We start from the raw sequence: 56,788 nt of genomic DNA on the forward strand, positions 1-56,788 counted from the left end.
GTTCGCTGCCGCCCAGGCAGCTCAGAAACGGACAACTCGGGCGGCACGCTCCCCGGTGGCGTTCGCTGCCGCCCAGGCAGCTCAGAAAAGGCAAAAGAAAGCCCGCACTGGGCGGGCAAGGTTCGCTGCCGCCCAGGCAGCTCAGAAAATCTCGAGCAGCTCCACCGGGTTGATGCCGGTGTTCGCTGCCGCCCAGGCAGCTTAGGTATCCATGCAAAGGCCGGCCCGGGAGACAGCTCCCGGGCCGGCCTTATGCGTGCGAGCGCGAGATTGGGTGCGGGTTCAGTCCACGATGGCGTTCAGGCGGTCGGGGAAGTTGGTGAACATGCCGTCGACGCCCCAGTCGATCAGCCGCTGCATGTCTGCCGGTTCGTTGATGGTATAGGGATGCACCAGCAGGCCGTTGGCGTGGGCTTGGTCGACGAAGCTGGCATCGATAACGTCCTGGCCTTCGTAGGTGACGTTGGGGCCGATGCCGACGGCGTAGTCGGCGATGGCCTGAAAGTCGGCGTCGGTGATCTCAGCGGGGGCCGGGGTCACGCCGGTCCATTCGACGAGGCCGTCGCTGTCTTCAGTGGTGGAATACCACACCAGCTGCACCAGCGGGATGTCAGGGTTGAGCGCATGGATCTGCTGCAGGCTGTCCTGGCTGAACGATTGGATGATCACGGAGCCGGCGTCCACGAGGCCTTCTGCTTCAAGCGTCTCGACCAGGGCGCGCTGCAGTTCGGGGTAGCGTTCGGGCGACTTGGTCTCGATGTAGTAGCGCACGTCGTCGCCGTAGCGGTCGATCACTTCGTCCAGGGTCAGCAGCTGGGCGCCGGCGTAGGCGTCATCGGCGCGCTCGGGGTGAGCCTGGTTGAACCAGGAGCCGGCATCCAGGGCCTTGAGCGCTTCAAGGGTGTGATCCTTTACGTTGCCTTCGCCGTTGGTGGTGCGATCCAGGGTGTCGTCATGAATCACCATCAGCCGGTTGTCGGCGCTCATGTGAAGGTCCAGCTCGAGGTAGTCAGCTCCCATGTCGCGGGCTTTGTCGTAGGCGGGCCAGGTGTGCTCCGGGGCGTAACCGCTTGCCCCGCGGTGGGCGATGATCTGGAAGCCCTGAAGGTCGGTGAGCTGTTGTTCGAGCGCGTCGGCCTGGGCGGCGAGCGGGGTGATGCCAAGTGCGAGGATGGCGGCGAGCGGTAGACGAGGAAGGTGTTTCATGAGGACCCTTTTATTGAATGTTCGTGCAATAACCTAGCGCTCCTGCGGCGCATTGGCAACGTCAGGCTCGGCCAGGCAAGAAGGTCTGCCTGCCGATGCACGGCGACACGCCGAGCGTAGGCGATGATTGAGTAGCGTTTAAAAGAAGGGCCGGTGAGGGCTGATGACGTTGACAGAATCCGTAGGGATGCCTAGATTGCAAATGACAATCGTTATCATTTGTTGGTCCTATCAAGGAGAGCGTCATGCCCTATCAGATCGATACCCGTCTCAAGGGAGCCAACCCTAGCCTGCAGATTCGTGATTCAAGCTCTGGCTCTGTGCGCCTGGCCTGGGAATACCCGCGTCGCGCCTCGTCTGATGGTGAAGACGAGGAATTGTTGGCGCTCAAGCGCGAGGAAGCGATCCATGAGCTGTTCCGTCGCCTGTTTCTGCTGACCACGGAGCAGTACTTGAAAGGGGAAGCAGGCGATGGCGAAGGCACGCGGATGTGATTAGGGCGCCGGCGTGCCCAGGGTCTCCTCGAGCAGGTCCTTGAAGGCGGCCCAGGAGTGCTGGTCGGCGCGGGCGTCATAGCGGTCGCTGCCCAGCACGGTGAAGGCATGCGGGGCGCCGGAGTAGATCTGGATCTCGTAGGTGGCGTTGGTGGCTTCAAGCTCCTGGGATAGGGCGGCGACCTGGTCCATGCCGATCGACTCGTCGGCGCCGCCATGAGCCACCAGCAGTGGCGGCATGTCGGCGGGATAAGCTTGGCCTTCGGGGGTGGCGAGGCCGCCATGGAAGGTGGCGTAGCCCTTGATGTGCTCGGCGAGGCCGGAGCGAGCCAGCTCGAGGACCACGGCGCCGCCGAAGCAGTAGCCCATCACCACGGTGTCGGTGGCGCCCAGTCGCTGCGCCTGGGCGAGTGCCGCCAGGGTGCGCTCGCGCATGGCCTCGCGGTCTTCGTAGAGCTTGGCGGTCTCGGCCTTCTTGGCGTCGGTATCCACCGGGCGGTTGCCGGCGCCGTAGAGGTCGGCGGCGAAGGCGTCATAGCCCTGCGCGGCCAGCATATCGGCGCGGCGGATCTCGTAGTCGGTCAGCCCATCCCAGTCGTGAATGATCAGCACGCCGCCCTTGGGCTCGCCCTGGGCGGCGGCGTGGTAGCCCTGATAGGGCTGGCCGTTGATTTCGTAGTCGACGGCCTGACCGGCCAGCGCCGGGGCGGCAGCGACACTCAGCAGCAGCGAATAAAGGGCTTTCATGGCGAACCTCCGGGGCGGAGCAGCGACATCGCTGCTCACGGCAGTCAGGACGATCTGGTCAATACGAGCTTGGCCAATACGAGCCTGATCATTATGCGCTTAGCCAAGCTGGGCTAGTCGTCGTCATCGGGTAGCGTTGACTCGATGGCGCGCATGGCGTCGGGCAGGCGCACCGTGTCGCCGATGATGAGTTTGCCGTGGGCCTGCTTGCGCTCGCCGGTGCGCGGGTTGGTCAGGGCGACCACTTCGCCGATGCTGGTGTCGCCGTCGACGAAGGCCTCGACCCGCACGCGGGCAGTGATGCCATGGTAGTGGCCGGTGATGATGCTGCCCGGGTGCGGCTCGACGTACTCGTCTTGGGTATTGGCGTAGAAGGCGAGCACGCTGTACTTGCCGGGGTCATCCCATTCCACGTGCTTGTGCATCTTGGCGCTCCTTATCGGGCAATGAACTCGGGGTTATTAACTCTTGGACATCAACTCGTGGATATCAACTCTTTGTCATTAACTCAGGGCCATGAGTTCAGGGAATGAATCTGCTGCAACGTGCCGTCTGGCGTATGGGCGTTTCGCCTGGTCGGACGCTCTTCTTGGATAGTACTTATCTTAGTGCTTAGCTTACCCCCTAGATTAGCACTTAGCTTACCCCCTGGATTAGCCCGTAGATTAGTACTTAGCTTAGTACGTAGCTCAGCCCTTAGATGAGTCATTTTTGCGACCAACGAAAAAGCCCACCGCAGGCGGTGGGCTTTGTTGATCATGGCGCGGGGCGCCATGACCTTCAAGGGCGACGGCGCTCCGAAGAGCGCCGGGGCGTAAGTTAGCCCTTCTTGGCGCGCTTGCGCTCGTTTTCCTTGAGGTGCTTCTTGCGCAGGCGAATGTGGTTCGGGGTGATTTCGACCAGCTCGTCGCTGTCGAGGAACTCGATGGCCTGCTCGAGGGTGAAGCGAATCGGCGGCGTCAGCACGAGGTTCTCGTCGTTGCCCGAGGCGCGCATGTTGTCGAGCTTCTTGGCCTTGGTCGGGTTGACCACCATGTCGTCGGCGCGGTTGTTGATGCCGATCAGCATGCCTTCGTAGACCTCGGTGCCGTGCTCGACGATCAGCTTGCCGCGATCCTGCAGGGCGAAGAGGGCGTAGGCCAGGGCCTTGCCGGGGACCATGGAGACCAGCACGCCGTTGCGACGCTCGATGGAGGCATCGGGCTTGAGCTCGCCGTAGTGATCGAAGCGGCTGGTGAGGATGCCGGTACCGGAGGTCAGGGTCAGGAACTGACCGCGGAAGCCGATCAGGCCACGTGCCGGGATGATGAAGTCCAGGCGCACACGACCCTTGCCGTCCGGGTTCATGTTGGTCATCTCGCCCTTGCGATAGCCGAGCTCTTCCATGATGGAGCCCTGATGCTCCTCTTCACAGTCGATGATGACTTCTTCGTAGGGCTCCTTCTTGACGCCGTCGATCTCGCGGATGATCACTTCGGGGCGGCCCACGGCCAGCTCGAAGCCTTCACGACGCATGCTTTCGATCAGCACCGAGAGGTGCAGCTCGCCACGGCCGGAGACCTTGAACTTCTCGGGGGTTTCGCCCTGCTCGACGCGCAGCGCGACGTTGTGGATCAGTTCCTGCTCGAGGCGATCCTTGATGTTACGGCTGGTGACGTACTTGCCGTCGCGGCCGGCCATCGGCGAGTCGTTGACCTGGAAGGTCATGGACACGGTCGGCTCGTCGACGGACAGCGCCGGCAGTGCTTCGACGTTGGCCGGATCACAGATGGTGTCGGAGATCGCCAGGGCGTCGATGCCGGTGATGCAGACGATGTCGCCGGCGGTGGCCTTCTCGGTCTGCACGCGCTCGAGGCCCATGTGGGTCATCACCTGGCCGATCTTGCCCTTGCGGGTGCTGCCTTCCTTGGTGATGACGCTGACCTGCTGGCCGGGGCTGATGGCGCCGCGCTTGATGCGGCCAAGGCCGATGACGCCGACGTAGCTGTTGTAGTCCAGCGCGGAAATCTGCATCTGCAGCGGGCCGTCGAGTTCGACCTTGGGCGGCTCGACGATATCGACGATGGCGCGGAACATCGGCGTCATGTCGTCGGCGAGGGTTTCCGGCTCTTCACCGGCGACGCCGTTCAGGGCCGAGCAGTAGATGATCGGGAAGTCGAGCTGCTCGTCGCTGGCGCCGAGGTTGTCGAACAGATCGAAAATCTGGTCGATGACCCAGTCCGGACGTGCGCCGGGGCGGTCGATCTTGTTGACCACGACGATCGGCTTGAGGCCCTGGTCGAAGGCTTTCTGGGTCACGAAGCGGGTCTGGGGCATCGGGCCATCGACCGCATCGACCATCAGCAGCACGGAATCGACCATCGACATCACGCGCTCGACCTCACCACCGAAGTCGGCGTGTCCCGGCGTGTCGACGATGTTGATGTGGTAGTCGGTGTCGGCGGTGGTGTCGTGCCAACGGATCGCGGTGTTCTTGGCCAGGATGGTGATGCCGCGTTCTTTCTCCTGGTCATTGGAGTCCATGATCCGCTCTTGGCCTTCGGCCTTGCGGTCGAGGGTGCCGGACTGACTGAGGAGCTTGTCGACCAGGGTCGTCTTGCCGTGGTCAACGTGGGCGATGATGGCGATGTTGCGAAGATTCTCGATCACGAAGGGATCCTGCTGCGAAAATTGGGCGACATTATAGTATCCGGGCCGGTGCCCCTACCAGCGCTGTGCGCGAATTCTCGCCGCGGTCAGCACCAAGTCCTTGATACCCAGCGCTTGAATCCTTGGCCTGGATGCCTTGAATCAGGGCGACATCCGGCATAGGCGGACCCGATCGGCGTTGGCCGCACGACACGAAGGACGTGATTGACACGTGGAGAGGGACCAGGCGGGGATCAGAACGGGCGCGAGGGTGATCCGGGGATACTCTCTTGAACTCGTCTTTAACTCGTTGCGTTGCTCATTGAGGAACGCGGAATTATAGCGATATTTCCATGATACGCGCATGACAAGCGCGCAGACGCTCCACCAGGTCTTCGTGAGCGGTGTCGTCGAGGCCGGTATCGAAGCCTCCGATGCGCTCGAACCACTGGCGGGCGATGCACAGGGTACCGGGTGGGGTGGCGACATGCCACAGCCGCCGCAGGGTCGTTATCAGTGCGGGGGCGTGGGGCTGGAAGGTCATGGCATCCCATTGCTGATGCTCTAGCAGGTTGTCGACCTGGCTGAGCCAGCTGCTGCGTAGCCGTCCGTGGGGAGAAAGAAAGACCAGGATGTCGGCAGAGGTGATGCGGGCGATGGCGTTGCCACGGGCGCCGAAGGTGGCGTGATCGCAGACGGTGAAACGGGCGCCGAAGCGTCGGCTCAGCGTCGCCAGGCGTGCGTTCTCGGCGGTGCCGATGACCTGGATGTCGACCCGCGCCGGATGCCGGCGCACGGCTTCGTTGAGGGTGGCCAGGCAGCGTGGCAGTTGAGCGCCCATGAGCCTGGAATCAACGATAATGCTATAGGCCTTCATCTGCGGTGACGCTCCTGCGTGGATTTGGGCAACGCGCTCATGGGGGCGTATCGCGGTGTGGGATGTCACCGGCTCCAGGCATTTCGGGCAACGAAGGCGCCAGGCTGCACCTTTGTTGTGTAATAAAGTGTAGCTTTGAGTTTCATAAGGTAGCAATACTATCTTTAGCTGATATGACCGGGGTCCGAGGGCTTGGTTCGACTCATTCAAACTGGTGGGACGGCTCAACGTGGCACGCGGCGTCACGGGTGTGATGTTTTGGTGCATGCCCGGTTAATTGTGTTCAATTTTGGTGCATCGAGTGCGCCAGCAAGACGAGAGACGCGTCCAAAAAGGCGAATAATGGGGTCTTTTCGTTGGTGGAGATCAGGAAAAAATCATTTTTAATCAGCCGGTTATTCCTTTCCTTTGTCCGCTGTGCGCCATTTTGGCACGTCCCCTGCATTATACTTTCCAGTGACATTTTTCAGTGACATGACACCTTTCATGTCCTGTACCGGCGACCATGGGCCTCGGGCCTTTGGCATGGTACAAACGATTCGGTCCCGTTTTGCTATAGCGGCGGGCCCGAGGCACGTAATGACCTCGCCGGGCACGCACGCCAACCACAAGAGCCATCGCTCATCCTCTGGAGGACACTATGTCTGAGAAGACCCTCGCACTGATTGAAGAACACGACATCAAGTGGGTAGACCTGCGCTTCACCGATACCATCGGTAAAGAGCAGCATGTCACCATTCCGGCGCACTCCGTGGACGAGGAATTCTTCGACAACGGCCAGATGTTCGATGGTTCTTCCATCTCTGGCTGGAAGGGCATCAACGAGTCCGACATGATCCTGCGCCCGGAAGACGGCAGCGCCTACCTGGACCCGTTCACCGAAGACGCCACCCTGGTGCTGCGCTGCGATATCATCGAGCCGGCCACCATGCAGGGCTACGAGCGTGATCCGCGCTCCATCGCCAAGCGCGCCGAGGCGTACCTGCAGTCCACCGGCCTTGGCGATACCGCCTTCTTCGGGCCGGAACCCGAGTTCTTCATCTTCGACGAAGTGCACTGGAAGTCCGATATCCAGGGCTCCATGTACAAGATCACCTCCGAAGAAGGTGCCTGGGCCACCGACAGCGTCGTCGAAGGCGGCAACCTGGGTCACCGTCCGCGCGTCAAGGGCGGCTACTTCCCGGTCCCGCCGGTGGATAGCTTCCACGACATGCGCGGCGCCATGTGTAACACCCTGGAAGCCATCGGCCAGAGCGTCGAAGTGCACCACCACGAGGTGTCCAACGCCGGCCAGAACGAGATCGGGGTCAAGTTCAACACCCTGGTCAAGAAGGCCGACGAAGTGCAGTCCATGAAGTACGTGATCCACAACGTGGCTCACGCCTATGGCAAGACGGCCACCTTCATGCCCAAGCCGCTGGTCGGTGACAACGGTTCCGGCATGCACGTCCACCAGTCCTTCTGGAAAGACGGCGTCAACCAGTTTGCCGGTGACGAGTACGCGGGCCTGTCCGAAATGGCGCTCTACTACATCGGCGGCATCATCAAGCACGCTCGTGCCCTGAACGCCTTCACCAACGCTTCTACCAACTCCTACAAGCGTCTGGTGCCGGGCTTCGAAGCGCCGGTGATGCTGGCCTACTCGGCGCGTAACCGCTCCGCGTCCATCCGCATTCCCTACACCGCAAGCCCGAAGGGCAAGCGCATCGAGGCCCGCTTCCCGGACCCGACCGCCAACCCTTACCTGTGCTTCTCGGCGATGCTGATGGCCGGTCTCGATGGCATCAAGAACAAGATCCATCCTGGCGATGCCATGGACAAGAACCTCTATGACCTGCCGCCGGAAGAGGGCAAGGCCATTCCCACCGTCGCCGAGAGCCTGGACCAGGCCCTGGACGCGCTGGACGCCGATCGTGCCTTCCTGACCGAAGGTGGCGTCTTCACCGACGATATGATCGATGCCTACATCGAGCTCAAGGAAGAAGACGTTGAGCGTCTGCGTATGACCACGCATCCGGTCGAGTTCGACATGTACTATAGCTGCTAAGAACAGCTGCTGATTGCCGCCGCCGGCTCAATGGCCGGTGAGCTGGTTAGTCGCCCAAGGGGGCCGCTCACGCGGCCCCCTTTTTTGGTTACACTCGGCGTAGCCAGTAGCCAGTAGCCAGTAGCCAGTAGCCAGTAGCCAGTAGCCAGTAGCCAGTAGCCAGTAGCCAGTAGCCAGCCGTCGACCCAGGGAGAGCAAGTGATGCTAAGCGTCAGGAGAGTCGCCACGGGCGCCATGTCGGCGGTCTGGCCGGAGAAGGGGCCGTTGAGAATGCTGCCGTTGAGGATGCGGTCGAGAGTGATGTCGCTGGGAGTCGCGTCCTTGCTACTCGCCCTGGTGCCCGTCATCGCGTCGTCGGCCACGGTATACCGCCACGTCGACGAGCAGGGCAACGTCAGTTACTCCGACCGTCCGGATAGCGGCGAGGCGGTGACGCTTTCCCCGCTGACCGTGGTGCCGGCGACCCCCGATGCGTCTTCGTCGTCACTCAGTAGTAGCCCGCGAAGTAGCGCACGCAATAGCAACAGCCAGCCGGCGGCACCTCCCTTCCTGCCCTATTCGACCTTTCGCATCGCGTCCCCCAAGAATGAGCAGACGCTGCCGACGGGCTATGCCGGCAATGTCCAGGTCGAGCTGTCGATCGAGCCTGAGCTGCGTGACGATCATCGGGTGCGCCTGTTGGTCGATGGCCAGATCAGCCAGTCGGCGATGCACTCGCCGGTGTTCATGGTGACCGGCCTTGAACGCGGCGAGCACCAACTGGTAGCCGAACTGCTGGATGCCGATGGCCGGGTGCGCCATCGCAGTGAGCCGGTAACGCTCTTCGTGCAGCGCGCCAGCGTCAACCTGCCCCGCAATCCGAATAACCCCAGCAATTCCGGCAATGCTGGCGGCTCAAATAGCGCGGCGCCATAATCGGCGCCACGCTTCTTGATTCCCCTCTGCTTCCTCGCCGCAGCAGTCGCTTATGGTGAGGCCTGCGGCGACAGTGGGCATGGTTTTGCACTAACATGGTGCAGTCAATGATGACTCTTGTTTCTCTATGGCTGTAATGGCGGCCTTGTGCAGGCTGGCGCGGTTCTTGCACAGCTATAGGGAATGCTGACCGAGCGAAGTGCACCATGTACCAACGTCTGCTGGAGCATCTGAGTGCGGCCGTCCTGTTGCTGGACGGCGGTCTCCGGGTGCGTTGGATGAATCCTGCCGCTGAGGCACTGCTGGCCGTCAGCCTCAAAAGGGTTCATGGCACCTGCCTTGAGCCTCTGGAAGGTATCGACGGCGCCATTTCCGGCGTGCTTTGCAAGGCCCGCGATGAGCTGCACCCGTTCACCCAGCGTGAGGCGGTGCTGACCACCGGCAGCGGCGAGGTGGTAACCGCCGACTTCACGGTGACGCCGCTATCGAAAGAGGAGCTGCTGCTCGAGATCGAGCCTCGCGACCGCCTGATGCGCATCTCCCGCGAGGAGGCGCTGATCGCCCGTCAGCAGACCATCAAGACCCTGACTCGCGGGCTGGCCCACGAGATCAAGAATCCGCTCGGTGGGATTCGCGGCGCGGCACAGCTGCTGGAGCGCGACCTGCCGGACCCGTCGCTTAAGGAGTTCACTCGCGTCATCGTCGAGGAGGCGGATCGGCTGCGTGACCTGGTCGACCGCATGCTTGGCCCCAACCAGCCGGCCCATGATGCGCTCTTCAACATCCACAAGGTGCTCGAGAGAGTGCGTTCGCTGATCACCGCCGAACATCCGCAAGTGCGGCTGGTGCGGAACTATGACCCCAGCCTGCCGGAGCTGCAGGGCGACGAGGCGCGGATGATCCAGGCGGTGCTCAACATTGCCCGCAACGCGGTCGAGGCCATGGGTGATGCCGGTACCAAGGCCCCGAGGCTGACGCTGCGCACCCGCGCTCGGCGCCAGTTCACTCTCGGTACCGAGCGCCATCGGCTGGTCTGCGAGGTGGCGATCATCGACAACGGCCCGGGCATTCCCAAGTCGCTGCGCGAGACCCTGTTCTTCCCGATGGTGTCCGGTCGCGCCGAGGGCAGCGGTCTGGGGCTGTCGATCGCCCAATCCATCCTGCACAAGCACCAAGGGCTGATCGAATGCGACAGCGAGCCGGGTGCCACCGAATTCCGGTTACTGGTGCCGCTGGATGCGCCGCCGCAACGCAAGGAAGCCCGAACATGATGGGCACTAACGTATTTCTCACTGCTTACGCCCTGACCCCGCTGGAGGCATCATGACCGAACCCGCGCGTATCGTTATCGTCGACGACGACCGTGCCATCCGTTGGGTACTGGAGCGCTCCCTGGCGCAGCCGGACCTTTCGGTCGAAAGCTTCGAGCGCGCCGATGCGGCGCTGGCCAGCCTCGAGGCATCGCCGCCCGATGTGCTGGTCACCGATATTCGCATGCCGGGGCTGGATGGCCTCGAGCTGATGGCGCGGGTCCGCGAACGACATCCGGATATGCCGGTGATCGTGATGACCGCTCACTCGGATCTCGACAGCGCCGTGGCGTCCTATCAGGGCGGTGCCTTCGAGTACCTGCCGAAGCCCTTTGACGTCGACGAGGCGCTGGCGCTGGTGCGCCGCGCCGTGGCTCACGCCCGCGAGCGCCAGCGGCCGGCCGAGGCGCCAGAGGGCCTGAGCGCCGAGATCATCGGCGAGGCGCCGGCGATGCAGGAAGTGTTCCGCGCCATCGGCCGGCTCTCGCACTCGAACATCACCGTGCTGATCAACGGCGAGTCCGGTACCGGCAAGGAACGTGTCGCCCAGGCGCTGCACCAGCACAGCCCGCGGGCCGGCAAGCCCTTTATCGCTCTGAACATGGCGGCAATTCCCAAGGACCTGATGGAGTCCGAGCTGTTCGGCCACGAGAAGGGCGCCTTCACCGGCGCCGCCGCTCAGCGCCGGGGCCGCTTCGAGCAGGCCGACGGCGGCACGCTGTTCCTCGACGAGATCGGTGACATGCCGCCGGATACCCAGACCCGGCTGCTGCGGGTGCTGGCCGACGGTGAGTTTTACCGGGTCGGCGGGCATGTCTCGGTGAAGGCCGACGTGCGCATCATCGCCGCCACTCACCAGAACCTCGAGACCCTGGTCAGCGACGGGCGCTTTCGCGAGGACCTGTTCCACCGCCTCAACGTGATTCGCGTGCACCTGCCGACCCTCGCCGAGCGCCGCGAGGACATCCCGCGCCTGACGCAACACTTTCTCGCCGAGGCGGCCAAGGAGCTTTCCACCGAGGCCAAGGTGCTGACCCCGGAGGCCGAGGCGCACCTGACGCGACTGCCCTGGCCGGGCAACGTGCGCCAGCTTGAGAACACCTGCCGCTGGCTGACCGTGATGGCCTCCGGGCGCGAGGTGCTGATCGACGACCTGCCGCCCGAGCTTCGCACAACCGAGGGCACCGAAGTGGCCGCCGGCGACTGGCGTAGCGCGTTTCGCGAGTGGGCCGACCGCGCGCTGGCTGCCGGGCAGACGCATCTGCTCGAAGAAGCGGTGCCGGATTTCGAGCGCATCCTCATCGAGACCGCGCTAAAGCACACCGGAGGGCGTAAGGGTGAGGCCGCCGAGCTGCTCGGCTGGGGGCGCAATACCCTGACCCGGAAACTGAAGGTGCTGCTGCCGGCGCTGGCCGACGACTGAGGGCAGAAGGCGGTGCCGCTTGCCAAGGTTCACGAGCGCATCCTCATCGAGACCGCGCTAAAGCACACCGGGGGGGCGCTCTCCACAAGATCGGTGAAGCCGCCGAGCTGCTCGGCTGGGGGCGCAATACCCTGACCCGGAAACTGAAGGTGCTGCTGCCGGCGCTGGCCGACGACGGAGGGCAGTGAACGCCTTGCGTGCCGTGGTCGGCACTGGCCGGGTGGCGAGGGGGGTGCCAGAATGGAGGCCCTGACCTGAGGAGGCGTCATGACGCTGATGCACTGGGAACGCCTGCTGGACCCCCACCGGCTTAACGACAAGCCTCGCGCATCCCGCGAGGAACTGGGCCGTAGCCCGTTCCACAAGGACCATGACCGGATCGTCTTCTCCGGCTCCTTCCGGCGCCTGGGGCGCAAGACGCAGGTGCATCCGCTCACCGACAACGACCATATCCACACCCGCCTGACCCACTCGATGGAGGTTGGTTGCGTGGGCCGTAGCCTTGGCATGATCGTTGGCGAAGGGTTGCGTGAGCGGCTGCCCGACTGGATTACCCCCGCCGACCTGGGGGTGATCGTGCAGGCGGCGTGCCTGGGGCACGACATCGGCAACCCGCCCTTTGGCCATGCCGGCGAATATGCGATACGCGACTGGTTCAAGCGCGCCGAGGCCGATGGCCTTGGCTATCTCGAGGAGCTAACGCCGCTTCAGCGCCGCGACCTGCTGACCTACGAGGGCAATGCACAGGGCTTTCGCATCGTCACCCAGATCGAGTACAACCAGTTCAACGGCGGCATGCGCCTGACCGGGGCGACGCTTGGCACCCTGCTCAAGTACCCCTGGACGGTGGAGCACGGCGGCGGGGCCGGTAAGTTCGGCTGCTACCAGTCCGAGCGCGAACATCTCGCCGAGGTGGCTCAGCGGCTCGGCCTCAAGCAGCGCGACGACTGGGCCTGGTGTCGCCATCCGCTGGCCTATCTGGTCGAAGCGGCCGACGACATCTGCTATGCGCTGCTGGATCTCGAGGATGGGCTGGAGATGGGGATTCTGCGCTTCGATGAGGTCGCCGATATCCTGATCCAGATCGCCGGCGGCGAACCGGAGGACTATCACGCCATGAGCGAGCAGGGTGTGTCTCAGCGTCGCCGCATCGCCGCGCTGCGTGGCGCGGCCATGGAGCGGGCGGTGAATGATGTCGGTGCGGTCTTCGTCCAGCATGAGCAGGAAATGCTGGCAGGAGCCCTCAGCGATGATCTGCTGGAACTCTGCCACCCGGATCTCGGCTGGGGTGTCAGCGCCGCCAAGCAGCTGGCCCGTGAGCGCATCTTTCAGAACGAGCGCAAGGCCAAGCTGGAGATCGGCGCCTACACGACTCTCGGTATCCTGCTCGAGGCCTTTATCGGCGCCGCCCATGAGCTACACACCACCGGGCATTCGACCTTCAAGCACCAGCGGGTGCTGGCGCTGATCGGCGAGAATACCCCGCGGCCGTCCTGGAGCCTCTACGACAGCTACCGGCGCATGCTCGATTTCATCGGCGGCATGACCGATCACTATGCGGTGGACCTGGCCCAGGAAATGGGCGGCCGTTTGAAAGCCGACTGATCGTGGCGCCGGACGCCTCGGCAGGCGCGCCTCAGGCAGTCATCTTGAGCGGCGGTGCGCCGTCCGGATCGCGTTCCGGGTCCAGTTCTGGATCCAGGTCATTGCCAATCCCCAGCACGCGCTGGATGGCAAGGCCGATGCGCTTGCTGCTGTCGGCGATTCCCTGGTTACCGAACAGGCGGTTGAACTCGAACACATAGGGATGGCCGTCGACCATGGCGATGTCGAAGCCGGCATGGTCGATATCGAGTTCCCGGGCCAGGCGCAGCGCCAGAGCAGTGGCCGCTTCGGGGATGTCATCATGCTCGACGCGACCGCCCTGGCTGACGTTGGCGCGATAGCCGCCGAGCGGTGTGACCCGCCAATAGGCAGTGAGCACCTCGCCGCCGACCACCACGATGCGCAGGTCACGATCGACCGGCAGTCGCTGTTGGGCGTAGAGCACCGGCTCGTCCTCGATATGCGCCTCCAGCGCCTCGCGGCAGTCGATCAGGCTGACGCCGTCACCCATCGAGCTCTTGATACGCTTGGCGATGAAGGGATAACCGAAGCGTGCCTCGACCAGGTCCAGCGAGGCACGCGACGTGCCGAGGATCTCGGTAGGTGGGACATGCTCCGGGCAAATCGCCATGAAGGCGCGCGTCTGTTCGACCTTGTTGTGCCCCAGGTGATAGCTGGCCAGGCTCGGGAAGATGCGCGCCTTGAGCCCATAGACCAGGGTATGCACCTGCCAATAGGCCGGGAACAGCAGCCAGTCGGCCGCCTGGATCTCGTCGAGATGATCGTACATACGCTCGGGCTTGATGTAGCGAACGCCGGCCAGGCCCAGGGTGCGAAAGACGTCGAACGTGATTATCTTCATGAGGTAAGTTTCGTTAACTCCTGTGAACGGCGCGGATTATTGTCCGAGCGATCTGAGTCTGGCAAGCATTATCGATCATTGTTTGATAACTCCTTGAGACGCTTGTTAATCCCGTTAACGCTTTACCCCTGTACCCTTTGACTGAGCTTTAGCGGAGCGAGCTAACTCGGAATTCGCTAACGCCAAGCCAGTTACCCTTGAGCCAGTGACCCTTGGAATAGGAGCGAGCATGCCTAGATGCCTGAGTTGGCCCGTTCAGCGTAGCGGGCCGACACGCTCCGCGCTGCCTGGCCTGTCGTTGAGATTGTCGTTGAGTCTGTCGCTGAGCATGCTGTTGAGCCTGTCGCTCGGCCTGTTAATAGCCCTGGCCATGAGCGGGCCGGCGATGGCCCGTTCAGACGCTTCGACAGTCGAGCCTTTCGAGCCTTCCGCGCTTTCTTCCCTTGCTACGCTTTCCGGTACGCCCGGCGGCTCGGACTTCGCCCACTACACCCTGGCGCTGACCTGGCATCCCGGTTTCTGTAGCACCCGCCGCCAGCCGCCCCGGGAGTGTCGTGACGCCTCGCTTTCCCGAGGCGCGGCGGATGGCTTCGTGCTTCATGGCCTGTGGCCCTCGCTGCCGGCGCGCTTTGCCGCGGATGGTGTGGTACACGAACAGTGGTGGCGCCAGGGCTGCTTCATCGAGTCGTCGCGCGCAAGCGGCAGTTTCTGCCGTGCCCATCCGCCTTTTCATCTGCCAAAGGCGCTGGATCAATCACTGGATCGCGCCATGCCGGGGCGGGCGAGCTGTCTGGATCGCTATCAGTACGCCAAGCACGCGGCCTGCCTGGCGCTGCCGGTCGATGACTACTTCGCCGCCGCCGTGGCCTTGCGTGAGACGGTCAATGCCAGTGTCTTTGGGGACTTCGTCAATCAGCATCGTGGCGGTGAGGTCGCGCGTAACGCGCTGATCACTGTCTTTGAAGCCGCCTTTGGCGAGGGCACGGGGCGGGCACTGCGGCTCGAGTGCGGGGGGCGCGGCAACCGAGTGCTCACCGAGATTCGCATCGGCATTGCCGCCGAGCGCCTGGCGGCCTTTCCCGCCGCGGACAGCTTGGTATCGCTGGGGCGGGGACGGTGTGCGACCCGGGTGCGCGTGATGGCCGGTGACCAGTAGCGGCTTGGGTCGTCATTTAAAGGCCGGCGGCAAGAGCTATCGCGAAGAGCCGGGAGCGAGAGCCCTGGAGCAAGAGCCCTGGAGTGAGAGGCCTTGAGCGAGAATCCTAGAGCGAGGGCCCGGCAAGATGCGCGGGCAGCAGGTGAGTGCCCCGGCGCATCAGCGCCTGGTTGATGCGCTCATGAAGCTCATCGGGCAGCGGCGCGAGCCGGGTCTCGGTGATCAGGGTGGCGAGCCGGTCGCCGTCGACTACCTGGATATCCGCCGGGGCGCCGCTGGTGTCGATGTCCCAGCCTGGCAGGGCGAGGATGCCGGCCACCGGCACCTCGGTATCGCATTCACGGCTCAGCCAGTGGCGCAGCCAGGCCGCGGCCTGGCGGGTCTTGCGCAATGGCTGGCGCTCGCTCCAGCCGGGGAAGCGCAGCCGAGTGCCCTCTACCGCGACCTGCGTCTGCGGCACGCCGCGTGCGTTCAGTGGCTGAGTGCGGGCGCGGGTCTCGACCACGAAGACGCCATGGGGCGTGACCGCCACGTGGTCGATGGTGTAGGTATCGGCGGGGATATCGTGGAAGATAAAGAAAGGATGGGTCTCGGGGCGAATCAGGCGTTGCAGTTCTTGGCCCACCGCCAGTTCGCAGGCGAGCCCCAGCTTGAGGCGGCGAATGCGCTGAAAATCACTGATCAGGCGCAGACAGCAGATCAGCACCAGGGCCGTGCTGAGCCCGCCGTAAAGCGACCATTCGAGCCAGTTCTGGCGGTCGGCGAAGAGCATTCGCCCCATGCCGTAGACCATCGGTGCGAGCACCACGATCGGGCCCAGGGCGCCGTCCAGGAATAGGCCCGCGAAGGCGTGGTCGAGTCGGTCGCGCAGCGCCTGGCCGGGGCCTCGCAGCGGATGGGCATCGAAGGGCGAGCTCACTCGGGCGTCGTGCAGATTGCGCAGCGCCACCACGCTCACTGCCATGGCCGCGAGCGGGAAAAGGAAGATCAGCGGTAGCAGGTATTCCAGCCAGGCCATCGAGGCCTCCTTGCCCGAAAGGATGCGAGAGATTCATTCTAGAGGGCCGCGGTAGTCGAGACTATGGCCCAGGCCTTAGACAGGCCATCAATCGTCGCGATCAATCATCCGCAGCGACTTGCGAACAGTATCGATCGATCAACCGAAGCGTTCTATCAACCCTAGAGAGAGACCATGCTCCCGTCATCTCCTACGTACTCAAGGGGCCATGATGTCATCGCCGGTCAAGTGGATGTCGCGGCGCTAGCGGCCTTCGTGCGAGCCCACCCGCGGTTGGTGGTGCTGACCGGCGCCGGCGTCAGCACCGAGAGCGGCATTCCCGACTACCGTGACGCCGCCGGTGACTGGAAGCGTCCGCCGCCCATGCAGCACCAGCGCTTCATGCAGAGCCACGCCTCCCGTCAGCGCTACTGGGCGCGGGCCCTGATCGGCTTCCGTGCGCTCAGCGATGCGCGTCCGGGGCCGGCGCATCATGCCCTGGCCCGGCTCGAGGCCCTGGGCCATGTGCATACCCTGATCACTCAGAACGTCGATGGCCTGCATCAGCGCGCCGGTAACCGGCGAGTCATCGACCTGCATGGCCGGGCCGAGCTGGTGCGCTGCATGAGCTGTCAGGCGCTGCGCATGCGTCACGATCTGCATGCCGAGCTCAAGGCCCATAACCCTCACTGGCTCGAGCTCGACGCCGCGGCGGGGCCGGATGGCGATGCCGATCTGGAGGTCGACTTCTCGGACTTCCGGGTGCCATCCTGCGGTCGCTGCGGCCAAGGCGTGCTCAAGCCGGACGTGGTGTTCTTCGGTGACAGCGTGCCGACTTCCCGCGTCGAGACGGCACTGGCTGCCGTGAGTGACGCCGATGCGTTGCTGGTGATCGGTTCGTCGCTGATGGTCTACTCGGGCTATCGCTTTGCCCGGGCGGCGGCTCAGCAGGGTACGCCGATCGCCTGTCTCAACCTCGGCCGTACCCGGGCGGATGAGCTGTTTGCCCTCAAGCTCGAACAGCCGATCGGCGCCACGCTTGCCGCGCTGGTCGCGGCTCTCGAGGCGTCGCCAGCCTAGCCTGTGCCTGAAGTGCCTAGCCGCCGGCCAGCTTGACCTTGTACCCCTGCGCTTCCAGGGCGTCCTTGAGCGCATCTCGCTGGTCGCCCTGGATCTCGATGATCCCGTCCTTGACGGCGCCACCGGTGCCGCAGCGTTTCTTGAGGGTCTTGGCCAGAGCCTTCAGCTCGGCCTCTGGAAGCGGCACGCCGTCGATAGTGGTCACGCCCTTGCCCTTGCGACCGCTGGTCTCGCGGCGGATGCGCACGATGCCATCCAGGCCGGCGAGGCGCTCGCGTTCGGCCAATGCTTGGCACTCGCAGTCGTTGATCGGCTGTCGGCAGTCGGGGCAGGTCTCACCATGCTCGGTGGAATAGACGAGGCCGCGCAGTTGATCGTGCAGGGAAGCCATGTCGCGCTCCTGACGGTGAAGAATGTATGCCGCCATGATAGCGCAGCATCGGGCACGACTCATGGGGTGGCTTATCCACACCCCCTTTTCTACACCCCCCTTTTCCGCAGCCACTTACCCACAGCCCTTTGCGAGCATCGAAGGCTATGGGCAGTTGGTGAAGCGTGATGAGGTAAAGGAGAGGTGCAGGCGTCAGAGTGACAGGCTGGCGACCGCCTCATGAGCCAGATGGGCGATCACGGTGGGCAGCTGGTGCATGTTGCTGATCTGGATCGCGCCTTCCGGCGTGGTCTCCACGTCCGGGAAGCGGTTCAGGTGAATCACCTGCATGCCGGCGGCCAGGGCTGCCTTGACGCCGACGATGGCATCGTCGATGGCGATGCACTCGCGTGCCTCATAGCCCATCAGGGAGGCGGCATGCAGGTACAGGCAGGGGTCGGGTTTCCAGCATTGAACGGTATAGCCGCTGATCAGCCGGTCGCCAAAGTAGTCGCTCAGGCCGGTCGTCTTGAGGCCGGTGCGAATCTTGGACTCCGGCCCGTTGGAGACCACTGCTCTGGGGTAGCCGGCCAGCGCGTCCAGCGCCTCGCGAACGCCGGGCAAGGGGGTGAGCTCGCTGGCCAGCCTTTCGGCCAGGCGTGCGCGCATGCCGCTTTCGCCGAGACGGAGAGCGTCGGGGTCGATGGCGCCGTGGCGGCGCTGCAGTTCGGCAACGATATTCATGAAGCGGGCGCCGCGGAACTCACCCATGTAGTCACTGGATGCGAAGGGCAGGCCAAGCGCCGTCAAGCTGTACGCCATCTCGGCGGCCAGCAGGGGTTCGCTGTCGACCAAGGTGCCATCGCAATCGAACAGCAGGCATCGCGGAATTGTCATCGCCGATCCTCTGAGGCAAGACAGGGGGACATCATACCAATGTTACAACTATCGGCACGTCTCGCCGGAGATTGAATAGCGGCGTGCCGGGCCATATCGGCAGTATAGCCAATTTTTGAACAGTGTTCTTTAATTCGTGACTTTAAGATAGCCTCGCCGCGAGCACGGTGGTTTAGTCACTATATTAGTTTATGCCATACCACTTGGATCGCTGGGCGTCGCCGTGGCATAGAGGGGAGACGCGTGCCCTTTGGGGGCCACGACACGCTGCCGATATCACTCGGCAGCGTTCATGGGACAGGGGGAGGCCTCGGAACGGTCAGGCGCTTTGACGGGACAGGGTGTCGATCACGGCAGGCAACTCGCGGGCATGGTGAATCGCGTGGGCGCCCGCGGGAGTGCTTTCCTGGTCGGCAAAATGGTTGAGGTGCACGACCTGCATGCCGGCGGCGAGCCCGGCTTCAATGCCCACCGCGGCGTCGTCGATGACCACGCAGCGCTCGGGCGGATAACCCATGGCCTCGGCGGCCTTGAGGTAGAGCGCCGGGTCGGGCTTCCAAACGCCCAGGGTATAGGCGCTGAACAAGTTGTTGTCGAAGTGGTGTGCTATCTCGGTGCTTTGCATGGCGCAGCGGATCTTGGCCTCGGGGCCGTTGGAGACGACGGCCTTGGGATGCGCGGAAAGCGCTTCCAGCGCGAGTGGCATGCCGTCGATCGCCAGAAGCTCGTTTTGCATGCGCGTCGCCATGCGCTCCCGCATGGCGGCTTCCATCGCCGCTAGTTGCGTCTCGCCGAGTGCACCAAAGCGCGTCTCGAGCTCCTGGACGATCGACAGGAAGCGCACGCCACGAAATTCGTCCATGTACTGACGGGCGGTAAAGGGCAGGCCGAACGGGGTGAGAATTTCGGCCATGACCTCGGCGAGCAGAATCTCGCTATCGACCAGGGTGCCGTCGGAGTCGAAGAGCAGGCATAGGCGGTTTGGCATGGGAACCTCTCGGCAGAAACATGAATGGGCCCCCTGCGCGAGGGCCCATGGCCTGAATGACGGCGTTAAATCACACGAAGTCAGGCGCGACCAGGCGCGGAATGGCCAGCACCAGGTCAGGATAAACGATCAACAGCACGATGACGGCCAGCATCACCGTCAGGTAGAGCATCGTGGTGGCCAGTGCTTTCAGCAACGGAATGCCACCGATCTTGGCCGAGATCATCAGGCACAGGCCATAGGGCGGGGTGATCAATCCCAGGCCTAGCGCCATGACGCCGATGACCCCGAATTGTACGGGATGTACTCCGGCCTGCATGGCCAGTGGCTGAAAGATGGGCGCCATGATCGCCATGGCCGGCAGCGAGTCCATGAAGGTGCCGATCACCAGCATTACCCCCGTCATGATCAGCAGCAGCACGACCGGGTCGCTGATGCTAACGCCGGCCATCAGCTTGGGGGGGATTTGGTAGAAGCTGATCAGATAGCCGAAGATCGCCGCACCGACCAGGCTGAACAAGGACAGCGAGCATAGCCGCACGGTATCGGTAGAGGCGTTGAGCACCTGTCGCACGCTGAGCTCACGATAGACCACGAAGCCCAGCGCCAAGGCATATAGCACGGCGATGACGGCGGCTTCGGTAGGTGTGACCAGCCCAAGCGTGATGCCGCCGATGATCACTACCGGAATACCCGCCGCCAGCAGGCCATCCTTGCCGGAGCTCATTAGCTCGGACAGTGAGGCACGCTTTCTCACCGGTACCTGGTAACGGCGCACATAGCCCATGTTGAGCGCCAACTGGGTGACGCCGATCATCACGCCGGGCAGGATGCCACCAAGAAACAGCCCGGCGATCGAGGTGTTGGTCAGCGCGCCCCAGACGATCATGTTGATCGACGGCGGGATGATGATGCCCATCACGGACGAGGCGGCGGTGACCGCGACGGCGAAGTTGACCGGATACCCTTCGCGCTTCATGGCCGGAATCAGCACAGTGCCGACACCGGCGCTATCGGCAGTGGATGAGCCGGAAACGCCGGCAAACAGCATGCTGACGAGGACGTTGACGTGGGCAAGGGCACCCTTCAGGTGACCCACCAGACGCATGCAGAGGGTGATCAGGCGATCGGTGATGCGAGCCGCATTCATCAGGTTGCCGGCCAGCAGGAACAGCGGCACGGCCAGCAGCACGAAGGAGTCCATGCCGTTGTACATGCGCTGGAACATCACCCAGTAGGTTAGCCGCGGGTCGAGGGTGATGACGCCGACAGCAGTCAGCACCAGGGCCATGGCGATCGGCACACCGGCGATGATCAAGACGCCGAGCAGCCCGAACAGCAGCCACGGCAGCACGAAGATCCAGTCCATGGGGATCATGAAGCGCTCCTGTCAGGGTCGTTAAGGGCGGGGGCAAGCTCACCGAGCTCGGCGCCATGCGGATCAGCGGACTCGGAGATCGAGTCGATTTCGCTTGGCGTATTGAGGGCCGCCTCCATGCTCTCCATGCCTTCATGCAGGGCATGCAGCAGCCGCTGGGCGCTGAACAGTGAGATGAAGATGCCGCTGATAAGGAAGGCCGAATAAACATAGACCATTGATAGGCCAGAGGCGGTGGCGTGGCGTCTGAGGCCGGACAGCGCGAAATCCTTGCCGTAGACGATGAAAATGATCCCTACCGCCAGGCAGGCCAGATCCCGGATCCAGCGGGTGATCAGATCGGCCCGTGAACCACGAGGGAAGGCCTCCAGCACAAAGTGATCCGCGTGCAGCACGCCCACCGCAGTGCCCAGCATGATCATCCACTGGAAGGCAAAGCGGCTGAATTCTTCGGTCCAGTAAAGCCGTGGCAATAGCGGCAGGTTGCGGCTGACAATCTGGTAGATAATCAGCGCAATGAAACCGGTCAGCAGAGCCAGCAGAATCAGGTGTAGACCGCGCTCCAGGAGTCGGTTGAGGCGAGACAGGCCGTGAATCAGTGTCGGCATGACGCTGTCCTCGGTTGGAAAGTGAGGAAGGTGCCGGGGCTTGGCCCCGGCACAGGCGTTAACCGGCGTTAATGATCTTCTGGTGGAGCTCGGTCAGCCCCATGTCTTCTATCACCTTGGTGAGCGGCGCCTTGACGATTTCCTGCATGCGCTCGCGATCAAGCTCGTGGAGCGTCGCACCCTCTTCAACTAGCTGGTCCAGAGCCTCGGCGTCCTGCTCGAGCTGTACCCCACGGGCGTAGGTGGCGGATTCCTGCGCGGCCTTCATGACGGCCTGTTGTGCATCGGCGTCGAGGCGGTCCCAGGTCATTTCCGACATGGTCAGCAGGCGCACGGTGATATCGTGCTGCGAGAGCCCGATATGGGGCGCCACCTCATGAAAGCGCATGCGCTGGATCCATTCGGCTTCATTGAGCAGGCCGTCGATGGCGCCCAACTGAAGGCCGGTGTAGATCTCTTTCCAGGCCATCACGGTGGGCTCGGCGCCCAAGGCCGACCAGGCGGTGATCAGGGGCTTGGTGGGGTTGGTGCGCAGCTTCATGCCTTCCAGGTCATCGAGGCTCTCGAGCGGCCGAGTGCTGACGATCTGGCGTTTGCCGCCGCCGAAGAAGGCGAGCACCTTGACGCCAGTTTCGTCCTCGATCTTGTCGGCGATCTCGCGACCCACCGGGCCGTCGAGTACCGCCCGCCAGTGGTCGACGTCGCGATACATGAAGGGAATCGAGAAGACATTGGCGGTGGGCGAAAAGTCGGTAATCAACCCTGGGTTGATGATCGACATGTCCAGCGCCCCCGCCATCTGCTGTTCGAACATCTCGGTTTCATGGCCGAGCACGGAGTTGCCGAGGATCTGCACGCCGATCTCGCCATTGCTGTTCTCGCCGACTAGTTCCTGGAATTTCTCGGCCCCCAACTGATAGGCGGTGTCGTCGGTGCCGCCGTGTCCAAAGCGGAGGTCGAATGCCTGAGCGGCGCCCGCCATGGCCATTGCCGCTGCGAGCAAACCGCCGGTGAACAGGCCGCGCTTCATGGAGTGCTTTGTTTTTGGATCGATCCAGTTCCGGGTCATATTGCTACCTCGCTGAGAGTTCGTTGTTGTCGTTGCTGGTCGTGGTTATGTCGTGGTTAGACGCCGCCGGCAGTGATCGCAACCAGCGGTTGGGGGCTGCTCAGGCGATCGAGTCAGACGTGGTTGGCGATGCGGAAATCGTTGCCTGGGATGCGTTGCCGCAGGATTCGCGGACCTGAAGCCGCGGGGCCAACACGACCTGCTCGCGGGCCCCGTCGGGATCGGCGATGCGACGCAGCGCGAGGCGTGCGGCTTCTTCGCCGATGGCATAGGGATGGGTGGCGACACTGGTCAAGGCCGGGTCGCTGAGCGCGGCCTCCTCGACGTCATCGGTGCCGATTACCGCGCAGTCAACGCCGGGGGTCAGGCCCATTCGCTTGAGGCCGAGCATGGCACCGAAAGCCATCAAATCGTTGTGGCAGATCACCGCCGTGGGGCGGGGTGTTTCCTGCATCAGCGTTTCGATTAGCTCGAGGCCTGCACGACGCGTCACCTGTCCGCGCATTAGGCGCTGATAGGCGAGGTTGTGATGGGAGAGGGCCTCTGAATAGCCCTGCCAGCGCTCCTGGGTCGCCGAGTGTTGGGCATGGCCGCCGAGAAAGGCGATGCGGCGATGCCCCAGGCCGACCAGGTGGTCGACGGCCTGGTGTACGCCGCGGGCGAAGTCACTGCTGGTATAGTCGAAGGGCGGCTCGCCGATATGGCGCAGAACCTGCACACAAGGCAGCGACCAGTTGGCCAGGGTATCGATCAGCGAAGGAGGAGTGCCTTCGGCCGGACACAGCAGGATGCCGTCGACGCGATGCTCGCGCATGCGCTCAAGGAAGCGCTGCTGGCGTTCCGGGGAGTCCTCACTGTTGGCCAGGAAAGAGACGTAGCCCTCGCGATTCAGGGCCGCATCGATGCCTGCCACCATGGCGCCGAAGAAGGGGTTGGCGATGTCGTAGACCACCACGCCGAGCGTTGCAGTACGGCTGCCGCGCAGCGCGGCGGCACCGCGATTGTAGACATACCCCAGTTCCTTGATGGCGGCTTGAACCTTGAGGCGGGTGCGATCGGCGACCAGTGGGCTTTCGCGTAGCACCAGCGACACCGTCGAGCGCGACACCCCGGCATGTGCGGCGATATCTTGCAGCGTGACGCTGCTGGAATCGCGGCGGCTCGAGGGGTGGACGGTGTCTTGAACCATGCGGTGCTCCATCGGGGCTGAGATAGGTTGAATATGTTTTTTGGATTGATCCAAATCTAGAAGAGCCGCAGCCGATCACCAATTAACCTTTAGTCGTGGCAGATGCCATCGCGGTGACGGCTAGGGGCGTGGTGGCAGGCGACATCAGTGGCCGAGGGGGTAGCGGGAAGGCGCGCTGCGGCGCTGGCAGTTGGCTCAGCCACCGGTGGAGGCAGGGGCGTCGCCAGTGTAAAAGTCGCGCTGGCCCTCGGTGTTCATGTCGCGCCCGAAGCGCACGACACGATTGCGCCCGCCCCGCTTGGCGGCGTAGACGGCGAGGTCGGCATTGTGGATCAGCACATCGATGTCGTGTGGCTTGCCGTTCAGCGGGTTGTTGCTGGCCACCCCGACGCTGATGGTCAATTCGAGCTCGAGTACACCGGTTTCCGGCACATGCAGTGGCGTATTGGCGACCGTTCGGCGCAGGCGCTGGGCGACCTCTTTGGCCAGATCAAGCTCGGTTGAGGGAAGCAGCACCATGAACTCTTCGCCACCGTAGCGGGCGACCAGATCATCGCTGCGGGCGCATTGGCGCATTATCTCGGCCAGGTGGTCGATGGCGATATCGCCGATGCGATGCCCGTATGTGTCGTTGATGGCCTTGAAGCGGTCGATATCGATGAACAGCAGGCTCGCCGTCTGGCTACGATGGCGGGAGGCCGCCAGCAAATTCGTGCCCTCGGCGCGGGTTGTCGGTGACGGCTGAGTGAGCCGTTAACTCGGGCCGTTCGCCGAGATATGCCACGGCGAGCGGCTCGGGGGCAATCAGTCGCTGAGTGTTGCCCAGGCTTCGGTGTTAACCGGGCTGATTGGGCGCTGGCCGCCCAGCGCCAGGGTGATGTTATCCGCGGCCCGCTGGGCCATGGCGGTGCGGGTTTCCACCGTCGCTGAACCGATATGTGGCAGCGCCACCACGTTGGCCATTTGCGGTAGCGGTGAGTCCTTGGGCAAGGGTTCCTGCTCGAAGACATCGAGGCCAGCGGCGCGAAACTCTCCCTGCTCGAGCGCTGCGATCAGGGCGGCTTCGTCGACGACCTTGCCGCGTGAGATGTTGATGAATATCGCCGAATGGCGCATCAGCGCGAACTCTCGGGCACCGATCAGACGCTCGGTCTGGGCGCTGAGAGGCACCGTGACGCAGACGAAGTCGGCCACTTTGAGCAGCTCGTCGAGCTCGCAGCGTCGCGCGCCCAATTCATCCTCCAGAGCCGGCTTGGGCGAGGCGTTGGAATACAGAACAGGCATGCCGAAGCCGAGTGCGCCGCGTCGAGCGATGGCGGCGCCAATGCGTCCGAGGCCGACCATGCCCAGCGTCTTGCCGTGAACGTCAGAGCCGAACTGCGCCTCGTCGATGCTTGACTGCCAGTCGCCGCGCTTGACGAAGTCGGCGAGTTCCACGGCACGCCGGGCGGTGGCCATGATCAGCAAGAAGCCGGTATCGGCGGTGGTTTCCGTCAGCACGTCCGGCGTGTTGCACAGCAGGATGCCGCGCCGGGTAAGCTCATCCACCGGGTAGTTGTCATAACCCACCGAGATGCTGGCGATGGCCTCAAGATGCGGTGCCTTGTCGAGCAGCTCAGGGGTGATCTTGAGGCTGGCGCCGACCAGCCCGTGCGCCTGCGCCAAGGCCGCGAGGAAGGCCGGGTCGTCGGCGGATTCCAGTGTGTCGAAATAATCGACGTGGAAGTCGCTGCGCAGCTGGTCAAGCTGGTCGTCGTTAAGGCGGCGAAACGCCACGATGCGCTTTTTCATCTCAATCTCCTTGTGCAAAGGCTGCGGTTTCCCAGGCGTCCGTTCACGTTCGTCGGTTCACTGGTTTTGGATCACTGGCTTCAGTTCACTGGTTTCAATTCAATGGCGTCATTTCACCGGTCTGTGGGCGTGTCGATGAGGGCTTCGAGCTGCTCCAGGCGGGCGCGATGGGGCAGACCCTCCATGTCGCCTCTGACCTGAACCGCCTCGGCGCCGATCAGATTGCCACGATGCAGGGCCTCGCGCGGTGAGCGGCCGTCGAGCAGGGCGCTGATCACACCCACCGCGAAACCGTCTCCGGCGCCGACGGTGTCGACCACCTCAGCGGCGGGGAGGCCGGGCACCATGAGACTTTGTTCCCGGCCGCCAATCACGCCGCGATAGTAGCTGCCCTCAGGGCCTAGCTTGATGATGACCGCCTTGGCGCCGCGTTCAAGATAGAAGTCAGCGATGTCTTGATGGGACGAGAGCCCCGTCAGGCGCTGCCCCTCGGCCAGTCCCGGCAGCACCCAGTCTGACTTGGCGGCCATGGCATTGAGGGTAGTCGCCATCTCGGCATCGCTGTCCCACAGGCTGGGTCGCAGGTTGGGGTCGAATGAGATGCTGGCGCCAGCCTCTCGTGCCTTGTCGAGCATGTGCCAAGAGAGCTCTCTGCAGCCAGGTGACAAGGCCGGTGGAATGCCGGTGGCATGCAGGTGGCGCAGGGCGCCGAAGTCCACCGCTGCCGCATCGTCCGGCGAAAGGTGACTGGCGGCGCTGCCGCGACGAAAGTACTCGACGTGCGGGTCGGCGCCATCAGCGGCGCGCTCCTTGAACACGAGCCCGGTCGGATGTTCCGGGTCATTGATCAGGTATCGGCAGTCGAGGCCTTCGGCTTCCAGGGTTCGACGGATATAGCGACCGAAACCGTCATTGCCGACACGGCTCAGCCAGCCGACGCGCCGACCCAGGCGTGCCAGGCCGATGGCCACGTTGGTGTCGGCCCCGGCGATGCGGCGCTGAAAATGCTCGACGTCGGACAGCTCTCCCTGATGTTCGGCAACGAACATTGTCATGGCCTCACCGAAGGCCAATACCTCTGGTGGCGTGTCGGGTGATCGCATGAAGGCTCCTTTTGTTGTCAGTTGTAGGTGGTTATCAGTCGTTGATGACTGGCGGTGTGCCCGGGTCCTGAACGCAGGCATGTAGCTCTCGCAACCGGTTGAGCTGTCCGCGGGTAAAGTCCTGGAGCTGTGGCGACTGCAAGGGATATTCGATGGCCCGAGTCACGCCCTGAGGAAAGTGCGCCATCAGTCCCTGCCAGCCTTTGAGCTCTTCAGTGTCGGGCACGCTGGCGTGGGGGCGTCCCTGGCTGAATACCACGCCCTTGCAGTGTAGGTAGCGCACATAGGGCCCCAGGCGCTCGGCAGCGGCCAACGGATCGGCGCCTACCCAGTGCCAGTTGCCGATGTCGAAGGTCATGAAGAGCGGACAGCCGGCGGCGTCTGCGTCGGCAAGGCTCGCCGCAAGTGGTGCGACGGTGCCGCCGTCCTGAGTCTGATCATTCTCGACCAGCAGCAGCGGCATATCGGGGGGCGTCAGCCGTTCGTTCAGGCGTTGCCAGGCGTTGGCGCGAGATGAGGGCGAGGCATCAGGCGGGTACTGACCCAGTGAGAATTTCACCGCGACCGCGCCCAGACGCCGGCTTTCTTCCAAGCGGGTCATGAGTCCTGATGCAAGGCTGTCGCCGCTCCAGAGTGCGTCTGCAGCAGAGTAGACCAGGCTCAGTGACTGCTCTGCGCAGGCCTCACCCAGCGCTTCGAAGTCGTCGAAGCCCTCGGGTAGCAGCTCGCGGCGAATCTCTACTCCATCGGCGCCGGCTTCTTTCAACCGGGGCAAAATAGCCGCCTGGCCGTGCTTGGCGATCAGCGTGTGGCCGAATGCCGAGCTGGCGACCAGCACTGAAGGTGGGCCTGAAGCGCTGATGGAGTGCGATGGGAACGTTACCATCGTGGTGCGTGAATCCTGATGAGTGGCCATCATGGTCTCCTGGGGCGCAAAGCGTTGGTCTAGCGAGGCTTAAGCGTTGGTTTAGTGAAGTTTAAGCGGTGCTCGTGGGATGACGTTGGGTCGAGCCGCGGGCTAACAGGCTGGGCTGATAATGGATGCGCCGTGGCGGCGCCGCCTCGCCACGCGACTCCAAGCGCTGCAGCAGGGTCTCCGCGGCGGCACGACCGATATCCTTGGTGGGCTGGGCCAGCGTGGTGATCCCGGGGGTCACCAGTTGGCACCAGTCGAGTTCGTCGATGCCCATCAGTCCGATTGTTCCTGGCATCACGCCCTGGGCCTGCAACGCCCGGGTGACGGCGAGCGTGACGTTGCCATTGGCGCAGAGCAGCGCCTTGGGGCGCTGGGAGGGGGATGCCAGAAAGTCCGTGATGGCCTTCTCGAGTGATGAGGCGTCCTTGTCCAGCGATAGGCTTATCGCCTGCCCCATCAGCCCGCGCCGCTCACGCTGCTGCTCAAAGCGCTCCAGGCGAATCTGGCGTGAACTTGCCTGTGAGGTGGGTTCGCTGAGGTAAAGCAGATCGCCATAGCCCTGCGACGAGAGGTGATCAAGCGCCATGTCGATGGTCCGGGCGTTATCGAGGCCAACTTCGTCGGCCTCGAGTTCACCCAGTGAGCGGTCCAGCAGGACCAGCGGCGTTCCCTGCTCGGCGAGCTGCTTGAGCTCGCGGCTGGGCTGACCGGCGGCATTGATCACCAGACCCTCTACCCGGTAGGCCGCGAGCAGGGCGAGGTGATCGCGCTCTTGAGCCGGGTCGTTGTCGGTGTTGCACACCACCAGTGAGAAGCCCCTCGCCCGGCAGGCCTGCTCGACGCCATGCATCACCGCCACCGAGAAGGGATTGAGAATGTCCGCGACGAGCATGCCGATCAGGCGCGAATGGCCTCCCTTGAGGCCGCGAGCCATTTGATTGGGGCGATAATTCAAGCGCTTGGCGGCACTGGCGATGCGCGTTTGCATCGTTTCCGACAGGCGGTCGCGTTCTCCGCTGAAGTAGCGGGATACGCTGGTCTTGGAGACGCCGGCCTGATAAGCCACTTCGAGAATTGTGGAGCGGCGCGGAGAAGCCTTGGATGACGACATGCTGTTACCCGATCAATGGAACCGTTCCCATTGTAGTCTGTAACTCGTAACCGCTGCTGTCGAGATGAGGTAGACCATGGTCGAGGCATCCATGCCCCGCGATCATGGCCGTTTAGCGTTCGGGAGACTCACTCAGGCGACGGGCTGAGAAAACGGGCTCAGAAGACGTGCTCAGAAGATGCGCTGCTAAGAAGACGCGGGCCGCTCTGTCAGCCAGGACTCATCTCGCCGCGCAGCGGGGTGGCCAGCGCCGCCCGCAGCCCACCGCCCTTGAGGCCATCGGCGATCAGCACCTGCAGCTTGGTCAGCGCCGCCTCGGGGGTAAGATCCGCACCGGCAATCACGCCGGCGGCATTCAGCGCGCCGCCGCTGGCATAGGCGCCCTGAACGACCCGGCCCTGCTGGCACTGGCTGACGTTGAGAATCGCGATGCCTGCCCGGCTTGCCTGCGCCAGGCGGTCGATCAGCGCGCCGTCAAGACTCGGGGGATTGCCCACACCGTAGGTCTGTAGCACCAGCCCCTTGAGGGCCGGATCGCCGAGCACGGCCTCCAGCATGGCCGCTGACAGGCCGGGATGTACTGGCAATATGGCCACCGCGCCGGGCTCAAAGTGACGCGGTGTTACATCCGGGGTGAACGCGGCGGCGGAATCGCCCTTGGTGCGGGAGTCCGCCTCGGGCTGGCCCGGCGCCAACGCTAGGCCGGGCGTGAAGGACAGGGCGATGCCTGCCTCGCCGAGCCAGGGAGCATCGGGGGAGTCGAAGGCATCGAAGCCCTGGCTTCGCACCTTGCGCGCCCGATTGCCGCGCAGCAGCCGGTCGTGAAAGGCGATGCAGACCTCCGGTGGGGCGGCGGGGTCGGCGGCCATCAACAGTGCGGTGGTCAGGTTGTTGATGGCGTCGCTACGCGGCTCGCCGAGCGGGATCTGGGCGCCGGTGAGCACCACCGGCTTGTCGAGGGGCCCGAGCATGAACGACAGCGCCGAGGCGGTGTAGGCCAGGGTGTCGGTGCCGTGCAGCACGATGAAGCCCTGATAGTCGTGCCAGTGCTCGGCCAGTGCCGCGACGATACGGTTCCAGTCCGCCGGGGCCAGATCGGCGCTGTCGATCAGCGGCTCGAGCTCGATGAGGCGGTAGTCGGGCAGCGCGTCCGTGCCATGGTCGCCAAGGCGTGTGCCTGGGCTCCCGCGGAGATGATGCGCCAGGCGGTCGGGAAAGCCTGCGGCCGGCACATAGCCCGTCGCCGAGGGCTGCATGCAGATGGTGCCGCCGGTGTGCAGGATCAGCAGTCGCGACATGGTCAGGCCTCCTGGAAGGGGGCGAGCATGGCCTGGGGGCTTAACAGCCGGTCCAGCTGGGCCTCGTCGAGCAGTCCCTCATCGATCACCAGTTCGCGTACGGTGGCACCGCTGGTAAGCGCCTTGGAGGCGATGCGCGAGGCGTTCGAGTAGCCAATGTGGGGCACCAGCGCGGTGATGATGCCGATGCTGTTATCGACGTGCCGGGCGCACTGCTCGCGATTGGCCTCGATACCCTCGATGCAGCGGGTCTGCAGCATGGTGCAGGCCGAGCACAGCATGCGCATCGAATTGAGCAGGTTGTAGACGATCATCGGCTCCATGGCGTTGAGCTGGAGCTGGCCGGCCTCGGCGGCGAGGCTCACGGCGAGATCGTTGGCGATCACCTGGTAGACGGTCTGGTTGACCGCTTCGGGGATCACCGGATTCACCTTGCCCGGCATGATCGAGGAGCCCGGCTGCATGGCAGGCAGGGCGATTTCGCCAAGGCCTGTACGCGGGCCGCTGGAGAGCAGGCGCAAGTCGTTGCAGATCTTGCCAAGCTTGATGGCGAAGCGCTTGAGAATTCCCGACAGGAAGACGAAGGCGCCCATGTCGGAGCTGGCCTCGACCAGGTTCGAGGCGGGCACGATGGGCTTGCCAGAGAGGGTGGCCAGGTGGCGGACGGCCAGCGCCTGATACTGTGGGTGGGTGTTGATGCCGGTGCCGATGGCGGTGCCACCCAGGTTGACCTCGCAGAGCAGCCGGCAGGCCTCGGTGACGCGCTCGATGTCCTCACCCAGGGTCACGGCGAAGCCCTCGAATTCTTGCCCCAGCGTCATCGGCACCGCATCCTGCAGCTGGGTGCGCCCCATCTTCACCACGTCGGCGAATTCCGCGCCCTTGTGTTCCAGCGCCGTCTTCAGATCGGCAATCGCCTGGGTCAGCGGTTCGGCGGCGAACTGCAGGCTCAGGCAGGCCGCGGTGGGGTAGGCGTCATTGGTCGACTGTGAGCGATTGACGTCGTCGTTGGGATGCAGCTGGGCGTAGTCGCCCTTGGCGAAGCCGAGCCTGGTCAGTGCCAGGTTGGCGATCACCTCGTTGGCGTTCATGTTGGTCGAGGTGCCGGCGCCACCCTGGATCAAATCGACCACGAAGTGCTCGTGCAGGGCGCCGTCAATGATCTCTGCGCAGGCCGCCTGGATGGCCTCGGCCTTGTGCGGCGCCAGCACGCCGACGTCTGCATTGGCCTTTGCCGCCGCCGACTTGACCATCGCCAGCGCGCGAACCAGCTCGGGGAAGTGGCTGATCGGCACGCCGGTGATCTGGAAGTTGTCCACGGCGCGTTGGGTCTGGATGCCGTACCAGGCCTCGCTGGGCAGCGTCATGTCGCCGAGCAGGTCGTATTCTGTGCGTGTTGTCATGGTGTCGTTCACTCAGCAAGCGAAGAATCGAGGCTGTGTCTGAAGAGTCGACGAGCGCAGTACTTTTCAGGCATTGCCTAGGGGGAAAATGACGCGGCCCCGCCCGACCGGGCGGGGCCGCGTGCGCCTTGGCGTGCATCCGGCAGGCAGCGCCGGATGGAGCAGGGCTCAGTCCTTGGCGCTGGCCGGTGTGTTGCCGAGCACGTCATGCATGCGCGCGAGGTCTTCCGGCTCGATTTCCCAGGCCTTGGGGTCCAGGTTCATGTCGGGATGCTGCTTGGCATCGAAGATCGGCTGCTTGATGCCGCCGCGAATCTGGCCGTCGAAGTCCTTGAGGATGCGCAGGCCCGGCTTGAACAGCATGATCAGCGCGATCAGGTTAGCCACCGCCAGAAGGCCCATGGTCACGTCGGCGAAGCCGAACACGGTGCCCAGATCGGTGGTCGCGCCCCAGCAGACCAGCAGCACGATGGCGACGCGGAAGGCGTTGAACAGCGTCTGGTTATCGCGGCTGAAGAAGTTGAGGCTGTTCTCGCCCAGATAGTAGTTGTAGAGGATGGTGCTGAAGGCAAACAGCAGCAGCGCCAGGCTGACGAAGGTACGGCCCCATTCGCCGACGTGGTCGGCCATTGCGGCCTGGGTCAGGGCTATGCCCGCCACTTCATTGGTGGAGGCCGGATCGTAAACGCCGCTGAGCAGGATCATGAAGGCCGTGGCCGAGCAGATGATCACGGTATCGATGAACACCGAGAAGGCCTGCACGATGCCCTGGTTGGCCGGGTGCGGCACATAGGCCACCGCCGCCACGTTCGGTGCGCTACCAAGCCCCGCCTCGTTGGAGAAAAGGCCGCGCTTCACGCCCATCATGATCGCCGCGCCGATGCCGCCACCGATCGCCGGTTCGAGGCCGAAGGCGCTCTTCACGATCAGCGTGACCACGTCCGGAATCTTGTCGATGTTGAGGCCCAGCACCAGCAGCGCGATGAGGATGTAGCCGCCGGCCATGAAGGGCACCAGTACCTCGGAAATACGCGCGATACGCTTGATGCCACCGAAGATGATCAGGCCGACCACCATCGCCAGCGCAAGGCCGCTATAGAGCACCGGCACGCCGAAGGCATCACCGAAGGAAGTGGCCACCGCATAGGACTGCAGGGCGGTGAAACCGAAGCCGAAGGTCACCAGCAGCAGCACGGAGTAGAGCCCAGCCAGCCAGGTCCAGCGGCTGCCCAGCCCCTTGACGATGTAATAGGCCGGCCCACCGCGATAGGTGCCGTCGCCACTGGCCTGCTTGTAGGTCTGTGCCAGGGTGCACTCGAGGAAGCTGGTCGCCATGCCCATCAGGCCGACCATCCACATCCAGAACACCGCACCCGGGCCGCCCAGGGTGATCGCCACGGCGACACCGGCGATGTTGCCGCCGCCGACGCGCCCGGCCACCGACAGCACCAGCGCCTGGAAGGAGCTCAGGTGGCCGTGCTTGTCGCGCTTGAAGGCCTGGCTGGCACCGAGAATCTGGAACATGCGACCGAAGTAGCGAAACTGCACGAAGCGCGAGGCTACCGTGAAGCCGACGCCGACCGTGATCAGCAGCACCAGCAGGACCTTGCCCCAGAGCAAGTCGTTGAGGAAATCCAACATGAAGATGTCTCCGCTATTGTGTTGTTGTGAGCTGTTGTTGCGTGTTGTTCTTGCGAGTCGTCCACGCGATTTAACCAGCCCGCCCAGCACAATGGGATTTGACGCTCTGTTGCGCCCTGGCGCAGTATCATGCGCACCAAGTGCGCCAGACTGCGCCATGTCGGGCAGCGACATGGCCGAGGACTCGAGCTCCTTCCCGGTGCATGCGCTGGCATGACGCCGCTATGCCGGCTGAGAAATGGCGAGAAGCGATAAGGCGCGCCATATCGGCCGCGCCGCGAAATGGACACGATCCCCCGGCCACCACTGACGAGCCAACGTGCATCTTCGTTATACTGTGCGACATTTGCCCGGCATCAGTGCCGGGCGCATTTATTCAGAAGGCAGTGATTGGCATGGCAAAAGCGCAGGCAAAAAAGGGAGCCGCCAAAGGCTTCGAGGAGTCCCTGTGGGACAGCGCCAACAAGCTGCGCGGTAGCGTGGAGTCGGCGGAATACAAGCACGTGGTGCTGAGCCTGATCTTTTTGAAGTTCATCAGCGATAAGTTCGTGCAGCAGCAGAAGAAAGTCGTGCAGGAGTTTGGCGCGGAATACGTCGACATGGTGGATTTCTACGCCAAGGATAACGTCTTCTATCTGCCGGAAGAGGCGCGCTGGAGCCACATTCAAAAACACGCCAAGCAGGATAATCTGGCCCTGGTGATCGACACCGCCATGAGCACGGTGGAGAAGAACAACGTCCAACTGGCCGGTGCCCTGCCGGATAACTACTTCTCGCGGCTGGATCTCAGCGCTGGCAAGCTCGGCTCGTTGATCGACACCATCAACGACATCGACACGGTGACCGAAGAACAGGGCCAGAGCGAAGAAGATATCGTTGGCCGGGTTTACGAGTACTTCCTGGGCAAGTTTGCGGCCAATGAGGGCCAGCGCGGCGGGGAATTCTATACCCCCAAAAGCGTGGTGACGCTGCTCGTCGAAATGCTCGAACCCTATCAGGGCAAGATTTATGACCCCTGCTGCGGGTCAGGCGGCATGTTCGTGCAGTCGCTCAAGTTTATCGAGGCCCACGAAGGCAGCCGCCGGGAAGTCTCGGTCTACGGGCAGGAGTACGCCAACACCACCCGCAAGCTGGCCAAGATGAACCTGGCGATTCGCGGTATATCCGGCAACCTGGGCGAAAGCGCGGCAGACAGCTTTTTCCGCGACCAGCACCCGGACTTGAAGGCCGATTTCATCATGGCCAACCCGCCTTTCAACCAGAGCCAGTGGCGGGCGGCGGCCGAGCTGACCGACGACCCGCGCTGGGCCGACTATGACGTGCCGCCCACCGGTAACGCCAACTACGCCTGGATTCTGCATATGCTCTCGAAGCTGAGCCACCAGGGTGCGGCGGGCTTCGTGATGGCTAACGGCTCGATGAGCTCTTCCACCAGCGGCGAGGGTAAAATCCGCCAGCAACTGATCGACGATGACCTGGTCGAGTGCATGATCGCACTGCCGGGCCAGCTCTTCTTTACCACCCAGATTCCGGTCTGCCTGTGGTTTCTCACCAGCAGCAAGAAGGCCAACGCCGCGAAAGGCTACCGCGATCGAGAAGATGAAACCCTCTTCATCGACGCCCGCCAGATGGGCAGCATGATCAGCCGTAAGCAGAAAGACCTGACCGACGACGATATCGCCACCATCGCCCGCACCTTCCACGCCTGGCGCGGCCAGCCGGAAGCCGGTGCTTATGAAGATATCGCCGGTTTCTGCAAAAGCGCGAGCTTTGATGAAATCAAAAGCCATGATTTCGTGCTCACGCCTGGGCGCTACGTGGGTGCCGCTGAGATCGAAGACGATGGCATTCCGTTCGAGACCAAAATGACTGAACTGACGGCCAAGCTTGGTGAGCAGTTGTCTGAATCGGCAACGCTGGAAAAGCAGATTAGAAAGAATCTGGCGGGGCTGGGTTATGAGCTTTAACGAGATTTTTCCTAATTATCCAAAAGGCTGGCGCTCCTTAACACTCGGTGAGTTGGCAAAGGAAAGCGGCGGGAGTATTCAGACAGGCCCTTTTGGGAGTCAACTGCATGCCTCAGATTATGTAGAGTGCGGTATACCTTCCATTATGCCTAAGAATATTAGCGTTGATGGTGTTTTGAAGGATGAAATAGCTCAAATAAAGCCAGAGGATGCTGAGCGGCTTGCAAAATATAAAGTTCGCTTGGGAGATGTTGTCTACAGCAGACGCGGCGATGTGGAAAAATGCTGTTTGATCACAGAAAAAGAAGATGGGTGGCTGTGTGGGACAGGATGCCTCCGTGTTCGAATTTCTGCAGAGAATCTATTGCAACAATATATTCATGCATACTTATGTCATCCGGCGGTAAGGGATTGGGTTGTAAGACACGCTATTGGCGCAACAATGCCAAATCTGAATACTTCGATTCTTTCTGCTCTTCCAGTTTTGATTCCCTCCACAAAAGAAATGCAGCGTATTGTAGAGATATGGTCTACTGTATCTAAAAAAATAACCCTCAACACCCAAATCAACCAAACCCTCGAGCAGATGGCCCAGGCTCTGTTTAAAAGCTGGTTCGTCGATTTCGATCCGGTGATCGATAACACGCTGGAAGCGGGCAACCCCATTCCCGAGCCGCTGGCCGAGCGCGCCACCCGTCGGCAGGCGATGTGGGCGGCGGGTAGTGAAAAGACTCCCGCACGCCTTCCCGCCGAGACACGGCAACTTTTTCCAGATAGGTTCGAGGAAGATAAGAAGCTGGGGTGGGTGCCGGTGGGTTGGGGCGGAAGCCAAATGGGGAGTGAATTTCATGTTGTTATGGGGCAGGCACCACCTGGATCTTCCTATAATTCAGAAGGATGTGGTCTGCCCTTTTTTCAAGGGCGCGGCGAATTCGGGTTTAGATATCCAAACAAAAGGCTGTACTGCAGCGAGCCTAAGAGATTGGCTGAGCCAGGATCAACCTTGATTAGCGTTAGAGCACCTGTAGGTGATGTCAATATGGCAATAGAAAAGTGTTGTATCGGTAGGGGGTTGGCGGCGCTGTTACATAAAAGTAACTGTGCGGGATATACATATTATCTTATTGGTAGATTGTATCCTGAGTTCAAGGTTTTTGATTCTGAAGGCACGGTGTTTGGCAGTATTAATCAAAAAAATTTAAAGAGCATGCCATGTATTGCTCCATCGAAAGAGCTGGTGAGGTGTTTCGAAGAATCTGTTTCACCCTTAGATAACGAGATTTTGAATCTTTCGCAAAATAATATTTCGTTGGCTCAACTCCGCGACATCCTGCTCCCCAAACTCCTCTCCGGCGAGCTCCAACTGCCGGAGGCCGAAGCCGCCGTCGAAACCGCCCTGGAGGCTGAACCCGCATGAGCCAGCCCACCCGCGTTCAGATGATCATCGAGACTCTTCGGGCCCACCCCGAGGAAAAGTTCACGGCGCGGGAGCTGGCGTTGAAATTTCTCGTGCGCTATCCAGAGGCGATGGCGCAGAAGCAGCAGAACCCGAATTATGCCACCGAAGAGAAGCTAGTCGCCCAGGTGGCGGCGGAAATCGGTGGTGAGCGTACCGTCAAGGCTAAGCAAACGTGTCCTAATGTCGCGACCCGCGATAAGCCGCGTCCGCGCCTCTACTACTGGGAACCCAATCCGGTAGCGGTTGAAGCGCTGGCTGAGACGCCGGCGCCGGAACCTGTAACCGTCGCCGCGCCATCGCCAGCCCTTGAAGAAACGCTTAGCGAGCAGGCGCTTTATCCGCTGCTGATCGAGTTCTTAAATGAAGAGCTTGGTTTGCAGTGCCAGCGTATCAACGAGAAGACCTCCAAGAACAGCAAGGGCAAAAACGGTAATCAGTGGCTGCACCCGGATATCGTTGCTCTACAGCCAATCGATAAAGGGTGGCACCAAGCCGTGCGTGACTGTGTGCGCCACGGCAGCGACAGCGCGATACGGCTGTGGTCATTCGAGGTCAAGAAGGCGCTCTTGCCCGGTAACGTGCGCCAATGTTTCTTTCAGGCCGTCTCCAACTCTAGCTGGGCGCACTTTGGTTACCTAGTGGCAACGGAACTGGGGGATGTCGAAGAGGAACTTCAGATGCTCTGCGCGCTGCACGGTATCGGCGTGCTGCTGCTCAATACGGATTCCCTGTTCGATAGCCAAGTGCTGATCCCAGCGCGGGAAAAGCTCGCCGTTGATTGGCAGTCGGTCAATCGCATCGTCGAGGAAAACCGCGATTTTTATCACTTCATCGAACAGGTGGGAATCTATCAGCAGACCGGCAAGCTGACGAAGAGCGTGTGGAATAAATAACCACTCAAGTCCGCTATCACGAAAGGTTTCAAGGCGGGCGACTATCCGCCGACCCTGTTAAGGTTAAATTAAATTATAAAACTACGGCGTCACTGCATGAAGTTCAACGAGTCAAAGCTGGAAGCTGCGATTATTGCCCTGCTGGGTGAGCAGGGGTTCCCGCACCTTACTGGGGCGAGCATTGAGCGCGCGCCCGATGACGTGCTGATCGAAGCCGATCTGCGCGCCTTCCTGCACGTTCGCTACAGTGATGCCGGCATGACGGCCAACGAGATCGAGTCGGTTATTGCACGTCTGAAAGGCCTATCGTCAGGCGATCTTTACGAGAGCAACAAGACCTTCTGTCGATGGCTTGCCGATGGTTTTCTGCTCAAACGCGAAGACCCGGCACAAAAAGATCTTCACATTCAGCTTTTCGACGATACGGGGCTGGAGGCGCTAGGCGCCCGGCCTGAGGCCGAGCCGCTGTTGCAGGTCGCCGAATCGCCGAATGCTTACAGTGTCGATGCCAATCGCTATGCGCTGGTCAATCAGCTAGCCATAGAAGGCAAAGAGAGCACGCGCATCCCTGACGCGATTCTCTATATCAACGGCTTGCCGCTAGTCGTATTCGAGTTCAAAAGTGCCATTGGGGAACACCAAACCTCCATTTATGAGGCGTGGAAGCAACTCACTGTTCGCTATCGGCGAGATATTCCCCAGCTTTTCGTCTTCAACGCGCTCTGTGTGATTAGCGACGGCGTGAATTCGCGGGTGGGCAGTCTCTTTGCGGCCTACGAGTTCTTCTATAGCTGGCGTAAGGTGACTGGCGACGAGTCTGCCGACAAGGATGGCATCGATTCGCTGCATGCGATGATTCAGGGGTTATTCGACCGGGATCGGCTGCGGCTGGTGCTGCGAGACTTTATCTTCTTTCCGGATAAATCCCCCCAGCAAGAGAAGATCGTTTGTCGCTACCCGCAGTTCTACGCAGCCAACAAGCTCTATCACAGCATCATGGCCGCACAGCGTCCTAAGGGTGACGGTAAGGGCGGCACTTACTTCGGCGCTACGGGCTGCGGCAAGAGCTATACGATGCAGTTTCTCGCTCGGCGCTTGATGAAGAGCCTGGCGTTTGAAAGCCCTACCATTGTGCTGATTACTGACCGCACCGATCTGGATGATCAGCTCTCAAGGCAGTTTACCAATGCACGCGGCTATATCGGTGACAACACCATTGTTGAAGTGGAAAGCCGCGCGCACTTGCGTGAGCTGCTGGCCGGTCGGCGCAGTGGCGGTGTCTTTCTCACCACGATTCACAAGTTCACCGAAGACACGCAACTGCTCACCGAGCGCAGCAACGTGGTCTGCATCTCGGATGAGGCGCATCGTAGCCAGATCAACCTGGATCAGAAGGTGCAAATCACCGAGCAGGGGGTGCGCAAGGCTTTCGGGTTCGCTTTCTACCTGCATCGTTCGCTACCCAATGCCACCTACGTGGGCTTCACTGGTACGCCGATCGACGCCACGCTGGATGTGTTCGGTGAGGTGGTCGACAGTTACACCATGAGCGAGTCGGTCCAAGACGGGATCACCGTGCGTATTGTTTACGAGGGTCGTGCCGCCAAGGTAACGCTGGACGATGCTCGTCTGCGTGAGATCGAAAGCTATTACGAAGAGTGTGCCAAGGCGGGCAGCAACGAGCATCAGATCGAGGAAAGCAAAAAGTCGATGGCCTCGATGAACTCGATTCTGGGCGATCCGGATCGCATTCGGGTGCTGGCCGAGGATTTCGTTGCTCACTATGAACGCCGTCTGGAAGAAGGTTCCACCGTGTGTGGCAAGGCGATGTTCGTCTCCAGCAGCCGCGAAATCGCTTGGCAGCTCTATAAGGCCATCAAGGTGCTTCGACCCGAGTGGTTCGAGCTCAAGATCCATGAGGAGGGCTGCGAACCGACCTCGGCGGAGCGCGACAAGCTCAAGCCGATGGCGCGGGTGAACCTGGTGATGACGCGCGGTAAGGACGATGAAAAAGCACTTTACGATCTGCTGGGCAGCAAGGAGTACCGCAAGACGCTGGATCAGCAGTTCAAGAAGGACAAATCCAACTTCAAGATCGCGATCGTGGTGGATATGTGGCTCACCGGCTTCGATGTGCCGAGCCTAGACACGCTCTATATCGACAAGCCCGTTCAGCGCCACAACCTGATTCAGACCATTTCACGAGTCAATCGCAACTACGCGAATAAGAAGAAAGGGCTGGTGGTCGATTACATCGGCATCAAGCGCCAAATGAATCAGGCCCTCGCTCAGTTCTCTAAAGCCGACGAAACCAGTTTCGAGGATATTCAAACCTCGCTGATCGCCGTAAAGAACGACCTGGACCTGCTGGCCAAGCTCATGCACGGCTTCAATGATCACGCCTATTTCAAGGGCGAGCCCTTGGCGCAGCTCGACTGCCTAAACCGTGCCGCCGAGTTCGTGTTGAGTGTGGGCAAGCGCGAGAAGCGCTTTATGGCGTTGGTAAAGCGCCTCAAGGCTGCCTATGACGTCTGCTGTGGCAGCGAACAACTCAGCCAAACCGAACGGGACCGGATTCACTTTTATCTTGCGGTACGGTCGATCATCTACAAACTGACTAAAGGTGATGCGCCGGATACGGCACAAATGAACGCCAAAGTGCGCGAGATGATCAGCGAAGCGCTGCGTGCCGATGGCGTCGAAGCGGTGTTTGCGATGGGCGAGGAGAGTGCCGATACCATCGATATTTTCGATGAGGATTACCTGGCGCGCCTGGAAAAGATCAAGTTGCCCAATACAAAGATTGAGCTATTGAAACAGCTATTGGCGAAAGCGCTCAATGAGCTCAAGAAGACCAACCAGCACAAGGCCATCGAGTTCTCGAAGAAGTTTCGCTCTCTGGTTGATCTATACAACGAACGCAAGGAAGAAGACGCCTTTACCAGTGAGGTACATCATGAAGCGGTCGATAGCTTCCTGGAGCTCATGGAGCAGCTAAAGCAAGAGATGGGGTCGTTTGAAGAGCTGGGCATCACCGTCGAGGAAAAGGCGTTCTACGATATCCTCAAGGCCGTGGCCGTGAAGTACCAATTCCCTTACGAGGAAGAGCGGCTCATAAAGCTGGCCTCGGCCGTCAAGGCGGTGGTAGATGACAAGGCGAAGTATCCCGACTGGAATAATCGCCAGGATATCAAGGCGGCGCTACGTGTCGAGTTGATTATGTTGCTCTCGAAAAACGGCTACCCGCCGGTAACGCATGCGGAGGTCTATCAGTGTGTATTCGAGCAAGCAGAGAACTTCAAACATCATCGCCTCTAGCTGAAAGGCCGATAGCGATAGGTTAACCAGGGCTCAGCGTAAACAGGACTCGACATGCATGATGATTTTGCGGCCAACCTTCGCCTGCTGTGCAGCTATTACCGCTCCATCGCCGAGGTGTGCCGGCGGCTCGATATCAACCGGCCGCAGTTCAACCGCTACCTGAGCGGCCGTTACCGGCCCAGCGACAGCATCATGCGGCGCATTTGCGACTTCTTCGGGGTCGAGGTTCACGAGATCCTGCTGCCCCATGACGACTTCATGCCGCTGATCAGGCAGCGCCCCCGGCCCGCCGAGGAGTCGGTTGAAGAGCTCGACGAACCGCACAGCTCGCTGAGCTTGCCCGATGCGCTGCTCAGCCAGGGCAGCCGCGGCATGTCGCGCTATGTTGGCTGCTACTACGAGCACTATCTCTCCATGTCGCAGCCCGGCAAGGTGCTGCGCACCCTGGTCTGCCTGGAATCCCACGAGGGCAGTACCCTCTATCAGCGCACCGAGCGAATGACCTCTGCAACCGACCAGCGGCCCTACCACAACCGCTATCGCGGCGCCGCGTTGTTCCTGACCGACCGCATCTTCATGGTCGATTACGAATCGCTCAACGGCCACGAAGTCACCCAGACCATTCTGTTCCCCAGCTTTCGCAGCCATGTCTCGCGTCTTACCGGGCTCAAGCTTGGCGTAGCCGATAGCAGCGAGCGCATGCCCTGCTGCGTGCGGGTGGTCTATGAGCGACTGAGCGAACCGGTCAACCCACGCCGCGCTCTGGCGCGCTGCGGTCTCTTTGAGCTCGACGACCCCGAGCTGGACCCTTCCCTGGTCGAGGCCATTCGCAACGATGTCGGTGATGATGAATGGCACTTCCGCGCCCGGTTCTAAACGAGGCCCCAGGTGGTATGGACTAGGCTGAAGGCACGACGCTACTTCTGCCGCTACGACGGCATGAATGGCCACCCGCTCTTCACCCGTGAGGTCCCGATGATTCGACGCCCGACGCTATCGCTGCACGCCTTTTCGATGCTGGCGCTGCTCTTACTGGCCGCCATCGGCTTGGTCGCGCCTCGTGACGCCGAGGCGCAAGAGGACAACGCCGCTTGGGCCGCGCTTGCCAGTGGCGGTCACGTTGCCCTGATGCGCCACGCTTTGGCGCCCGGCACCGGCGACCCAGCGGGCTTTGCACTGGATGACTGCGCCACCCAGCGCAACCTTTCCGCGGAGGGCCGTGCCCAGGCCCGCGCCATCGGCGAGCGGTTTCGTGAACGGGGTATCGCGGTGACTGAGGTGCGCGCGAGCCGCTGGTGCCGCTGCCTCGACACCGCCGAGCTGTTGGGGCTTGGCGAAGTGATACCTACCCCGGCACTTGACTCCTTCTTTCGCGATCGCGGTGCCGCCGAGCGGCAGACCCGCGAACTAGGCGAGCTTATCGACGCCTGGAACGGCGAGGGAGCGTTGGTACTGGTCACCCATCAGGTCAATATCACCGCACTCACCGGCGTTTATCCGCGCTCCGGCGAGATTCTGGTGCTGGCGCCTGAGGGTGGCGCACTCGAACTGGTGGGGCGGCTCAAGAACTGAGACGCTAAAGGCATTATTCGGGCAGGTTATGGCAGTTGTCGCGATACTGCGGGGCATCGGTGCCCAGCGCCAGGCTTTCGGTGGCGGTGTTGTAGTAGAAGCGGCCAGTTTCGTCGCCTGACAGCGCATAGTCGCCGCAAACGCCATAGCCCTTGTTGACCCGCGCCAGGTGGGAAATCTCGGTCGGCGCCTGGCTGTCGAGACGTTCGCTGATCAGCTCGGCGATATGGGCATCGCGCTTTGCCTCGGAATAGGCCTGGCCACCGAAGATCATACCGGCAACGGCGAGGATGGCGACGACGGGAATCCAGAGGTTATGCATGGCGGGTCCTCAAAGGAGAGCCTCAAAGGGTGCCCACCGGCGCAAGGCCGGTGGGCGATAGGGCTTACTTGACCTTGGGGTCCAGTTCGCCGCGCTCGTAGCGCTTGAACATTTCTTCCAGGTTGACCGGCTTGATCTTCGAGGCGTTACCGGCGGTGCCGAAGGCTTCGTAGCGGGCGATGCAGACATCGCGCATGGCGCTGACGGTTTCCTTCATGAACTTGCGCGGATCGAACTCGGCCGGGTTGTTGGCCAGGAAGCGACGTACGGCGCCGGTGGAGGCCAGACGCAGGTCGGTGTCGATGTTGACCTTGCGCACGCCGTGCTTGATGCCTTCGACGATCTCGGAGACCGGCACGCCGTAGGTCTCGGGGATGGCGCCGCCGTACTCGTTGATGATTTCGAGCCATTCCTGCGGCACTGAGGAGGAGCCGTGCATCACCAGGTGGGTGTTGGGGATGCGGGCGTGGATTTCCTTGATGCGCTGGATCGAGAGGGTGTCGCCGGTGGGCGGCCGCGTGAACTTGTAGGCGCCGTGGCTGGTGCCGATGGCGATGGCCAGGGCATCGACGTGGGTCGCCTTGACGAAGTCGGCGGCCTCTTCCGGGTCGGTGAGCAGCTGGTCGTGATCGAGCTTGCCTTCCGCGCCGATGCCGTCTTCCTCGCCGGCCATGCCGGTCTCGAGGCTGCCCAGGCAGCCCAGCTCGCCTTCGACGGAGACGCCGCAGGCATGCGCCATCTCGACGGTGCGACGGGTCACGTCGACGTTGTATTCATAGCTGGCCGGGGTCTTGCCGTCTTCGCCGAGAGAGCCGTCCATCATCACCGAGGAGAACCCTAGCTGGATGGAGCGCTGGCAGACCGACGGGCTGGTGCCGTGGTCCTGGTGCATGGCGATGGGGATATGCGGGAATTCCTCGATGGCGGCGAGGATCAGGTGGCGCAGGAAGGGGGCGCCGGCGTACTTGCGGGCCCCGGCGGAGGCCTGAACGATGACCGGGGAGTCGGTCTTGTCAGCCGCTTCGAGGATGGCGCGCATCTGCTCGAGGTTGTTGACGTTGAAGGCCGGTACGCCGTAGCCGTGCTCGGCGGCGTGATCCAGCATTTGGCGCATGCTGATAAGTGCCATGAACTCACCTGTTGTACATAAGGACGGCGTGGCTGGGCCACGCCGTGAAGATCAAGGGATGTGGGGTACTGGTTAGTGTCTCAGTGACTATCTCACTGACTATCTCACTGACTATCTCACTGACTATCTCACTGACTATCTCAGTTGACTGCCTGGGTTATTTTGCGGCCTCGAAGGCATCGCGAAGCGCCGTGACGGCCGGCAGGGTCTTGCCTTCCACGTACTCGAGGAAGGCGCCGCCGCCGGTGGAGATGTAGGACACCTTGTCGGCGATGTCGTACTTGTCGATGGCTGCCAGGGTGTCGCCGCCGCCGGCGATGGAGAAGCCGTTGCTCTCGGCGATGGCCTTCGACAGAGCTTCGGTGCCGTGGCCGAACTGGTCGATCTCGAACACGCCGACCGGGCCGTTCCACAGAATGGTGCCGGCGTCCTTGAGCAGGCCACCCAGGCGGGAGGCGGTGTCGGGGCCGATATCGAGGATCATCTCGTCGTCCGCCACCTGGTCGACCGGCTTGGTCACCGCGGAGGCGTTCTCCGAGAACTCGGTGGCGACCACCACGTCGGTGGGCAGCGGGATCTCGACCTTGGCCATCAGCGCCTTGGCCTGGTCGACCAGGTCGGCTTCATGCAGAGACTTGCCGACGTTGTAGCCCGCCGCGGCGATGAAGGTGTTGGCGATGCCGCCGCCGACGATCAGCTGGTCGCACTTCTCGGAAAGCGCGGTCAGCACGTCGAGCTTGGTGGACACCTTGGAGCCGCCAACGATGGCCACCATCGGGCGTGCCGGCTTGGCCAGCGCCTTTTCCAGGGCTTCGAGCTCGGCGGCCAGCAGCGGTCCGGCGCAGGCGGTTGGCGCGAAACGTGCCACACCGTGGGTCGAGGCCTGGGCGCGGTGGGCGGTGCCGAAGGCATCCATCACGAAGATGTCGCAGAGCTCGGCATACTGCTTGGACAGCGTCTCTTCGTCTTTCTTCTCGCCTTCGTTGAAGCGCACGTTCTCGAGCAGCACGACTTCGCCATCAGACACGTCGACGTTGGCGCCAAGGTAGTCCTTGACCACGCGCACCGGGCGCTCGAGCAGCTCGCCGAGACGTTCGGCGACCGGCGCCAGAGAGAATTCCTCGGCCGGCTCGCCTTCGGTGGGACGCCCCAGGTGGCTCATCAGCAACACCTTGGCGCCCGAGTCGCGGGCCGCCAGGATGGTCGGCAGACAGGCGCGCAGCCGTGCATCGCTGGTAACGCGGCCGTTCTTGATCGGCACGTTGAGATCTTCGCGGATCAGCACGCGCTGACCGGCGAGGTCCAGGTCGGTCATCTTGCGAACATTCATCGGGGCAGTGTCCTCTGGGTTGCAAGCCAGGTGAGAGAGACGGAAACGGCGCTCATACCGGGGCCTTCAGGCATTTCCTTGCCGGGTCATCGCTCGTCGATCGTGGGAACAACGCCTAGCCTTGCCAGCCGTTCGGTGACGTCGAGCATGCGGTTGGCGTAGCCCCATTCGTTGTCGAACCAGCACAGCATCTTGATCAGCCGGCCGCCGGCGACACGGGTTTGGGTGGCGTCCACGATACCGGAGCGCGGGTCGTGGTTGAAGTCGACCGAGGCCATGGGCTCCTCGGTGTAGCCCACCAGGCCCGACAGGCGCTCGTGGCAGGCTTTCTTGAGCAGCGCGTTGACGGCTTCGGCCGTGGTGTCGCGGCGCACGCAGATGGCGAGATCCATGGCCGAGACGTTGATGGTCGGCACCCGCACGTGCAGGCACTCGAAGCGATCCTTGAGGTGGGGCATCAGGCGGTTGATGCCCCGGGCCAGCCCGGTGTCGACCGGCACGATCGACTGCATCGCCGAACGGGTCAGACGCAGGTCGGTCTGGTGGTAGGCGTCGATCACCGGCTGGTCGTTCATCGCCGAGTGAATGGTGGTGGTCACGCCGTGCTCGACGCCCAGTGCCTCGTCGAGCATGGTCAGCACCGGCACCAGGCAGTTGGTGGTACAGGAGGCGGCGGAGACGATGCGGCAATCAGGCGTCAGGTCGGCGTCGTTGATGCCGGTGACGATGGTGGCATCGACGTCGCTCTCGGCGGGCTGGGAAAACAGCAGGCGCTTGGCGCCGGCGTCGAGGTGACGGCTGGCCGTGGCGCGGTCCTTGAAACTGCCCGAACACTCGATCACCAGATCGATGCCCAGTGCCTGCCAGGGCAGGCGATCCGGGTCTTGCTCGCTGAGCACCTGGATCGGCCGATCGTTGATGTAGAGATGGCCATCGCGGCCCTCGACCTGGCCGGGAAAGCGCCCGTGGGTGGTGTCGTAGCGCGTCAGGTAGGTGATGGTGTCAAGATCGGAAAGCTCGTTGATCGCCACCACCTCGAGGGTTGGTGAGGCGTCGCCCGGCGAAGCGTCGCCAGGCGCCTTTGCCTGGCGCTCGGTCAGCGCACGCAGCACGCATTGGCCGATGCGGCCATAGCCGTTGATGGCGATCCGATAGGCCATGGGACGAGGCTCAGCTTCCACGATGTCGGTTCCACTCACACAAAAGACACACGAAAATCACACGAAGACGAAAGACCGCGCCCGGTGGGCACTCGGTGACGACAGGGCGACGATTCTAGCGCAAAAGCGCCAGCCTTGCAGGCCGTGCGTGGCGCGTGACGGCCCGGCTAGAGCCTGACGATATCCGGGCTAGAGCCCCAGCAGCCGCCAGGCCAGCGGCAGGCACAGGGCTGTGAAGATGCCGGTCAGGCTCATGCCCAGCGAGGCGAAGGCGCCGGCGGTAGGGCTCATTTCGAAGGCGCGTACGGTGCCGATGGCGTGGCCGTTGATGCCCAGCGCGAAGCCGAGGATACGATGGTCGCGAATGCCCAGCGGCGCGGCCAGCAGGCTGACCGCGAGGGTCGCCATCACGCCGGTGATCAGCAGTCCGCCCATCAGCAGCGGCACCGAGCCGCCCAGCTCGTCGATGATGCCCAGTGCAATCGGCGCCGTCACCGACTTTGGCGCCAGCGAGGCGAGCACTTCGGGGCTTGCTCCTAGCGCCCAGGCCAGCGCCAGGGAGTAGCAGGAGGCCAGCGCCGCCGCTGGTGGCAGGGAGAGCGCCAGCGGTTTCCAAAGCGCCCGGATGTGATGCAGCTGCTGGTAGAGCGGCACGCCGAGCGCCACCGTCGCGGGGCCCAGCAGCAGCATCAGCCAGCCGGCACCGCGCTGGTAGTCGATAACGTCGATCGACAGCATCCACAGGCTGGCGGCGACCAGCAGGGCGGCCAGCAGGACCGCCGGGCACCAGCTGGGACGCCCGATGCGCTCGACGATCCACAATGAAGCGAGGTAGGCGGCAAGCGTCAGGGCGATGGCCGACAGCGGGGTGGCCAGCAGCGCCTCTTGCAGCTCGATCAGTGAAGCACTCATGACGGCGTCTCTTCCGGTGTGGCTGAGCCGGGCTCGGGGGGCATGAAACGGCGCATCAGCAGAAGGGTGGTCAGTACGCTTGCAAGGGTGCCGCCCACTAGTGCGACCGCGACGGCAAGCCACTGGCCGGCAAAGTCGTCGGCGACGAAGAATACGCCCACCACGCCTGGCATGATCAGCATCGCCAGCAGGCCGATCAGCGGCTGGCTGGCGGCGGCGATGTCATCGAGTCGCCCGACGCGCAGCATCAGCATGCCGGCCATCAACAGCATGCCCACCACCCCCGCCGAAACGGGAAGGCCGAGCAGCACGACCAGCGTCTCGCCGGCGAGCCAGAACCCCGTCAGCCATAGAAACCCGCGCAGTAATGCGATCACCTTTCCCTCCTCAGTGTTCTGTTCCCTGGGCGGTATAATGCCTTGAGAGCGGGGAAAAATCTCTTCGCCATCCGTTGTGGGCAGCCGTGAGGGGGGCATGAGAGACGCGCCGTTGATGCCACCTGCCGGGAGATTCTTGTGGCGTAAAACAGAGCGTAAAACAGGGTGTGAGAAAGGGGGTGAGAAAGTAGCGCGCGAGGCAGGCAAGAGTGACACGGGTGCTTGTGGTCGCAGTGCTGCTGGCTACCATGAAGAGGCATCCACTTCCACTGCAAGGAGCGCATCCCATGAGCGAGACCGCCAAGATTCTGGGCGATGAAGCAAGTTACCTGCTGGAGCACCGCTGCAGCGCGATTCCCCGCGAGCAGCTGCACCTGCCGGGGCCAGACTTCGTCGACCGAGTGATGATCGATAACGACCGAAGCCCTCAAGTGCTGCGCAACATGCAGGCCCTGTACAACCACGGTCGGCTGGGCGGCACCGGCTATCTGAGCATCCTGCCCGTCGACCAGGGCATTGAGCATTCGGCCGGCGCCTCCTTTGCGCCCAACCCGCTGTACTTCGACCCGGCCAACATCGTCGAGCTGGCGATCGAAGGCGGCTGCAACGCTGTGGCCTCGACCCTGGGTGGGCTGGCCTCGGTCGCCAGGCGCTATGCCCACAAGATTCCGCTGCTCTTGAAACTCAATCATAACGAGACCCTGACCTACCCAACCCTGCACGACCAGACGTTGTTCGCCAGCGTCGATCAGGCCCACGCCATGGGCTGCGTGGCGGTGGGGGCGACCATCTATTTCGGTTCGCCGGAGTGTCGCCGTCAGATCGAGGAAGTCAGCGCGGCCTTCGAGCGCGCCCATGAGTTTGGCATGGTCACGGTGTTGTGGGCCTATCTGCGCAATCCGGCCTTCAAGCAGGAGGGCACCGACTACCACGTCGCCGCCGACCTGACAGGCCAGGCGATCCATCTGGCGGCGACCTTGAAGGCCGATATCGTCAAGCAGAAGCTCGCTGAGACCAACGACGGCTATCGGACGATCGGCTTTGGCCACACCCATTACAAGGTCTACAGCGAACTGACCAGCGAGCACCCCATCGACCTGGCACGCTATCAGGTAGCGAGCTGCTATCTGGGCCGCGCCGGGCTGATCAACTCCGGCGGCGCCTCGGGTGGCGAAAGCGATATGGCACAGGCGGTGCGCACCGCGGTGATCAACAAGCGCGGCGGCGGCATGGGGCTGATCTCCGGGCGCAAGGCCTTCCAGAAGCCAATGGCCGAAGGCGTTCAGCTGCTCAACGCCATTCAGGACGTCTATCTGGACCCCGAGGTCACCATTGCCTGACGCGCATTGCTTTTTGACACGGGGCCGCTAAGCAGCTCTGTTGAACGGAGCCGATGTGGGCGACAAAAAGGGCACGGCGGTTGCCGTGCCCTTCTTCGTTGTCATCCCGGGCGTTGCTACCGCGGGTGCCTCTGCTGTCGCGACGCCCCGCTTGCCTTACTCGGCGGCGTCGTCCAGCAGCTGTTCGGCTTCGCTCACCAGGTTCTCGACGGTGAAACCGAACTCCTTGAACAAATCGCCGGCCGGGGCAGACTCGCCGAAGCTGTCCATGCCGATGATGCGGCCCTCGAGGCCCACGTACTTGAACCAGAAATCGCGATGGCCGGCTTCGATGGCAATGCGGGCGCCGACTTCCAGCGGCAGCACCGCTTGGCGGTAGGCGGCGTCCTGGGCGTCGAAGACGTCGGTGGACGGCATCGATACCACGCGCACGGCGCGGCCCTGCTCGCCAAGCTTGCCGGCGGCGTCCATGGCCAGGCCGACTTCGGAGCCGGTGGCGATCAGGATCAGCTCCGGGGTGCCTTCACAGTCCTTGAGAATGTAACCGCCACGCTGGATGTTGGCGAGCTGGTGCTTGTCGCGTGCCTGGTGCGGCAGCCCCTGACGGGACAGCACCAGCGCGCTGGGGCCGGAATGACGCTTGAGGCCGGCATGCCAGGCGGCAGCGGTCTCGACGGCATCGGCCGGGCGCCAGGTCGACAGGTTCGGCGTTGAGCGCAGGGTGGTCAGCTGCTCGATCGGCTGGTGGGTCGGGCCGTCTTCGCCCAGGCCAATGGAGTCATGGGTGAATACATGGATAGCGCGCTGACCCATCAGGGCCGCCATGCGTATGGCGTTGCGCATGTATTCTGAGAAGATCAGGAAGGTCGCGCCGTAAGGCACGAAGCCGCCGTGCAGGGCAACGCCGTTGATGATTGCGGCCATGCCGAACTCGCGCACGCCGTAATGCAGGTAGTTGCCGCCGGGCTCGGTCTGGCTGATCGCCTTGGCACCCTTCCAGAACGTCAGGTTGGACGGCGCCAGGTCGGCGCTGCCACCCAGCAGCTCGGGCAACTGCGGGCCCAGCTCATTGAGCACGCCAAGTGACGCCTTGCGCGAGGCGATGCTCTCGCCTTTCTCCTGTGCCTGTTCGATCAGCGCTTCGCTGGTCAGGTCGCGGGGCAGCTCGCCCTTGAGGCGGCGGGTCAGCTCGCGGGCCTCGGCCGGGAAGGCGTCGGCGTAGCGCTGGAAGCGAGCGTTCCACTCGGCCTCGCGGGCTTCGCCGGTTTGGATGGCGTCCCAGCCCTTGTAGATATCTTCCGGCACGTGGAAGGGCGCGTGGGGCCAGTCGAGCTGAACGCGGGCGGCGGCCACTTCGTCGTCGCCCAGTGCCGCACCGTGGCACTCTTCCTTGCCCTGCTTGTTGGGGGCACCGAAGCCGATGATGGTCTTGCAGATGATCAGACTCGGGCGGTCGTCGTGGCTCTTGGCGAGCTCGACGGCGGCCTTGATCTCTTCGGGCTTGTGGCCGTCGACGTTGGGCACCACGTGCCAGCCGTAGCTCTCGAAGCGCTTGGCGGTGTCGTCGGTGAACCAGCCTTCGACTTCACCGTCGATCGAGATGCCGTTGTCGTCATAGAAGGTGATCAGCTTGCCCAGGCCCTGAGTGCCGGCCAGCGAGGCGACCTCATGGGAGACGCCTTCCATCAGGCAGCCGTCGCCAACGAAGCAGTAGGTGTGGTGATCGACGATTTCGTGGCCGTCGCGGTTGAACTGGGCCGCCAGGGTGCGTTCGGCCAGCGCCATGCCTACGGCGTTGGCCAGGCCCTGACCCAGCGGGCCGGTCGTCGTCTCGACGCCCGGCGTGTAGCCGAACTCGGGGTGCCCCGGGGTCTTGGAGTGCAGCTGGCGGAAGTTCTGCAGGTCTTCGAGGGTGAGGTCATACCCGGTCAGGTGCAAGAGCGAGTAGACCAGCATGGAGCCGTGGCCGTTGGACATCACGAAGCGGTCGCGATTGGCCCAGTTCGGGTTGGCCGGGTTATGGCTCATGAAGTCGTTCCAGAGGACTTCGGCGATATCGGCCATGCCCATGGGGGCGCCGGGATGGCCAGACTTGGCTTTCTGCACGGCATCCATGGACAGCGCGCGAATGGCATTGGCCAGTTCGAAACGGGACGGCATTGACAAGCTCCTCGCCTGCGGCAATTAGGCAGTGCCCGGGTGGCTCCGCGCGGCAGGGCGGGCGACTCGAGCATGATGGCGGAATGGCACCGCGGCATGCGGCACGCTGGATTCAGGGGACGTATTGTCGCCGAGAAGGGCGCAACCATCAATTGCCGCGCCTCGTGGGGCTTCTAGGAACCGATGACTGCTCTGGTGTAGAATCGCCGCCCTGAGGCCCTTTGGCCCGTCGCGTGTCGCGTCTGCCACCCAGGAAGGCAGTCGGCGATGCAGCTTCAGCCGCCGTGCTGTGCCCCCCACGCCGTTATTGATAGGCCGTTATTGATAGAGGGTCGAGGACGCCATGAGCGAATACTCCCTGTTTACTTCCGAGTCCGTGTCCGAAGGGCATCCGGACAAGATCGCCGACCAGATTTCCGATGCGGTGCTGGACGCCATCATCGCCCGCGACAAGCAGGCGCGCGTGGCATGCGAGACCCTGGTGAAAACCGGTGTGGCCATCGTCGCCGGCGAGATTTCCACCTCGGCGTGGGTCGATCTCGAGGAACTGGTACGCCAGGTCATCCTGGACATCGGCTATACTTCCTCCGACGTCGGCTTCGACGGCGAAACCTGTGGCGTGCTCAACCTGATCGGCAAGCAGAGCGTCGATATCGCCCAGGGTGTCGATCGCAGCAAGCCTGAAGATCAGGGTGCTGGCGACCAGGGGCTGATGTTCGGCTATGCTACCAACGAAACCGACTCCTTCATGCCGGCACCGATCCACTACTCGCATCGGCTGGTCGAGCGTCAGGCAGAGCTGCGTAAGAGCGGCATGCTGCCTTGGCTGCGCCCGGACGCCAAGAGCCAGGTCACCTTCCGCTACGGTGACGATGGTAAGCCGGTGGCCGTCGACGCGGTGGTGCTCTCGACCCAGCATGACCCGGAAATCGATCAGAGCGACCTGCGCAAGATGGTCAAGCGCGAGATCATCGAGCAGGTGCTGCCCGCCGAGTGGCTGACCGACAGTACCCAGTACCATATCAACCCGACCGGCAAGTTCGTGATCGGCGGCCCGGTGGGTGACTGTGGCCTGACCGGCCGCAAGATCATCGTCGACACCTACGGCGGCATGGCCCGCCACGGTGGCGGCGCCTTCTCCGGTAAGGACCCGTCCAAGGTCGACCGCAGTGCCGCCTATGCCGGCCGCTACGTGGCCAAGAACCTGGTCGCTGCCGGGCTTGCCGACAAATGCGAGATCCAGGTCTCCTACGCCATCGGCGTGGCCGAGCCGACCTCGGTGTCGGTCAACACCTTCGGCACCGGCAAGATCAGCGATGCCAAGCTCATCGAGCTGGTGCGCGAGCATTTCGACCTGCGCCCGAATGCCATCACTCGCATGCTCGACCTGCTGCATCCGATGTATCAGCTGACCGCGGCCTATGGTCACTTCGGCCGCGAGCCGTTCGAGACCAGCTATCAGTGGACCGACGTCAACGGCGAACTACAGACCGAGACCTTCACGGCCTTCCCCTGGGAGAAGACCGACAAGGTCGAGGCCCTCAAGCGCTCCGCCGGCGTTTAAGCCAGTGCTGGTAGGCCGGTTTGATGGGACCCGCTTCGGCGGGTCCTGTTGTTTATGATTCTGTTGTTCATGACCACGTAGCTCATGACCAAGTAGCTCATGGTCAATTAGTGCGTGGCTACCTGCATGTGGCCACATGTTTGTGGCTTGGCCACCCCAGGCCGCTCCACCCTCGCTAGTATGTTGTCATTCGCCAAGGATGCGCCTGAATGCTCAATCTTGCTGCACTCTTCATCACGCTCACTGCGCTGTGCATGTGGTTCAACCAGCGGGTGCTGCGCCTACCCCCCACCATCGGGGTGATGGCGATCGCCCTGGCGATGTCGTTGATGGTCATCGCGCTCGATCATGTGACGGTGACCACGGTATTCGCCCAGGCCGCCGAGACCTGGCTTGAGCGCATCGACTTCAACGTGCTGCTGATGGACGGCATGCTCTCGCTGCTGCTGTTTGCCGGCGCCCTGCACGTCGATCTCTCGAAGCTTCACCACTACCGAGTCTCGATCGGTTTGCTGGCGACACTCGGGGTGCTGGTCTCCACCGTGGTGATCGGCAGTGCGGCCTGGTGGCTGTTCCTGCAGGCTGGCCTGGCGGTGCCTTATCCCTTCTGCCTGGTCTTCGGCGCGCTGATCTCGCCGACCGACCCCATCGCGGTGCTCGGCATCATGCGCAACGCCGGCGCCCCGGTCGACATGGAGATTCGCATCGTCGGCGAGTCGCTGTTCAATGACGGGGTAGCGGTGGTGGTGTTCACCGCGCTGCTGGGGGTAGCCACCACCTCCGGCGGCGAGGGCATCGACATCGGGCATCTGGGACTCCTGTTCATCGAGGAAGCCGGTGGTGGCATCCTGCTCGGCCTGGCCCTCGGTGGCCTGGTCTATCGGCTGATGAACAGCATCAATCAGTATCAGGTCGAGGTGATGCTGAGCCTGGCGCTGGTGGTCGGCGGCTACGCCTTGGCGTCGTCTCTGCATCTCTCGGGGCCGATCGCGATGGTGGTGGCCGGCCTGATCATCGGTAACATGGCACGCAACGGCGCCATGTCAGAGAGCACTCGCCGCTACCTGGATGCCTTCTGGGAGCTGATCGATGAGATCCTCAACGCCGTGCTGTTCGTGCTGATTGGCCTCGAGCTGGTGCTGATGCCGCTGAGCGTCGAGGTGGTCGGCATTGCGCTGGCGCTGGTGGCGGTGATTCTGGTGTCGCGTTTCCTGATCATCGGCGTGCCGCTCAGGCTGCTGTCGAGCCGCCATGACTTTCGTGCCGGCACTACCCGCGTGCTGACCTGGGGTGGGCTGCGTGGCGGTATCTCGGTGGCCCTGGCGCTGTCGCTGCCCGACGGCGAGATCCGCAACACCCTGGTGGTCACCACCTACGTGATCGTGCTGTTCTCGATCCTCGTTCAGGGTCTGACCATCGGCCGGCTGGTTCGGCATGTATTGAAGGCGCCGCGCTAGGCTTTGTAGGAAAACTACCTGCGCTCGGCAATACGGCGTTAAAAATTTGCTGGAGCGCCAGCCCGGTCAAAATGCTCATTTACACCACGTAAACTGGAGCGCCAGCCCGGTCCGCTTTTTCGCCAATTTTTGCCTTGTCTTGCCTTCGCTCGCTGACTTTTCGCACAAACCCTAGGTGCCTTGGTTGGGCATCCAAGGCGCTCGGTCGGCGTGGTGAGAGTCGGGTAAGCCTCCTATATTAGGTGGCAGTACCGGTTGTTAGGTGCCCGTACCGCTGTCAGGTATCAGTACCCTCTCGCTTCGTTGACTGAGGTGTTGCATGAATCGACCCGCCATGTCCGCTGTACCGGCCGGTGACCACAAGGTCGCCGATTCCTCCCTGGCCGACTGGGGCCGCCGCGAGATTCGCATCGCCGAGACCGAGATGCCGGCGCTGATGAAGATCCGCGAGAAGTACCGTGGTGCCCGGCCGCTGGCAGGTGCGCGAATCAGCGGCTGCATCCATATGACCATCCAGACCGCGGTGCTGATCGAGACCCTGGTCGTGCTGGGGGCCAGCGTGCGCTGGTCGTCCTGCAACATCTTCTCGACCCAGGATCATGCCGCCGCCGCGGTGGCCGCGGCGGGCATTCCGGTGTTCGCCTGGAAGGGCGAGACCGAAGAAGAGTTCTGGTGGTGCATCGAACAGACCGTCGAGGGCCCGGATGGCTGGGTACCGAACCTGGTACTCGACGACGGCGGCGATCTGACCGCGCTGCTGCATGAGCAACGCCCCGAGCTCCTTGAGCAGATTCACGGCATCTCGGAGGAGACCACCACCGGGGTGCATCGCCTGCACGAGATGCTGCGCGATGGCCGGCTCAAGGTGCCGGCCATCAACGTCAACGACGCCGTCACCAAGTCGAAGAACGACAACAAGTACGGCTGTCGTCATTCCCTGTCGGATGCCATCAAGCGCGGCCTCGACCACCTGCTGGCCGGGAAGCAGGCGCTGGTGGTGGGCTATGGCGATGTCGGCAAGGGCTCGGCGGCCTCGCTGCGCCAGGAAGGCATGATCGTCAAGATCGCGGAGATCGACCCGATCTGCGCCATGCAGGCCTGCATGGACGGCTTCGAAGTGGTATCGCCCTACCTCGAGGGGCATAACGGTGGCGCGGCCAGCATCGATGCGGCCCTGCTCGGCAAGATCGACCTGGTGGTCACCGCCACCGGCAACATCGACGCCTGCGATCCGTCGATGCTGAAGGCCCTCAAGAAGGGGGCGGTGGTGTGCAACATCGGCCACTTCGATAGCGAGATCGATACCGCCTATATGCGCCGCCAGTGGCATTGGGAAGAGATCAAGCCGCAGGTCCACAAGGTCTACCGTGACAGCGATCCGGGCGACTTCGATCCCGAGAGCGACGATTACCTGCTGCTGCTCGCCGAGGGCCGCTTGGTCAACCTGGGCAACGCCACCGGCCATCCGTCGCGGATCATGGATGGCTCCTTCGCCAACCAGGTGCTGGCGCAGATTCATCTTTTCGCGGGCCGTTTCGCCGACCTGCCGATAGACGAGCGCGCCGCCGCCCTGACACTTTCCGTGCTGCCTCGCCACCTGGACGAAGAGGTCGCCCGCTACATGGTCGAAGGTTTTGGCGGGGTGATCACGCGCATGACCCAGGCGCAGGCAGACTATCTGGGGCTTGACGCAGAGGGCCCCTTCAAGCCGGATAGCTATCGCTACTAGCCACGTTCGAGGGGCTCGTCTTCGCCGCAGGCGTCGTCGGCTGCCGGCCATTGATTCCCAGCCAAGGAGCGACCCAGATGACCACACCCGTGCATATCGTCGGCCCCCAATTCAGTAATTTCGTGCGCAGCGTTCAGCTGTGCTGCGAGGAGAAGGGCATTCCCTACAGCCTGGGTGCCGAGATCGAAGGCCGCCCCATGGCACTGCACTCATCCGAGCACTATGCCCTGCATCCTTTCGGCAAGGTGCCCATCCTGCTGCATGGCGAGCGGCGCCTGATCGAGACGCCGAGCATCTGCCGTTATCTGGATGCGGCCTTCGAGGGGCCCGCCCTGCAGCCGGAGTCGACCTGGCAGCGGGCGCAAGTCGACCAGTGGACCGGGATGCTCGCCCTCTACGTGGATCAGGCCCTGGTACGTCGCTACCTGCTGGAATTCGTGTTTCCCAAGGGTGAGGGCGGGGCCGTCCGCGAGGATGCGGTGGCGGCGGCTCAACCGGAGGTGGTGCGTCTGCTTGGCTTGCTGGAGCAGCAGCTGGCCCAGGGCGACTACCTGGTCGGTGATGACTTTACGATCGCCGATGCCATTGCCGCGCCGATGCTCGACTATCTGGCCGGCATGCCTTCCGCTAAAGATTTCCTGGCCGAGACGCCTCGCCTGATGGCGTATATCGAGCGGCTACGGGCCAGGCCTGCTGCGGCCAGGGTGCTGGTGGCGCCGGACCTGGGGCGCACTGCCTAGTCGCCCTGCTTCAGGGTCATATCCAGGCGCTGCCGGACTGTCACGGTATCGTCACCGCGGCGCCATGGAGGCGTCATGGCGAGGCCTCATTGTTGAGGGGCGTTCGAAGGAGGCCGCCCCATGACTACCCCGCCGATTGCCTTGACCGACTCCCGTACCCTGTTCATTTCTGACCTGCACATGGGCACGCCGGACTGCCAGGCCGCACTTCTCGATAGCCTGCTGCGCCGGGTGCGCCCCAGAAGGC

General features: G+C 62.8%; 52 protein-coding genes (1 of these 52 cut by a window edge). 22 read left to right on the forward strand and 30 right to left on the reverse strand.

All coding sequences use genetic code 11. The features are described from left to right. The coding region (locus tag BCL93_RS17720; RefSeq protein WP_425339124.1) for a hypothetical protein at positions 1-205 on the forward strand (205 nt) is incomplete at its 5' end. A 77-nt stretch (positions 206-282) separates the two neighbouring features. On the opposite strand, the gene BCL93_RS15240 is transcribed toward BCL93_RS17720, so the two are convergent. Then, on the reverse strand, positions 283-1,206 hold the full coding sequence (locus BCL93_RS15240; protein ID WP_112056101.1) for a glycerophosphodiester phosphodiesterase: 924 nt from the start codon (positions 1,204-1,206) through the stop codon (positions 283-285). Between the two features lie 245 nt (positions 1,207-1,451). Between BCL93_RS15240 and BCL93_RS15245 the strand changes: the two genes are divergently transcribed. Continuing rightward, positions 1,452-1,700 (forward strand): hypothetical protein, encoded by a 249-nt coding sequence (locus BCL93_RS15245; RefSeq protein ID WP_112056102.1) that lies wholly within the window; start codon positions 1,452-1,454, stop codon positions 1,698-1,700. Here the strand turns inward: BCL93_RS15245 and BCL93_RS15250 are convergent, their stop codons facing one another. The 4 genes from BCL93_RS15250 to BCL93_RS15265 all read right to left on the reverse strand — a co-directional run bounded on the left by BCL93_RS15250 (position 1,701) and on the right by BCL93_RS15265 (position 5,952). Further along, complete coding sequence (locus BCL93_RS15250; RefSeq protein ID WP_112056103.1) at positions 1,701-2,447, reverse strand: dienelactone hydrolase family protein; 747 nt, start codon at positions 2,445-2,447, stop codon at positions 1,701-1,703. Between the two features lie 113 nt (positions 2,448-2,560). Continuing rightward, a complete protein-coding gene (locus BCL93_RS15255; RefSeq protein WP_112056104.1) occupies positions 2,561-2,872 on the reverse strand; it encodes a hypothetical protein in 312 nt (103 codons plus the stop codon). 394 nt (positions 2,873-3,266) lie between these two features. After that, complete coding sequence (gene typA / locus BCL93_RS15260; protein WP_112056105.1) at positions 3,267-5,096, reverse strand: translational GTPase TypA; 1,830 nt, start codon at positions 5,094-5,096, stop codon at positions 3,267-3,269. Between the two features lie 316 nt (positions 5,097-5,412). Then, positions 5,413-5,952, reverse strand: coding sequence for a hypothetical protein (locus BCL93_RS15265; RefSeq protein ID WP_112056106.1), 540 nt, complete (start codon positions 5,950-5,952; stop codon positions 5,413-5,415). 640 nt (positions 5,953-6,592) lie between these two features. Between BCL93_RS15265 and glnA the strand changes: the two genes are divergently transcribed. Then, the gene (gene glnA / locus BCL93_RS15270; RefSeq protein WP_112056107.1) at positions 6,593-7,999 is read left to right on the forward strand and encodes a glutamate--ammonia ligase; all 1,407 of its coding nucleotides are present in this window, start codon (positions 6,593-6,595) and stop codon (positions 7,997-7,999) included. On the opposite strand, the gene BCL93_RS15275 is transcribed toward glnA, so the two are convergent. Beyond that, a complete protein-coding gene (locus tag BCL93_RS15275; RefSeq protein ID WP_112056108.1) occupies positions 7,996-8,346 on the reverse strand; it encodes a hypothetical protein in 351 nt (116 codons plus the stop codon). The two genes, glnA and BCL93_RS15275, sit on opposite strands and share 4 nt — an antisense overlap. On the opposite strand from BCL93_RS15275, the gene BCL93_RS15280 reads away from it, so the two are divergent. The 5 genes from BCL93_RS15280 to BCL93_RS15300 all read left to right on the forward strand — a co-directional run bounded on the left by BCL93_RS15280 (position 8,321) and on the right by BCL93_RS15300 (position 13,252). Next, on the forward strand, positions 8,321-8,914 hold the full coding sequence (locus BCL93_RS15280; protein ID WP_258396614.1) for a DUF4124 domain-containing protein: 594 nt from the start codon (positions 8,321-8,323) through the stop codon (positions 8,912-8,914). The genes BCL93_RS15275 and BCL93_RS15280 overlap by 26 nt on opposite strands. A 206-nt stretch (positions 8,915-9,120) precedes the next feature. Next, positions 9,121-10,185, forward strand: a complete 1,065-nt coding sequence (glnL, locus tag BCL93_RS15285) for a nitrogen regulation protein NR(II) (protein ID WP_112056110.1) — start codon at positions 9,121-9,123, stop codon at positions 10,183-10,185. 52 nt (positions 10,186-10,237) lie between these two features. Continuing rightward, a complete protein-coding gene (gene glnG, locus BCL93_RS15290; RefSeq protein ID WP_112056111.1) occupies positions 10,238-11,647 on the forward strand; it encodes a nitrogen regulation protein NR(I) in 1,410 nt (469 codons plus the stop codon). A 107-nt stretch (positions 11,648-11,754) separates the two neighbouring features. Further along, positions 11,755-11,835, forward strand: a complete 81-nt coding sequence (locus BCL93_RS17725) for a hypothetical protein (protein WP_425339125.1) — start codon at positions 11,755-11,757, stop codon at positions 11,833-11,835. A 79-nt stretch (positions 11,836-11,914) separates the two neighbouring features. Continuing rightward, positions 11,915-13,252: a deoxyguanosinetriphosphate triphosphohydrolase gene (locus BCL93_RS15300; RefSeq protein ID WP_112056112.1), complete on the forward strand. Its 1,338-nt coding sequence runs from the start codon at positions 11,915-11,917 to the stop codon at positions 13,250-13,252. 31 nt (positions 13,253-13,283) lie between these two features. On the opposite strand, the gene BCL93_RS15305 is transcribed toward BCL93_RS15300, so the two are convergent. Then, positions 13,284-14,114 (reverse strand): ATP-grasp domain-containing protein, encoded by an 831-nt coding sequence (locus BCL93_RS15305; protein WP_112056113.1) that lies wholly within the window; start codon positions 14,112-14,114, stop codon positions 13,284-13,286. A 229-nt stretch (positions 14,115-14,343) separates the two neighbouring features. Here BCL93_RS15305 and BCL93_RS15310 point away from each other — a divergent pair, with 229 nt between their 5' ends. Beyond that, on the forward strand, positions 14,344-15,270 hold the full coding sequence (locus tag BCL93_RS15310) for a ribonuclease T2 family protein (RefSeq protein WP_258396615.1): 927 nt from the start codon (positions 14,344-14,346) through the stop codon (positions 15,268-15,270). A 106-nt stretch (positions 15,271-15,376) separates the two neighbouring features. On the opposite strand, the gene BCL93_RS15315 is transcribed toward BCL93_RS15310, so the two are convergent. Then, the gene (locus tag BCL93_RS15315; protein ID WP_112056114.1) at positions 15,377-16,288 is read right to left on the reverse strand and encodes a nuclease-related domain-containing protein; all 912 of its coding nucleotides are present in this window, start codon (positions 16,286-16,288) and stop codon (positions 15,377-15,379) included. Positions 16,289-16,462: 174 nt separating this feature from the next. Between BCL93_RS15315 and BCL93_RS15320 the strand changes: the two genes are divergently transcribed. After that, a complete protein-coding gene (locus BCL93_RS15320; protein ID WP_112056115.1) occupies positions 16,463-17,347 on the forward strand; it encodes an NAD-dependent protein deacetylase in 885 nt (294 codons plus the stop codon). Between the two features lie 16 nt (positions 17,348-17,363). Here the strand turns inward: BCL93_RS15320 and BCL93_RS15325 are convergent, their stop codons facing one another. The 15 genes from BCL93_RS15325 to BCL93_RS15395 form a co-directional block, all read right to left on the reverse strand. Further along, positions 17,364-17,738, reverse strand: a complete 375-nt coding sequence (locus BCL93_RS15325; RefSeq protein ID WP_112056116.1) for a translation initiation factor Sui1 — start codon at positions 17,736-17,738, stop codon at positions 17,364-17,366. Between the two features lie 192 nt (positions 17,739-17,930). After that, on the reverse strand, positions 17,931-18,614 hold the full coding sequence (locus BCL93_RS15330) for an HAD family hydrolase (RefSeq protein WP_112056117.1): 684 nt from the start codon (positions 18,612-18,614) through the stop codon (positions 17,931-17,933). A gap of 319 nt (positions 18,615-18,933) precedes the next feature. After that, positions 18,934-19,602 carry an HAD family hydrolase gene (locus BCL93_RS15335; RefSeq protein WP_112056118.1) on the reverse strand — a complete coding sequence of 223 codons (669 nt, stop codon included), beginning with the start codon at positions 19,600-19,602 and terminating at the stop codon, positions 18,934-18,936. 70 nt (positions 19,603-19,672) lie between these two features. Next, positions 19,673-20,980 (reverse strand): TRAP transporter large permease, encoded by a 1,308-nt coding sequence (locus BCL93_RS15340; RefSeq protein WP_112056119.1) that lies wholly within the window; start codon positions 20,978-20,980, stop codon positions 19,673-19,675. Then, positions 20,977-21,588 (reverse strand): TRAP transporter small permease, encoded by a 612-nt coding sequence (locus tag BCL93_RS15345; protein ID WP_112056120.1) that lies wholly within the window; start codon positions 21,586-21,588, stop codon positions 20,977-20,979. The genes BCL93_RS15340 and BCL93_RS15345 overlap by 4 nt, the downstream gene beginning before the upstream one ends. A gap of 58 nt (positions 21,589-21,646) precedes the next feature. Then, positions 21,647-22,657 carry a TRAP transporter substrate-binding protein gene (locus tag BCL93_RS15350; protein ID WP_112056121.1) on the reverse strand — a complete coding sequence of 337 codons (1,011 nt, stop codon included), beginning with the start codon at positions 22,655-22,657 and terminating at the stop codon, positions 21,647-21,649. 100 nt (positions 22,658-22,757) lie between these two features. Continuing rightward, positions 22,758-23,846, reverse strand: a complete 1,089-nt coding sequence (locus tag BCL93_RS15355) for a LacI family DNA-binding transcriptional regulator (RefSeq protein ID WP_112056122.1) — start codon at positions 23,844-23,846, stop codon at positions 22,758-22,760. Between the two features lie 195 nt (positions 23,847-24,041). After that, positions 24,042-24,554: a GGDEF domain-containing protein gene (locus BCL93_RS15360; protein WP_112056123.1), complete on the reverse strand. Its 513-nt coding sequence runs from the start codon at positions 24,552-24,554 to the stop codon at positions 24,042-24,044. Positions 24,555-24,650: 96 nt separating this feature from the next. Further along, a complete protein-coding gene (locus tag BCL93_RS15365) occupies positions 24,651-25,637 on the reverse strand; it encodes a 2-hydroxyacid dehydrogenase (protein WP_112056124.1) in 987 nt (328 codons plus the stop codon). A 113-nt stretch (positions 25,638-25,750) separates the two neighbouring features. Beyond that, entirely contained in the window at positions 25,751-26,740 is a 990-nt protein-coding gene (locus BCL93_RS15370; RefSeq protein WP_112056125.1) for a sugar kinase, read from the reverse strand. Between the two features lie 34 nt (positions 26,741-26,774). After that, on the reverse strand, positions 26,775-27,626 hold the full coding sequence (locus BCL93_RS15375) for a sugar phosphate isomerase/epimerase family protein (protein WP_112056167.1): 852 nt from the start codon (positions 27,624-27,626) through the stop codon (positions 26,775-26,777). 91 nt (positions 27,627-27,717) lie between these two features. Next, positions 27,718-28,767 carry a LacI family DNA-binding transcriptional regulator gene (locus tag BCL93_RS15380; RefSeq protein WP_112056126.1) on the reverse strand — a complete coding sequence of 350 codons (1,050 nt, stop codon included), beginning with the start codon at positions 28,765-28,767 and terminating at the stop codon, positions 27,718-27,720. A gap of 209 nt (positions 28,768-28,976) precedes the next feature. After that, positions 28,977-30,065 (reverse strand): asparaginase domain-containing protein, encoded by a 1,089-nt coding sequence (locus BCL93_RS15385; RefSeq protein ID WP_112056127.1) that lies wholly within the window; start codon positions 30,063-30,065, stop codon positions 28,977-28,979. 2 nt (positions 30,066-30,067) lie between these two features. Beyond that, a complete protein-coding gene (locus tag BCL93_RS15390; RefSeq protein ID WP_112056128.1) occupies positions 30,068-31,468 on the reverse strand; it encodes an aspartate ammonia-lyase in 1,401 nt (466 codons plus the stop codon). A 168-nt stretch (positions 31,469-31,636) separates the two neighbouring features. Then, on the reverse strand, positions 31,637-33,109 hold the full coding sequence (locus BCL93_RS15395; protein ID WP_112056129.1) for an alanine/glycine:cation symporter family protein: 1,473 nt from the start codon (positions 33,107-33,109) through the stop codon (positions 31,637-31,639). Positions 33,110-33,249: 140 nt separating this feature from the next. Here BCL93_RS15395 and BCL93_RS15400 point away from each other — a divergent pair, with 140 nt between their 5' ends. The 6 genes from BCL93_RS15400 (at position 33,250) to BCL93_RS17540 (ending at position 42,321) form a co-directional block, all read left to right on the forward strand. Continuing rightward, positions 33,250-35,076: a type I restriction-modification system subunit M gene (locus BCL93_RS15400; protein ID WP_258396616.1), complete on the forward strand. Its 1,827-nt coding sequence runs from the start codon at positions 33,250-33,252 to the stop codon at positions 35,074-35,076. Then, entirely contained in the window at positions 35,066-36,493 is a 1,428-nt protein-coding gene (locus BCL93_RS15405; RefSeq protein ID WP_112056131.1) for a restriction endonuclease subunit S, read from the forward strand. The genes BCL93_RS15400 and BCL93_RS15405 overlap by 11 nt, the downstream gene beginning before the upstream one ends. Next, positions 36,490-37,428, forward strand: coding sequence for a COG2958 family protein (locus BCL93_RS15410; protein ID WP_112056132.1), 939 nt, complete (start codon positions 36,490-36,492; stop codon positions 37,426-37,428). Before BCL93_RS15405 ends, BCL93_RS15410 begins: the two co-directional genes overlap by 4 nt. Before the next feature lie 96 nt (positions 37,429-37,524). Further along, positions 37,525-40,746 carry a type I restriction endonuclease subunit R gene (locus BCL93_RS15415; protein ID WP_112056133.1) on the forward strand — a complete coding sequence of 1,074 codons (3,222 nt, stop codon included), beginning with the start codon at positions 37,525-37,527 and terminating at the stop codon, positions 40,744-40,746. Between the two features lie 54 nt (positions 40,747-40,800). Further along, the gene (locus BCL93_RS15420; protein WP_112056134.1) at positions 40,801-41,625 is read left to right on the forward strand and encodes a helix-turn-helix transcriptional regulator; all 825 of its coding nucleotides are present in this window, start codon (positions 40,801-40,803) and stop codon (positions 41,623-41,625) included. A 12-nt stretch (positions 41,626-41,637) separates the two neighbouring features. Continuing rightward, positions 41,638-42,321: a histidine phosphatase family protein gene (locus tag BCL93_RS17540; RefSeq protein WP_258396617.1), complete on the forward strand. Its 684-nt coding sequence runs from the start codon at positions 41,638-41,640 to the stop codon at positions 42,319-42,321. 13 nt (positions 42,322-42,334) lie between these two features. Here the strand turns inward: BCL93_RS17540 and BCL93_RS15430 are convergent, their stop codons facing one another. The 6 genes from BCL93_RS15430 to BCL93_RS15455 form a co-directional block, all read right to left on the reverse strand. Then, positions 42,335-42,643, reverse strand: coding sequence for a hypothetical protein (locus BCL93_RS15430; protein ID WP_112056135.1), 309 nt, complete (start codon positions 42,641-42,643; stop codon positions 42,335-42,337). A 64-nt stretch (positions 42,644-42,707) separates the two neighbouring features. After that, positions 42,708-43,772 (reverse strand): class II fructose-bisphosphate aldolase, encoded by a 1,065-nt coding sequence (fba, locus tag BCL93_RS15435; protein ID WP_112056136.1) that lies wholly within the window; start codon positions 43,770-43,772, stop codon positions 42,708-42,710. A 157-nt stretch (positions 43,773-43,929) separates the two neighbouring features. Then, on the reverse strand, positions 43,930-45,102 hold the full coding sequence (locus tag BCL93_RS15440) for a phosphoglycerate kinase (protein WP_112056137.1): 1,173 nt from the start codon (positions 45,100-45,102) through the stop codon (positions 43,930-43,932). A gap of 86 nt (positions 45,103-45,188) precedes the next feature. After that, on the reverse strand, positions 45,189-46,262 hold the full coding sequence (locus BCL93_RS15445; protein WP_112056138.1) for a type I glyceraldehyde-3-phosphate dehydrogenase: 1,074 nt from the start codon (positions 46,260-46,262) through the stop codon (positions 45,189-45,191). A gap of 189 nt (positions 46,263-46,451) precedes the next feature. Then, on the reverse strand, positions 46,452-47,174 hold the full coding sequence (locus BCL93_RS15450) for an LrgB family protein (RefSeq protein WP_112056139.1): 723 nt from the start codon (positions 47,172-47,174) through the stop codon (positions 46,452-46,454). Beyond that, the gene (locus tag BCL93_RS15455; RefSeq protein WP_181463114.1) at positions 47,171-47,548 is read right to left on the reverse strand and encodes a CidA/LrgA family protein; all 378 of its coding nucleotides are present in this window, start codon (positions 47,546-47,548) and stop codon (positions 47,171-47,173) included. Before BCL93_RS15455 ends, BCL93_RS15450 begins: the two co-directional genes overlap by 4 nt. Positions 47,549-47,838: 290 nt before the next feature. Here BCL93_RS15455 and BCL93_RS15460 point away from each other — a divergent pair, with 290 nt between their 5' ends. Beyond that, on the forward strand, positions 47,839-48,891 hold the full coding sequence (locus tag BCL93_RS15460) for a class I fructose-bisphosphate aldolase (RefSeq protein WP_112056141.1): 1,053 nt from the start codon (positions 47,839-47,841) through the stop codon (positions 48,889-48,891). A gap of 156 nt (positions 48,892-49,047) precedes the next feature. Here the strand turns inward: BCL93_RS15460 and tkt are convergent, their stop codons facing one another. Next, positions 49,048-51,051, reverse strand: a complete 2,004-nt coding sequence (tkt, locus tag BCL93_RS15465; protein ID WP_112056142.1) for a transketolase — start codon at positions 51,049-51,051, stop codon at positions 49,048-49,050. A 343-nt stretch (positions 51,052-51,394) separates the two neighbouring features. On the opposite strand from tkt, the gene metK reads away from it, so the two are divergent. From metK to BCL93_RS17545, 5 genes are all read left to right on the forward strand, one after another. Then, entirely contained in the window at positions 51,395-52,615 is a 1,221-nt protein-coding gene (metK, locus tag BCL93_RS15470) for a methionine adenosyltransferase (protein ID WP_112056143.1), read from the forward strand. Between the two features lie 209 nt (positions 52,616-52,824). Then, positions 52,825-54,072: a cation:proton antiporter gene (locus BCL93_RS15475; RefSeq protein ID WP_112056144.1), complete on the forward strand. Its 1,248-nt coding sequence runs from the start codon at positions 52,825-52,827 to the stop codon at positions 54,070-54,072. Between the two features lie 319 nt (positions 54,073-54,391). Next, complete coding sequence (gene ahcY, locus BCL93_RS15480) at positions 54,392-55,801, forward strand: adenosylhomocysteinase (protein WP_220086291.1); 1,410 nt, start codon at positions 54,392-54,394, stop codon at positions 55,799-55,801. Positions 55,802-55,878: 77 nt separating this feature from the next. Further along, a complete protein-coding gene (locus tag BCL93_RS15485; protein WP_112056146.1) occupies positions 55,879-56,541 on the forward strand; it encodes a glutathione S-transferase family protein in 663 nt (220 codons plus the stop codon). Positions 56,542-56,661: 120 nt separating this feature from the next. Continuing rightward, positions 56,662-56,788, forward strand: the start of a protein-coding gene (locus tag BCL93_RS17545) for a UDP-2,3-diacylglucosamine diphosphatase (protein ID WP_258396619.1). Its footprint extends 389 nt past the window's final position; the window shows 127 of its 516 coding nt (coding positions 1-127); its start codon is at positions 56,662-56,664; its stop codon lies off the right edge, out of view.

It is taken from the genome of Onishia taeanensis, assembly GCF_003268885.1.
GTDB classification, from domain to species: domain Bacteria; phylum Pseudomonadota; class Gammaproteobacteria; order Pseudomonadales; family Halomonadaceae; genus Onishia; species Onishia taeanensis_A.

What these genes read in the sequence shown, in the direction of transcription:
- BCL93_RS15240 (WP_112056101.1), bottom strand. Translation starts at nt 1,206, where the DNA reads ATGAAACACCTTCCTCGTCTACCGCTCGCCGCCATCCTCGCACTTGGC.
- BCL93_RS15245 (WP_112056102.1), top strand. Translation starts at nt 1,452, where the DNA reads ATGCCCTATCAGATCGATACCCGTCTCAAGGGAGCCAACCCTAGCCTG.
- BCL93_RS15250 (WP_112056103.1), bottom strand. Translation starts at nt 2,447, where the DNA reads ATGAAAGCCCTTTATTCGCTGCTGCTGAGTGTCGCTGCCGCCCCGGCG.
- BCL93_RS15255 (WP_112056104.1), bottom strand. Translation starts at nt 2,872, where the DNA reads ATGCACAAGCACGTGGAATGGGATGACCCCGGCAAGTACAGCGTGCTC.
- BCL93_RS15265 (WP_112056106.1), bottom strand. Translation starts at nt 5,952, where the DNA reads ATGAAGGCCTATAGCATTATCGTTGATTCCAGGCTCATGGGCGCTCAA.
- glnA (WP_112056107.1), top strand. Translation starts at nt 6,593, where the DNA reads ATGTCTGAGAAGACCCTCGCACTGATTGAAGAACACGACATCAAGTGG.
- BCL93_RS15275 (WP_112056108.1), bottom strand. Translation starts at nt 8,346, where the DNA reads ATGACGGGCACCAGGGCGAGTAGCAAGGACGCGACTCCCAGCGACATC.
- glnL (WP_112056110.1), top strand. Translation starts at nt 9,121, where the DNA reads ATGTACCAACGTCTGCTGGAGCATCTGAGTGCGGCCGTCCTGTTGCTG.
- glnG (WP_112056111.1), top strand. Translation starts at nt 10,238, where the DNA reads ATGACCGAACCCGCGCGTATCGTTATCGTCGACGACGACCGTGCCATC.
- BCL93_RS15300 (WP_112056112.1), top strand. Translation starts at nt 11,915, where the DNA reads ATGACGCTGATGCACTGGGAACGCCTGCTGGACCCCCACCGGCTTAAC.
- BCL93_RS15305 (WP_112056113.1), bottom strand. Translation starts at nt 14,114, where the DNA reads ATGAAGATAATCACGTTCGACGTCTTTCGCACCCTGGGCCTGGCCGGC.
- BCL93_RS15310 (WP_258396615.1), top strand. Translation starts at nt 14,344, where the DNA reads ATGCCTAGATGCCTGAGTTGGCCCGTTCAGCGTAGCGGGCCGACACGC.
- BCL93_RS15315 (WP_112056114.1), bottom strand. Translation starts at nt 16,288, where the DNA reads ATGGCCTGGCTGGAATACCTGCTACCGCTGATCTTCCTTTTCCCGCTC.
- BCL93_RS15320 (WP_112056115.1), top strand. Translation starts at nt 16,463, where the DNA reads ATGCTCCCGTCATCTCCTACGTACTCAAGGGGCCATGATGTCATCGCC.
- BCL93_RS15325 (WP_112056116.1), bottom strand. Translation starts at nt 17,738, where the DNA reads ATGGCTTCCCTGCACGATCAACTGCGCGGCCTCGTCTATTCCACCGAG.
- BCL93_RS15330 (WP_112056117.1), bottom strand. Translation starts at nt 18,614, where the DNA reads ATGACAATTCCGCGATGCCTGCTGTTCGATTGCGATGGCACCTTGGTC.
- BCL93_RS15335 (WP_112056118.1), bottom strand. Translation starts at nt 19,602, where the DNA reads ATGCCAAACCGCCTATGCCTGCTCTTCGACTCCGACGGCACCCTGGTC.
- BCL93_RS15340 (WP_112056119.1), bottom strand. Translation starts at nt 20,980, where the DNA reads ATGATCCCCATGGACTGGATCTTCGTGCTGCCGTGGCTGCTGTTCGGG.
- BCL93_RS15345 (WP_112056120.1), bottom strand. Translation starts at nt 21,588, where the DNA reads ATGCCGACACTGATTCACGGCCTGTCTCGCCTCAACCGACTCCTGGAG.
- BCL93_RS15350 (WP_112056121.1), bottom strand. Translation starts at nt 22,657, where the DNA reads ATGACCCGGAACTGGATCGATCCAAAAACAAAGCACTCCATGAAGCGC.
- BCL93_RS15355 (WP_112056122.1), bottom strand. Translation starts at nt 23,846, where the DNA reads ATGGTTCAAGACACCGTCCACCCCTCGAGCCGCCGCGATTCCAGCAGC.
- BCL93_RS15365 (WP_112056124.1), bottom strand. Translation starts at nt 25,637, where the DNA reads ATGAAAAAGCGCATCGTGGCGTTTCGCCGCCTTAACGACGACCAGCTT.
- BCL93_RS15370 (WP_112056125.1), bottom strand. Translation starts at nt 26,740, where the DNA reads ATGCGATCACCCGACACGCCACCAGAGGTATTGGCCTTCGGTGAGGCC.
- BCL93_RS15375 (WP_112056167.1), bottom strand. Translation starts at nt 27,626, where the DNA reads ATGGTAACGTTCCCATCGCACTCCATCAGCGCTTCAGGCCCACCTTCA.
- BCL93_RS15380 (WP_112056126.1), bottom strand. Translation starts at nt 28,767, where the DNA reads ATGTCGTCATCCAAGGCTTCTCCGCGCCGCTCCACAATTCTCGAAGTG.
- BCL93_RS15385 (WP_112056127.1), bottom strand. Translation starts at nt 30,065, where the DNA reads ATGTCGCGACTGCTGATCCTGCACACCGGCGGCACCATCTGCATGCAG.
- BCL93_RS15390 (WP_112056128.1), bottom strand. Translation starts at nt 31,468, where the DNA reads ATGACAACACGCACAGAATACGACCTGCTCGGCGACATGACGCTGCCC.
- BCL93_RS15395 (WP_112056129.1), bottom strand. Translation starts at nt 33,109, where the DNA reads ATGTTGGATTTCCTCAACGACTTGCTCTGGGGCAAGGTCCTGCTGGTG.
- BCL93_RS15405 (WP_112056131.1), top strand. Translation starts at nt 35,066, where the DNA reads ATGAGCTTTAACGAGATTTTTCCTAATTATCCAAAAGGCTGGCGCTCC.
- BCL93_RS15410 (WP_112056132.1), top strand. Translation starts at nt 36,490, where the DNA reads ATGAGCCAGCCCACCCGCGTTCAGATGATCATCGAGACTCTTCGGGCC.
- BCL93_RS15415 (WP_112056133.1), top strand. Translation starts at nt 37,525, where the DNA reads ATGAAGTTCAACGAGTCAAAGCTGGAAGCTGCGATTATTGCCCTGCTG.
- BCL93_RS15420 (WP_112056134.1), top strand. Translation starts at nt 40,801, where the DNA reads ATGCATGATGATTTTGCGGCCAACCTTCGCCTGCTGTGCAGCTATTAC.
- BCL93_RS15430 (WP_112056135.1), bottom strand. Translation starts at nt 42,643, where the DNA reads ATGCATAACCTCTGGATTCCCGTCGTCGCCATCCTCGCCGTTGCCGGT.
- fba (WP_112056136.1), bottom strand. Translation starts at nt 43,772, where the DNA reads ATGGCACTTATCAGCATGCGCCAAATGCTGGATCACGCCGCCGAGCAC.
- BCL93_RS15440 (WP_112056137.1), bottom strand. Translation starts at nt 45,102, where the DNA reads ATGAATGTTCGCAAGATGACCGACCTGGACCTCGCCGGTCAGCGCGTG.
- BCL93_RS15445 (WP_112056138.1), bottom strand. Translation starts at nt 46,262, where the DNA reads ATGGCCTATCGGATCGCCATCAACGGCTATGGCCGCATCGGCCAATGC.
- BCL93_RS15450 (WP_112056139.1), bottom strand. Translation starts at nt 47,174, where the DNA reads ATGAGTGCTTCACTGATCGAGCTGCAAGAGGCGCTGCTGGCCACCCCG.
- BCL93_RS15460 (WP_112056141.1), top strand. Translation starts at nt 47,839, where the DNA reads ATGAGCGAGACCGCCAAGATTCTGGGCGATGAAGCAAGTTACCTGCTG.
- tkt (WP_112056142.1), bottom strand. Translation starts at nt 51,051, where the DNA reads ATGCCGTCCCGTTTCGAACTGGCCAATGCCATTCGCGCGCTGTCCATG.
- metK (WP_112056143.1), top strand. Translation starts at nt 51,395, where the DNA reads ATGAGCGAATACTCCCTGTTTACTTCCGAGTCCGTGTCCGAAGGGCAT.
- BCL93_RS15475 (WP_112056144.1), top strand. Translation starts at nt 52,825, where the DNA reads ATGCTCAATCTTGCTGCACTCTTCATCACGCTCACTGCGCTGTGCATG.
- ahcY (WP_220086291.1), top strand. Translation starts at nt 54,392, where the DNA reads ATGAATCGACCCGCCATGTCCGCTGTACCGGCCGGTGACCACAAGGTC.
- BCL93_RS15485 (WP_112056146.1), top strand. Translation starts at nt 55,879, where the DNA reads ATGACCACACCCGTGCATATCGTCGGCCCCCAATTCAGTAATTTCGTG.